The organism is Shinella sp. GW835-FHT14H05 (genome assembly GCF_058793575.1).
On sequence record NZ_JBXAFY010000016.1, the window covers coordinates 56,450 to 112,282 of the forward strand.

Below are 55,833 nucleotides of genomic sequence, written 5' to 3' on the forward strand. Positions count from 1 at the left end.
AGAGAAACCACAGGGACGAAAAGATGGCGAAGCTGACAGTTATCATCCCCTTCTACCAGAAGGAGCCGGGCATCCTCACGCGCGCGCTAGCCTCCGTGTTTGCCCAAGGATTCAAGGACTTCGACGTGATCGTCGTCGATGACGAATCGCCCTATCCGGCCGATGGCGACATCGTGAGTTTTTGCGATGAGGAGCAGGCGCGCGTGCGAATCATCCGCCAGGAAAATGCCGGGCCGGGCGGCGCGCGCAACACCGGGCTCGACCATGTGTCTCCAGAAACGGACTTCGTCGCCTTCCTCGATTCGGACGATACGTTCACTCTGGACCACCTCGCCAACGCCCATGACGCGATGACGCGTTTCGGCGCCGATTGCTACTTCGCCTCGATCACCGGGGGTGACGCCTTCTACTACCATTTCGGCGTCGCTGACCTCGAAAAGACCGAGGCCGTCACCCGGCTAAACGACGATCCGCTGCTCATCGAGATCCCCGATCTCACCCAGGTCATGCTCAAGAACTGGAGCTTTCTGCACCTCTCCTGCATGGTCATCAGCCGGCCGCTGTTCGAAAAGGTGCGCTTCGATGCGGCCCTGCGGCTTGCGGCGGAAGACGTGCTGTTCTTCTGCGATTGCGTGCTGGCGTCGCGCCGCACGGTGCTGAGCGGCACGGCGGGTGCCCTGCGCGGTGAGGGGCTCAACATTTTCCACGGCGTCGATAACGATTCGCCGCAGTTCCTCACCCAGCAGTTCAACACCTGGGTGGCGCTCGACCGGCTGGAATCGCGTTTTGCCGAACGGCCGGCCGAGGTGCAGTCGTTGCGCGCCTACAAGCAGACGGCACGGCGGCAGGCGCTGTGGAGCCAGGCGCGGCTTCTCAAACGCCGCAAGCTGCCGCAATTCGACATGCTGGCGCGCTGGGCGATGCGCGATCCGCGCATCCTCACCAGCGCCGTCGGCCTTGCCGTCGGCAAATTCTCCCGCTGACCATCAGCCTTTTCCAAGGAGTCGGACATGAAGCCCTATTACTGGGAATCGCAGCACGGCAATTTCGGTGACGACCTCAATCTCTGGCTCTGGGATTTCCTGCTGCCGGGCTTTCGGGATGTGCATCCGGACGTGCTTCTCGTCGGCGTCGGCACGGTGCTGAACAAGGCGCTGCTGCCGGAGGCGGGGCGCAAGCTCGTGCTTGGCAGCGGCTTCGGTTATGGCGCGCTGCCGGATATGGGCGACCGCAGCCTGTGGGACATCCGCTGCGTGCGCGGGCCGCTGACGGCCGAAAAGGTCGGCGTGCCGGAAGCGCTCGGCATCGTCGATCCGGCGGTGCTCGTTCCCGACATGCCGGAATTCAAAAACCTGCCGAAGCGCCACAAGCGCACCTTCGTGCCGCATTGGGAATCGGCGGTGGCAGGCCTCTGGCCGGTCACCTGCGCCACGGTCGGCATGCATTACATCGATCCGCGCGGCGAGGCGAAGGACGTGATCCGCGAGATCGCGCAGTCCGAGTTGATCGTCGCCGAATCCATGCATGGCGCCATCCTCGCCGATGCCTTTCGCGTGCCGTGGGTCGCCGTCGCGACGTCGGACAGCATCAACAGCTTCAAGTGGCGCGACTGGGCCGCGACCGTCGGCGTCGAGCATCGCCCGCGGCGCATCCCGATCTCCAGCCGCGCCGAGGCGATCGTCAAGGGCGCGCGCTTCTGGGGTGTCGATTATGACCGGTCGAGTGCCGCGGCACCGCGCAGGCCCGACGAGGGCGATATCGCCGTGAAGGTGGAGGAGCAATCCGGCCTGCGCCTTGCCGCCAAGCAGGTGCTCGCCGCACCCTCGACGCTGGCGCTGTGGCAGGCCAGCCGCGCCACGCCGCAGCTCAGCAGCGATGCACGCCTCGCCGAGCGCAAGGCACGGCTCTACGCCGTGCTGGAAGATGTACGGCGCGACTACCTCTAGTCAGTCGGCCGAGGGCGCGGGCAGCAGGTAGCGCAGCCCGTCGCCCGTCGCGACGCGTTTTTCCGGCCGCACACGCCGGCGGGCCGCGTCCAGCTTGTCGCGCAGGATGCCGCCGGCAATGGCCGGCATGGCGGCGGGGTTGGCGAAGGCATAGCCGAGGGCGGCACCGGCGCCGGCCTCCCGCCTGCTGTCAAGGAAATGGCGCAGCGCATGGCGATCGGCGATCTGCCGGCAGTGCCGGCGCATCACGGCGGCAGCCTCGGAGGGCACGTCGCCCGTCGCAAGGATCGCGCGTTCCGCGTCGCGCAGCGCCTCCAGGTCCTTCGTGCGGTGCTGGCCGCTCAGCGAATTGGCACGCACCACCGCGCCATAACCGCAACTCTCGATCACCGTGTAACGCGCACCGGCGACGAGGGCGCGCACATAGAGCTCGTAATCCTCGCCAAGCCGCATCTCCTCGCGGTAGCGCAGCCCGTGCGTATCGAGGAAGGCCCGGCGCATGACCGGCTTCAGGAAGCCGAGTTCGCCGCGCGGCGCGCCGCGGCGCGAAATATTGCCGAGCACGAAGGTTTTCAGATCGAGCTTTTTCGGCCGGGGCGCAAAATGCGCCGGCTTTCGCGAAAGATCGGCCTTCTCCATGAAGGCGATGTTGTCGGCGATGAAATCCCAGCCCTCGCAGGCGAGCATCTGGCGGAAACGGCCGGGAAAGAAGAAATCGTCCGCATCGAGAATGCTGATCAGCGGCGCGCGGGAAATGGCGATCGCGTGGTTGCGGGCGGCGGATGGCCCGCGGTTGACCTTGAAGCGGATGAGCTCCAGCCGGCCGCTGCCGTCATCGGCCGCCTGTGCCGCGGCCAGCGTGCCATCGTTCGAGCCGTCGTCCACCACCACGACTTCCGCCACTTCTGGCTCCGCCAGCGCCGAGCGCACGGCCCGGCCGATCGTCTCTTCCGCATTCTTCGCGGCAATGATGACGCAGACCCTGTTGTCCTCGGTCACGATCATACCCCTTTCACGCGTTGAACATCGCAGTGCGGGCGAACCCACGCTGCAATGCAGCATGAAAGGCGAAAAGGGCACAAAGACGGCTTTGCGGAAAAGCGGCGCGCGATCAGAATTTCGAGTGGCCGGGCTCGTTCATCGTCACGGGGACTTTCGGCTTCGCCTTGTCGAGCTCCTGCTTGCCGTCAAGCTCGCTCTTGCGGGCCTTGGCTTCCTGGCGGACGAGGTAGAGCATGGTGAGGAAATAGCCGACCTGGATGAGCACCGCACAGACCAGCGTCTGGATGGCGGTCGTGGCGAAGGAACCGGTGGCGAAATAGGTCACGACCGCGAAAGCGACGAGCGCAAGAAGCATGCTGAGGAAGAAGCGTGGCGCGTAGGCCAGGCTATCCCGCGATTTGGTTTCGGGCGCGCGTTTCATCGGTGGGTCCGCCTTCTCCTCTGAGGCTCCGTCGGACTATAGGGTGCCATTTTGGTCCGTGCAATCATTGGTATTAACCAGTCGAATGCGGGACCGGTTCCGATCCTCGTTCATTTGTCTTGTGCTTCCGTTAAGGCGCCGGAAGAGCCCGCAAGCAGAATCGCCGCCATCTTCCTGCCCAGATTCAGCCATGCTTTCTGCCTCAAAAACCTGCGGTTACGCCGATGACGCGAGTTTGTCGATGAGGGTCGCACCCGATGGGTTGCGCGTTGGGGGGCTCCCGATCAACTTTTGTTACAATATCAGCAACGCTTCACGAAAAAATGTGCGCTGCAAAATAATATTGCAGTGCAAAAATTTACGCCCGTCAGAGGTATATGGCCCCGCATAGACGGACCGATTACATAGAAACGTCAAAAATCCCTGTAACCACGCCGGCCGCCCGTCGTCAGAAGAAGTGATACAAAGTGTTATCCGGCGTATTTCGGCTGAAACATTTGCGTTTTGCTATCTCTATAGAAGCGCCAACCACCCGCCTTTTCTCCAAAAGAACTTAAGATTAGGACATTCAAATCTTCTGATATACGCATTGCCTGTTTTTTGGTCGATTCTTCACGCTTCAAAAAACAAACTGTGACCATACACTCCGCATTGGATGTCAGAACGCGTCCGAAGGACCCGACCTAATCGCAAGCCAATGGAGCGACCTCTATGAAGTCCGCGAGTCGATCGGCCATCTCGCCGTTTTTTAGTTCTGTAACGACCGGTGCTCCACCGGTAGGGGGAATATCGAAAAGGAGCTTTGACATTCTGGTGGCACTGGCCGCCCTTGTCGTGCTCAGCCCGATCTTCGTGCTGATCATGGCGCTCGTGAAATATTCGGATGGCGGCGGCAGCATTTTCTATGGCCACCGCCGCATCGGCTATAACGGCACGACCTTCCGGTGCCTGAAATTCCGCACCATGGCGGAAAACGGCGATGCCCTTCTGCACCAGTATCTGGAGCAGAACCCGGCGGCCTATGAGGAATGGCGCACGACGCGCAAGCTGCAACACGATCCCCGCGTCACCGTGGTGGGCACCGTGCTGCGCAAGCTGAGCCTCGACGAACTGCCCCAGCTCTTCAACATCCTCAGGGGTGAGATGAGCATCGTGGGACCGCGCCCGGTTGTGGAGGACGAGCTCGAGCTCTACGAGGCTTCCGCCGTCTATTACCTCCAGACGCGCCCCGGCCTCACGGGCCTCTGGCAGGTCAGCGGGCGCAACGACGTCTCCTATGAGAGCCGCGTCGCCTTCGACACCCATTATGTGCGCAACTGGTCGCTGGTCAGCGATCTGGTCATCGTTGCCCGCACCATCCCGGCCGTCTGCCTGTCACGCGGCAGCTACTGATTCTAGGCACGCCCGCGATCCACGAGGTGGCGGGCGGCCAGAGAGAGGGATTCCCATGAAGAGAAATTCGAACGCGGCCCGGGTGGCCGCGATTGCCTTGCCCATGCGGTTGTTCGCCCCGTTCTGCCTCGCTCTGACGCTGGCGGCAGGGCCGGCCTTCGCCGCAGAATACCGGCTGGGCGTGATGGACAAGCTGCGCATCCGCGTCGCGGAATGGCAGACGGCGGAGGGCGCCATCCGCGACTGGAGCGCCGTCAGCGGGGATTACAGCGTCGGCGCCGACGGCTCCGTCTCGCTGCCCTTCATCGGCCAGCTTCCGGCCGATGGCCGCACCTCGGGCGAACTTGCCGAGGAGATCGGCAAGAAGATGCAGATCCTGTTTGGCCTGCGCGATCGTCCCTCCGCTTCTGTGGAGATTGCCGAATATCGGCCGGTCTATCTGGCCGGCGAGGTACAGACGCCGGGCGCCTATCCCTTTGCGCCCGGCCTCACGGTGCTCAAGGCCGTCAGCTTCGGCGGCGGGCTTCGCCGCGCGGAGGCCGGGCAGCGCTTCGCCCGCGATTTCCTGCGCTCGGAAGGCGACGCCGCCGTCTATCTCGCCGAGCGCAACCGCCTGCTGATCCGCCGCGCCCGCATCGTCGCCGAGATGAGCGGCGCCAAGGACATCGAGATGCCGAAGGAACTCGGCAAGGCGGATGAGGCCCGTGCCATCATGGCGAGCGAGACCGCGCTGATGACCTCGCGCGAAAAGCGGCTGCGGCTGCAATTGACGGCACTTGCCGACCTGAAGGCGCTGCTCGACAGCGAGATCACCTCGCTCGGCAAGAAAGCGGAAACCCAGACACGCCAGCTCGAACTGGTGCAGGGCGATCTCGACAAGGTCGATTCGCTCGCCGAAAAGGGCCTCGCCATCAGCTCGCGGCGCCTCGCGCTCGAACAGCGCACCGCCGACCTGCAAGCAGCCCTGCTCGACATCGACACATCATCGCTGAAGGCCAAGCAGGACATCAACAAGGCGACGCAGGACGAGACCAACCTGCAGAACGACTGGGACGCCCAGCTTGCGCAGGAGCTGCAGAACACCGAGCAGGAGCTCGACACGCTGACGCTGAAGCTCGGCACGAGCCGCGACCTGATGTCGGAGGCGCTGATGCAGTCCGCCGATGCGGCCGCGCTGAAGGGCGGTCTTTCGGCCGACAATATCGGCTATTCGATCTTGCGCACGGTCGAGGGCAAGGCCGAGCTCATCCGCGCCACCGAGACGACGCCGGTCCTGCCGGGCGATATCGTCAAGGTGGAGCTGAACCTCGGCACGCAGTGAGGCGCGCGTGAAGATCGCCAGGGCACGCCTGATCGGACCCATCGGCAACGAGGCCTATGCCGCGACCGCCGTCGCCTTGTCGTTCTTCGTCTTCGCCTATTCGTTCCGCTTCGGGCAGGTCTCGATCCTCGCCTATTATGCGCTGTGGCTGCCGCTCGTCGCCATCGATTACCGGCGCGTGCTCGGCAATTACACCCGCTACGGCTGGATCTTCGCCTTCGCGATCTTCGCCTGCCTGTCGGTCTTCTGGTCGCAGGCACCCGGCGTCAGCGCGCGCGCCGGGCTGCAATATCTCTCGCATGTCGTCTGCGCGCTCATCGCCATGCGCGTCGTCGATACCCGTACGCTGGTGCGCGGCGGGCTCATCGGCACCGGGCTGGTGCTGCTCTTTTCGCTGGCTTTCGGCGTCTACCATCTCGATCCGCTCGACGGGACCTACAGTTTCGTCGGCGCCTTCGCGTCGAAGAACCAGCTCGGCTTCTACGCCTCGCTCGCCGTGCTCTTCGCCTTCGCGGCGCTCTTCCTCGGCGCGGAGCGCGGCATCTGGAAGCTCGGCGCCGGCGGCTCGGTGCTGATCGCGCTCTATTGCCTGAAGGCTTCGCAATCTGCGACCTCGGTGCTCACCACCGTCGCCATTGCCGGCCTGTGCCTTGCCTTGCGCGCGCTGGAAATGCTGGCGCCGAAACAGCGCAAGACGCTGTTCATGGTGCTCGCCGTCACCGCCGTGCTGGTGCTGGTCGCCGGTGCCTATGGCGGCGGATACGAGATGGTGCTCGGCGCCTTCGGCAAGGATGCGACGCTCACCGGCCGCACCTATCTCTGGCAGCAGGGCATCGAGGCAGCACACCAGGCGCCCGCCGTGGGCCTCGGCTACCAGGCCTTCTGGGTGCAGGGTTTCGCGGAAGCCGAACGACTGTGGGATGCCTTCTTCATCGGCACCCGCAGCGGCTTCCACTTCCACAACACCTTCATCGCCGCCACCGTCGAGACGGGGCTGATCGGCTGCCTGCTGCTGACCATGGTGCTCCTCGTCACCATGGCCGGCCACCTGCGCCGGCTGCTCTCGACCGCGCACGACCTGGAGGCGCTGGTGCTCTTCACGGTCGCGGCCCTTTTGGCGGTGCGCACCTTCGTGGAGATCGATATCCTCAACCCCTATCACGTCGGCTCGTTCCTGCTCTATTTCGCCGCCGGCAAGCTGGCCGATACGCGCCGGAACCTCGCCCGCCATCCCGTGGCGTTGCGCCGCCATGAAGCCGTGCCCGCATGACGCTCTACGGCATCCAGTATCTGAGGGCGTTTGCGGCGCTCGCGGTCGTCGTCTTCCACGCCGCCGAGCGCAGCGGCTATGCCTTCGCCATCGGTGCCGCCGGCGTCGACGTGTTCTTCGTCATCAGCGGCTTCATCATGTGGGTCATCGTCGCGCGCCGCCCGGTCTCACCCGGCCGGTTCCTGGCGGATCGCATCCGCCGCATCGTGCCCGTCTACTGGCTGGCAACCGCCGTCATGGTGGCGGGGGCGCTCGCCGGCCTTTTTCCCAACCTGCTGCTGACGGCAGAGCATGTCGCCGCCTCGCTGTTCTTCGTGCCGTGGCGCTCGCCGAGCAGCGGCGAGATCTGGCCGGTGCTCGTGCAGGGCTGGACGCTCAACTACGAAATGTTCTTCTACGCCGTCTTCGCCGCCTGCCTCTTTTTACCCGCGCGCCTGCGGCTGCCGGTGATGGCGACGGTCTTCACAGCGCTCGTTGGGATCGGCTTTGCCGTCGAGAGCAACAACCCGCTCTTCCTCACCTATACCCGCCCGATCATCCTGGAATTCGTCGCCGGCATGCTGATCGGCCGTCTCTCGCTCGCCGGCTGGCTGCCGAACCGGACCGTGTCAATCGCCCTGATCGGCACGGCACTGGCGGGCTTCGCCGCGATCGGCATTTTACGCCTGCCCTTCGACGAATGGACCTGCGGCCCGCTCGCCATAGCCCTCGTCTACGGCACCGTCGCGCTGGAAAAGCACGGACGGATCGCCCGTTTCAGGCTCCCGGCGCTGCTCGGCGACGCCTCCTACTCGATCTATCTCTGGCATACCTTCGCGATCTCCGTCGCGGCCAAGGCGGGGGCCATGCTCGGCCTGCCGGCGCCGCTCATTTTCATGACCTCGATCGCCGTCGGCACGCTGGTCGGCCTGTGCGGCTATGTGCTTATCGAGCGCCCGGCCGGCAAAGCCGGCAGGGCACCGAAAATCACCACTTATAGCCAAGCCGGGCGCTGATCTCGCGGCCGGGCGCATCGATGGTGAAGGCGTTGTCGACATAGCTGTAATGGCGCTTGTCGAAGAGATTGGACACGTTGAGGGGAATATTGCCCGAGCAGCGTCAGCGACGTGTCCTCGTCCGGCTTCCAGGTGAGGCTCGGCGCGAGGAACCGGTGCTCGTCGGGCTGGAAGTCGACCTGCGTGTCCGCGTTGCGGTTCACGCCCACCAGCTGGTAGAGCAGCGTGCCGTCGGCATCGAGCGGACCGGAAATGTCGATCTGCTCCTGGATTCTGTCATGGCTGCCGACCTCCAGAACGACCTCGCCGCGCGCCTCCTCGGTCGGCCGCTTGCTGACGACGTTCACCAGCCCGCCCGGCGAATTGGCGCCGTAGAGCACGGAAGCCGGGCCTTTCAGGATTTCCAGCCGCTCGAAATTATAGGGCTCGGGCTGGGGGAAGACCGCCCAGCCGCCATCGCCTAAATCTCCAGCCCCCTGCTGCAAATCGGCAATAAAGCCCGCGCGAGTAGGAAAACTTTATCCCGAAATGCGCGCATAGACGCGGTCGAGCGCCTCGACCAGCGCCTGCGAGCCGCCACCCTCGTCGAAATGGCGGAAGACCTGCTCGTTGAGGCCGCCCTTGGTGGCGAATTCGTGGCTGAGGTCGATGAAGGCCGTGCCCGCACCCGCCGCGACGGCGGTCTGCCCCAGTTCGGCGAAGAGTGGCGCCAGATAGGCGCGGCCCTTCTCCTCCGGCAGGCCCTTTGCCGCAAGCCAGTCGGTCGTGCGCTGCATCAGGCCGAAATAGGTGGCCATCAGCGCGCTTGCGGCGGCCAGCAGGTCGTATTCCTCCTTGGTGTCGCATTCGACGGCATTGCTGAGCACGTTGAAGAGTGCTGCGGTCGTCGGGTCCGGCGGATAGACGGCGGTGACGCCCTTGCGCCGCGCGACGAAGGGCAGCGGGACCGCCTGGACGAGACGTACATCCGCGCCGATCCAGTCGAGCAGCGCCGGCCGCCCCGTCGCCGCGACGACGCTGATCACGCTTTGCCCATCGCGAAAGCGCAGCGGGCGGATGACCTCCTCGGCGATCTGCGGCCGGATCGCCAGCACGACCGTGTCGCAGCCGTCGACGATCGCCTGGTTGTCGCCGGCGACGAGCACGGCGGGGAAATCCGCGGCAAGCGCCGCCGATATGTCGGCGCTGCGCATGGAGACCATGACATGCGGCACGGCGGCGGGTTTTGCCAGCAGGCCGCGCACCATGGCGTCGGTGATGGCGCCGGTGCCGATGAAGCCGATTTTCTGGGGGAGGGACATCTTCTATTCCGCTGCAGCGAGGGGCCCGAAGGACACGTCGGTCGTGTAGTTTTCGCGCAGGAACGCGATGAAATTATCCTGGAACTGCCGCGTATGGGCATGCGCCAGCTCGTCGGCAAGCTCGACATTCTTCGCCCGGATCGCCTCCAGCATGGCGTCGTGCTCGTCGGTGAGCAGGTAACCGTCGCCGGTGCGCTCCAGATATTCGAAATGCAGGTGCAGCATGCGCTGGCCCTGGTTCAGGAGCCGCTCATAGAAGGCGGCGAGATAGGCGTTCTTGCCGGCATAGGCGACGGCCATGTGGAACTGCTTGTTGGCCTCCGACATCTTCAGGTGCTGGCCAGTCTTCACCGCCGCCTCGAATTCCTTCTGCCGCTTGGCGATGATCTTCAGGTCCGCATCGGTCCTGAGTGCCGCGGCAAGCCGCGTGTTCATGCGCTGGGCGACGTCGAGGGCTTCCACATATTTCGGAAAGCTCGCCACCTCGATCGGCGCGACGATTGTGCTGCGGTTCGACAGCGTCACCACCAGGTCCTCGCCGGCCAGCCGGATCAGCGCCTCGCGCACGGGGGAGCGCGACATGTCGAACCGCTCGGCCAGCGTCGTCTCGTCGAGCAATTGGCCCGGCGGCAGCGCCAGCGCGAGGATTTCCGTGCGCAGCGTGTCGTAGACGTTTTTCCAGCCGGTGCCGCGCACCCGTTTCATTTCAATTTCGTCAGACACTTACGTCCCTTTCCGTATTCCGTGGCCATTGGGCCAGAAAACCGACGGCACAGCAATCGTAAAATTTCCGCTTGACTTTGTCGACACGCAGACGACATAAATTTGTCAGTCGACACGGAGCCGACAGAAAAAGACCAAAAAACGGCCGAAGCCGACGGGTGGAACCGCGCTTCCAAGCGCTCAAAAAAGAGGAACGCACATGCTTTCGAACTGGATGACGTCCGCACTGCGGGCGACGGCGGCGCTCGCCCTTGTGGCAGGCCTTTCGGCCACAACCGCCTCGGCCCAGACGGCCGAGGGATACTGGCAGACCGTACAGAAGAACGGCACGCTGCGCTGCGGCGCGGCCGTCGCACCGCCCTATGTGATGCGCGATCCGGCCAGCGGCGAATATTCCGGCTTCTTCGCCGATCTCTGCCGCGAATTCGCCGAGGTGCTGAAGGTGAAGCCCGAATTCGTCGACACGACCTGGGACAATATCGTCGCGGGCCTCCAGGCCGGCAAATGGGACGTGTCGCTGGCGCTGAACCGCACTGCGGCGCGCGCCATGGCCGTGCAGTTCTCCATACCCGCGATGGAGTACCAGATCTCGCTTGCCTACAACAAGGAGAACCCGAAGATCCCGGCCAGCGCCGTCTCGGTCGCCGATATCGACAAGGCCGACGTGACGCTCGCCGTCATGTCCGGCACCGCGCAGGACAAGGCGATCTCCGCCGCCGTCAAGAACGCCACGATCCTGCGCCTGCCCGGCAATGACGAGACGCGGCTCGCGGTCGTCTCGCGCCGCGCCGACATCCTGGTCGATGCCTCCGACACCAACCAGCTCTTCACCCAGTCGAACCCCGATTGGGCCGTCGCGCTGAACCCGACGCCGGCGCTCGCCAAGCAGGGCGTCGCCTTCGGCCTGCCGCACCAGCTCTCGGCTTCCGATGTCGAGGTGGTCAACATCTTCCTCGAAGAACGGGTCGCCACCGGCCATGTCGACGCGCTGATCAAGAAGGCCGTCGACGACGTGCTGAAGGCCGCGCAGTAAGAGTAACGCCCCCCTCATCCGCCTGCCGGCACCTTCTCCCCGCTGGGGAGAAGGAGAGGGATGCCGACCTCTCGTCTTCCCCTTCTCCCCTCGGGGAGAAGGTGCCGGCAGGCGGATGAGGGGGCTTCGACGAACAGCGTGGGGTGCCGGTCCGCCGGCTCCCCGCCAAGAATGCCGGCCCAGGAGAATCTCATGACGTCCGCATCCGCTCCGCTCGTTTCCATCCAGTCGCTGCACAAGAGTTTCGGCCCGCATATCCAGGTGCTGAAGGGTCTCGATATCGAGATGAAGCCGGGCGAGCGGGTCGTCGTCATCGGCCCCTCCGGCGGCGGCAAGTCGACGCTCTTGCGCGTCATGATGGGCCTCGAAACCATCGACAGCGGCGCCATCACCTTCGGCGGCAAGCCCTATATTTCGTCCGCCAGTGCCGAGGCGAAGACGCTGATCGACACCGAGGTGCGCCGCTCGATCGGCATGGTCTTCCAGCACTACACGCTGTTCCCGCATCTGAGCGTCATCCAGAACCTCGTGCTCGCCCCCTGCAAGGTGCGCGGCGAGAAGAAGGCAAGCGCCACGCAGCGTGCACTCGCCCTGCTGGAGCGCTTCGGCCTTGCCGCCAAGGCCAACGCGTTCCCCGCCCAGCTTTCCGGCGGCCAGAAGCAGCGCGTCGCCATCGCCCGCGCGCTGATGCTCGATCCGAAGCTGATGCTGTTCGACGAGGTCACCTCGGCGCTCGATCCGGAACTGGTCGCGGAAGTCGAGCAGGTCATCCTCCAGCTCGCCCGGCAGGACATGCCGATGATGATCGTCACCCATGACATGTGGTTTGCCAAGAACATCGCCTCGCGCGTCATTTTTTGCGCCGGCGGCGTGGTGGTGGAAGATGGGCCGCCCGAGCAGGTTCTGTCGGCGCCGCGCGAGGAGCGCACGCGTGAATTCATCGACCGCGTCTTCCACATCAAGCAATAGGGGCGGGCCGTGAACTATACGTTCGATTTCAACGCCGTCTCGCTCGGACCGCTGATCGAGGGCCTGGTCGTCACGCTGGAGCTGACGATCGCGGCCAATCTGATCGGCGTGATCCTCGGCTTCCCGCTGGCGCTGCTTTTGATGAGCCGCATCCCCGTCATCCGCTGGCCGGCGACGCTGTTCGTCGAGTTCTTCCGCTGCACGCCGGCCATCGTGCAGATCGTCTGGTTCTTCTACTGCGTGCCCATGCTGTTCAACGTCTTCCTCGGCTCGATGACGATGGGCATCCTGGCGCTCGGCCTGAACCTCATGGCGTTCAACGCGGAGGCCTACCGCGCCTCCATCCAGGCCGTGCCGCGCGAGCAGCTCGATGCCGGCATCGCGCTCGGCCTCAATCCCTTCCAGCGCGTGGTCCATATCGTGCTGCCCAATGCGCTGCGCGCCTCCATTCCGGTGCTGCTCACCAACGGCATCGTCATCTTCCAGCAGAGCGCGCTCGTCGCCATCGTCGCCGTGCAGGACCTCATGTATCAGGCGAAGACGCTGGCGACGGAGACGTATAGGCCGATCGAGACCTTCACCATCGCGGCGCTCATCTATTTCGCCGTGTCGTTTCCCGTCACCCAGGTCGTCGGCTGGCTCGAACGCCGCCGCCAGATCCTGACGAGCTAGGAGAGACCCATGGCGCTCGATTTCTCCGTCCTGCTGCGCTTCCAGGAAGCGCTGGCGCTCGGCCTCTGGACGACGGTCAAGCTGACGCTGATCTGCATGGTGCTCGGCTGTACGCTCGGCTTTTTCGTCGGGCTTGCGCGCACCGCGCCCAGCGTCATCCTGCGCGGCATTGCCAGCGTCTATGTGGAATTCTTCCGCGGCACGCCGGTGCTGATCCAGCTGTTCTGGATCTTCTTCTGCCTGCCGCTGATCCTCGGCGTCGAGCTTTCCAACCTCGCCTCCGGCGTCATCGCGCTGACGCTCTATATGGGCGCCATCACCAGCGAGACCTTCCGCGCCTCGCTGAAATCCATCGGCCGCGAACAGCTCGACGCCTGCGTCGCGCTCGGCCTGCCCAAGCGGGCGCAGATCCTCAACGTCATCCTGCCGCAGGCGGTGCTGCGCGCCGTTCCGACGCTGCTGTCCAACTGCGTCAGCCTGTTCAAGGAAAGCGCGCTCGTCTCGGCCGTCGGCATGGCCGACCTGATGTTCGTCGGCCAGAACATTTCCAACAACACGGCCCGCCCCGTCGAGGTGCTGACCATCGTCGCGCTCATCTATTTCGCCATCGCCTTCCCGCTGACGCGCGCCGTCACGCTCATCGAAGGCCGTATCCTCAAGAAACTCGCCATCTAGGAGAAAGACCATGAAACTGTCAGGCGTCATGCCCGCCCTCGTCACCCCCTTCGACGCCAACAACCGGGTCGACTTCAAGGCCTTCGAAAAACACCTCACCAACCTTCGCGCCGCCGGCGTCACCGGCTGGGTGCCTCTGGGCTCGACCGGCGAATATTTCTCCATGTCGACCGAAGAGCGCGAGGACGTGCTGAAATTCGTCAAGGATTTCGCCAAGGAAGGCGAGGCGCTGATCGCCGGCACCAATGCGCCCGCGACCCGCGAGGTGATCGAAAACACGTTGCGCGCCAAGGAAATCGGTTACGACACCGTGCTGCTCGCCACCCCCTTCTACACCCGCCCGACGCAGGACGAGCTTCTCGCCCATTACCGCGCGGTGCTCGACGCCGCCGACGTCAATCTGGTGATGTACAATTACCCGCCGAAGGACGGCATCGAGATCGGCTTCGAGCTGATGGATGCGCTGGCGGACGATCCGCGCGTCATCGCCATCAAGGAAAGCTCCGGCGTGCTGCAGCGCGCCGTCGATATCCACGCCCGCTACAAGGGCCGCATCGACCTCATCTCCGGCTCGGACGACATCGCGCTCGACTTCATGTTCTGGGGCGCCGATTGCTGGATCTGCGGCCCGGCAAACTGCATGGCGGAGGCCTGCGTCGATCTCGACCGCACCTTCCGCTCCGGTGATCTCGCCGCGGCGCGCGACAAGATGACGGTGCTCTACCGCGCCATGAACATCCTGGAGAGCGGCAAGTTCGTGCAAAAGATCAAATATGGCTGCGAGCTCCAGGGCACCCCCGTCGGCACCTGCCGCGCGCCGCTCGGCGAACTGACGGAGCAGGAAAAGGCCGATTTCCGCGCCGCCATCGCGCCGATCCTCAACTAGAGCATTTCCAGCCGAAGCGGCACCGCTTCGGCGTCGGATAATGCGGCAAAAACAAAACCTAGAGCATTTCCGGTGAACCGGGGTTCACCGGAAATGCTCTAACGAGACCGAGCGCAGGAGAGAACCCCGTGTCATCCATCGCCGTCGTCGGCGCCGGCATTATCGGCACGACCATCGCCTATGCCCTCCAGCGTCGCGGGTTTGCCGTGACGCTGGTCGACCGCGACGCGCCGGGCCGGGGCGCCTCCTACGGCAATATGGCAAGCATCGCGGTCACCGAATTCATGCCCGCCTCGCGCCCCGGCGTCTGGGCGCAGATGCCGAAATGGCTGCTCGATCCGGACGGCCCGGTGCGCATCCGCCCCGCCTATATGCCGAAACTCGTGCCGTGGTTTCTGCGCTTCCTCGCCGCTAGCCGCCCCTCGAAACTGCGCGAACTGGAGGCCGCCGGCGCAGCATTCTGCACCCGTGCCCTTGAAGACCTCAACGCCCTGCTGACGGAAACCGGCCTCAGCCACATGCTGAGCGCCGAGGGCTGCCTCAGCCTCTATGCCGACGAGGCCGAGTTCCGCGCCGACCGCGATCACATCGAAATCCTCGAACGTTTCGGCTTCCGTCACGAGATTCTCGGGCGCAATGCCATCCGCGACCTTGAGCCGGCCCTGACGACGAACATCGCCAAGGCCGTGCTCTTCCCTGACAACCGTTCGGTGGCCGACCCCTATAAGCTGGTGACGGCGCTTGCGGAGAAATTCCAGGCGCTCGGCGGTCTCATCGAGACCGGCGACGTCGCCGCCTTCGAGGAGAGCGAAGGCCGTGTCTCGGCGCTCCGGCTTGCCGATGGCCGCCGGCTGACGACGGACCGCGTGGTGCTGGCGGCCGGCGCCTTCACCGGTCGGCTGTCAAAACTGCTCGGCGAACCGATCCCGCTCGAAACCGAGCGCGGCTACCATACGCAGATCATGGCGCCCGGCATTTCCATGCGCCACTCCATCATCTGGCCCGCCCGCGCCTTCATGGTGACGCCGACGGCCGGCGGCATCCGCGTCGGCGGCACGGTGGAGATGGCCGGCCTCGATGCGCCCCCGGACTACCGCCGCGCCAAAGTGCTGGTGAAACGGGCGAAGGAGGCCTTGCCGGATCTGAAGGCCGAGCAGACGAGCGAATGGATGGGCCACCGCCCGGCGCTTCCCGATACCGTGCCCGTCATCGGCCCCTCGGCGACGCGCAAGAATGTCGTCTACGCCACCGGCCACGGCCATCTCGGCCTCACCTATGCCGCCACGACCGCGCGGCTGATTGCCGATCTCATGACGGGCGCCACGCCGCCCGTCGATCTCAAGCCCTATCGCATCGACCGTTTCTGAAAGGACTTTTCATGCGCAGCGAACTCTATATTGACGGCTCGTGGAAACCCTCCTCCAACGGCGAAACCTTCGAGGTCATCAACCCGGCGACGGAAGAGGTGATCCACCACATCGCCGCCGCCACGGCCGAGGATGTCGATGCCGCCGTCAAGGCCGCCCGCCGCGCCTTCGACACGGGCGGCTGGCCGCAGAAGACGGGCACCGAGCGCGCCAGATATCTGCGTGCCATCGCAAACGGCATCCGCGCCCGGCAGGCCGAAATCGCCCGCCTCGAAGTCCTCGACAACGGCAAACCCTTCCCGGAAGCCGATTGGGACATCGCCGACGCCGCCGGCTGCTTCGACTTCTACGCCGGTCTTGCCGAACAGCTCGACAGCAATCCGGAAGAAACCATTGCGCTTTCCGACGACCGCTTCACCTCCAAGGCGGTCAAGGAGCCGATCGGCGTCGCCGGCGCCATCATTCCGTGGAACTACCCGCTGCTGATGGCTTCGTGGAAGGTCGCCCCCGCGCTCGCCGCCGGCTGCACCGTGGTGCTGAAACCCGCCGAAGTCACCTCGCTCACCGCCCTGGAACTCGCCGCGATTGCCGACGCGGCGGGCCTGCCGCCGGGCGTGCTGAACGTGGTCACCGGCGCGGGATCCGTCACCGGACAGGCGATCATCGATCACAAAGGTGTCGACAAGCTCGCCTTCACCGGCTCCGGCCCGGTCGGCTCGAAGATCATGGCGGCCGCCGCGCGTGACATCAAGCGCGTCAGCCTGGAACTCGGCGGCAAGTCGCCCTTCGTGGTCTTCGACGATGCCGAGATCGACAAGGCCGTCGAATGGATCCTGTTCGGCATCTTCTGGAACCAGGGCCAGGTCTGCTCGGCGACCTCGCGCGTGCTGGTGCAGGCGGGCATCTATGAGAAACTGCTCGCCCGGCTGATCGAAGAGACGAACAAGATCACCATCGGCAACGGCCTCGACGAGGGCGTGCTGCTCGGCCCGCTCGTCTCCAAAAAACAGCACGAACAGGTCGTCGCCGCCATCGCGGCCGCGCGCGCTGCGGGCGCGACGGTCGCCTGCGGCGGCACGCGGCCGGAGGGGTTCGACAAGGGCTATTACCTCCGCCCGACGATCCTCACCGACGTGCCGCTCGACAGCGCCGCCTGGGTGGAGGAGATCTTCGGCCCCGTCGTCTGCCTGCGCCCGTTCGAGACGGAAGAGGAGGCGATCGCGCTCGCCAATGACAGCCGCTTCGGCCTCGCCGCCGCCGTCATGTCGAAGGACGATGCGCGGGCCGAGCGCGTCGCAAAGGCCTTTCGCGCCGGCATCGTCTGGATCAACTGCTCGCAGCCGACTTTCACCGAGGCGCCCTGGGGCGGCTACAAGGAATCCGGCATCGGCCGCGAGCTCGGCCGCTGGGGCCTCGACAACTACCTGGAGGTCAAGCAGATCACCCGCTACGTGAGCGAAGACCCCTGGGGCTGGTACATCAAATAGGAGCCGGCGCCATGCGTTTCGAAAAATCCCTCGACCTGCTGCTCGTGCATTGCCAGGGAGAACTCGGCCATGTGCTCGTCGGCGGCGCGCCGGACATTCCCGGCGCGACCATGCTCGACAGGATGAACCACATCAACACGGTGGACGACACCCTGCGCCGCTTCGTCACCTTCGAGCCGCGCGCCAACGTCGCCATGTCGGTGAACCTCATCACCGCGCCGACGCGGCCGGATGCGGATGCCGGTTTCATCGTGTTGCAGGCGGACCGTGCGCATCCGATGTCCGGCAGCAACTGCATCTGCGTCGTCACCGCACTTCTGGAAAGCGGCCGCGTCGCGATGCAGGAGCCGGAGACCCTGGTGCGGCTCGATACGCCCGCCGGGCTGATCGTGGCGCGGGCGCGGTGCGAAAACGGGCGCTGCCTTTCCGTCAGCCTCGACAACGTGCCGAGTTTTGCCGAGCTGCTCGACCACGAGATCGACACCCCGGCCTGGGGTCGCCTCAAGGTCGATATCGCCTTCGGCGGCGTCTATTATGCGCTGGTCGATGTTGGCCAGATCGGCCTGACCATCGCCCCGAAAAACGCCCGGCAACTTGCCGAAGCCGGCATCGCGCTCAAGCAGCTTCTCGTCGACCAGGTGAAGGTGCGGCACCCGACGCTGCCCGGCGTCAACGAGATCGCCTATGTCATGTTCCGCGACAGGGAACCGGACGGCGCGGTGCGCACCTGCACCACGCTCCAGCCGGGCCGGGTCGATCGCTCGCCCTGCGGCACCGGCAGCTCCGCCAACCTGGCGGTGCTTTTCGCCCGTGGAGAGGTGTCGGTCGGCGATACGCGCGTCTCGCGCTCCATCATCGGCGGCGAGTTCCGCGCCGAGGCGATCGGCGAGACGGAGATCGGCGGGCGCCGCGCCGTGCTGCCGCGCATCACCGGGCGCGGTTATGTCTATGGCCGCTCGCAGCTGCGCCTCGACGGGGACGATCCCTTCGCCACCGGCTTTGCGCTGTCCGATACATGGGGGCCGCAGGTCGGCCTGTTGAAATAGGAGCTTTCATGGACCTCAACGGACAGACCATCCTCGTCACCGGCGCCTCCGGCGGCATCGGGGCCGCCATCGTCAAGCGCCTCGCCGCGGAGGGCGCGCGGCCGGTCATCCATTACGGGCGGGACAAGGCCGGAGCCGAAACCCTTCTGGCGGATATCGGCGGCAACGGCTTTATCGTTCAGGCCGATCTTTCCGCCGCGAATGGTCCCTCTGACCTGTGGGCGAAGGCCGTCGCGGCGGCGGGCCGCATCCACGGCCTCGTCAACAATGCAGGCATCCGCACGGAAATCTCCATCGAGGCCTCGCCCGAGGACTGGAAGGCGGCGTGGCAGCGGGAGTTCCAGGTCAATCTCTTCGCCGCCGCCGATCTGTGCAAGGAAGCGATCCGGCACTTCAAGGCGGCGGGCGGCGGGCGCATCGTCAACATGGCGAGCCGGGCCGGGCAGCGCGGTTATGCGGCGGATGCCATGCCCTATGGCGCCAGCAAGGCGGCACTCGTCAACCTCACGAAATCCATCGCCCGCAGTTTTGGCGCGGATGGCGTGACGGCCGTGGCGATCGCGCCGGGCTGGGTGCGCACCGACATGGCGGAGGACTTCATCGCCACCCATGGCAAGCAGGCGGCGGTGGCCGATATCCCGATCGGCGAGATGGCCTCGCCGCAAGAGGTGGCCGAACTCGTCGCCTTCGTGCTGCGCCCCTCGCAGGCCTCGCTCAACGGCGCGACGCTCGATGTCAACGGCGGCAGCTATATCCGATAATCTTGGAGGATTTCTCATGAAACGTTTCGACAACAAGGTCGCCATCGTCACGGGTGCCGGCGGCGGCATCGGCTCGGCCATCGCGCGGCGGCTGGCGGAGGAGGGCGCGCTGGTGGTGGTGACAGATGTCAACCGCGAGGCGGCAGCCGCGGTGGTCGCCGAGATCGAAGCGGCCGGCGGCAAGGCGGTGGCGATCGCCGCCGACATCGCGCAGAAGGACGCCTGCTTCGGCCTCGTCGAGCAGGCGCTGGGGCTCGAAGGCCGGATCGACGTGCTGGTCAACAATGCCGGCATCAACCGGCGCGGCAATCTCCTGTCCCTTTCGGATGAGGACTGGGCGGTGAGCTTCGCCGTCAACCTCGATTCGATGTTCCACCTCTGCCGCGCCGTGCTGCCGCATATGATTGCGGCCGGCGGCGGCGCCATCGTCAACACCGCCTCGCAATGGGTGCTCTACCCGGCGCCCAACCACATCGCCTACAACACGACCAAGGCCGCCGTCGCCGCTTTCACGCAGAACCTCGCCCGCGACTACGCGCCGGACAAGGTGCGCGTCAACGCCGTCTGCCCCGGCGAAATCCACACGCCGATGCTGGAGGCGGGCGTCACACGTTCGGGCCGCACCATCGCCGATCTCGACCGGCTCGTGCCGTTCGGCCGCATCGGCAAGCCGGAAGAGGTCGCCGCCCTCGTCGCCTTCCTCGCCTCGGACGAGGCCGCCTTCATCTGCGGCTCGCTGGTGGAGATCACCGGCGCGCAGGCGGTGGCCTAGGCCTAGAGGCCAACCTCAAGCACGTCGACCAACCGGGCGAGCATGGCGTCGCAGCGCGCAAGCTGCCCGGCGCTGACGAATTCGTCGGGCTTGTGGCCCTGGTCCATGAAACCGGGGCCGCAGACGGCGGTGGAGATACCGAGCGTCTCGTGGAACAGCCCGCCCTCCGTGCCGAAGGCGACCTTCAGCGTCGGGTCGTCGTGATCGAGGATGCGGCTGAGCAGGCGCACGACCGCGGCGTCGGAGGCGGTGGCGAGGCCCGGATACCCGGAAACCTGCTCGATCTCGATGCAGGCCATCGGGAAACGGTTGCGATAGGGTGCCGCGATGCTTTCGGCGTCGGCCGTTATGCCCTTCAGGATCTCCAGCGGATCGTCTTCGGCGATGTTGCGGATCTCGAAGTCGATCTCGCAGCGGTTCGGCACGATGTTGAGCGCCGTGCCGCCGCGCATCATGCCGGCATGGATGGTGGAATAGGGGATGTCGTAGTCCGCATCGCGCGCGCCCTTGAACGCCAACTCCTCCTGCCGCGCTTGCAGCGCGGTGATGAAGGCAGCACCCAGATGCAGGGCGTTGAGCGCATTGGGCGCCAGCGCCGAATGCCCCTCCTGCCCATGGCAGCAGGCCTTTAACGCCAGCTTGCCCTTGTGACCGGTGGCGATGCGCATGCCGGTCGGCTCGCCGACGATGCAGAGCGCCGGGCGCTCCGGCCGCTCCGCCAGCGCCTCGATCAGGCCGCGCACGCCGATGCAGCCAATTTCCTCGTCATAGGACAGCGCCAGATGCAACGGCGTCTTCAACGGACGCTCAGCGGCGATGAGGGTAGCCCGCAGTGCCGCCGCGACAAACCCCTTCATATCCGCCGTGCCCCGGCCAAAGAACCGGCCATCGCGCTCGACCAGCGTGAACGGATCGCCGCTCCAGTCCTGCCCCTCGACCGGCACGACATCCGTATGCCCCGAAAGCACCACGCCCCCCGGCCCCTCCGGTCCGATGGTCGCCCAGAGATTGGCACGAGTGCCGTCCGGATGGGCGAAACGTTCAATGCGTGCGTCGGTGGGGGCGAGCAGGGCTTCGACGTAATCCAGTAACGCGAGGTTGGAGGTGCGCGAGATGGTTGGCTCGGCGATGAGGCGGGCGAGGATTTCCGGGGTGGAGGGGATCATGCGTGCGTCCGTTTTGCGTGGAGTGGTATAGTAGTAGGGCGATCTTCTACGCCGTTTCCACGAAGCATCGAGGTAGCACCCCCCCTCTGCCCTGCCGGGCATCTCCCCCTCAAGGGGGGAGATCGGCAAGATGGAAGGACACTCCTCAACTGCGACGTTGACGATTGGCGAAACGGTGCCCCATCCAATCGCCCCCCTTGAGGGGGAGATGCCCGGCAGGGCAGAGGGGGGTGCTGCGACGCATCCGAAGCCTCGGACGCTGATTTTGCCGAACCGTCGCCACCCCCCTCTGTCGGCTTCGCCGACATCTCCCCCACAAGGGGGAGATCAGTGGGAGGGTGCCGCACTGTCACGGCAGATCAAAGATCCCCCGGAACCCCATAACTCGGCGCCCCGCTCGGGTTCAGTGCACGCGTCACATAGGCGTCCATCTCGTTGCGCCAGCGTTCCCACAGTGCCGCGCATTCCTCGATCGGGTCGCCGTCGGTCCAATCCACGCGTAGGTCCGCGACGTTCCACGACACCTTGTCGACCATGACGAGGCCCATGGAATGCACTGGACCTTCCTCGCCACCCGCGGCAATGGCGGCGCGCATGGCGGCGATCAGGCGGTCGCCGAGATGTTGGCCTTTCGCGGCCTCGAAGGCCTCGACCATTTTTTGCGGGATGTCTGTGGTCTTGAGCATGTTACCGGCAGTAACCACGCCGTCGCCGCGCGCGGTGGCGTGGGTGCCCAGCGTCTTTGCGCCGGAATAGGCGGCGGTGCCGCCCCGCGCGTCGACCAGCGCCAATTGGCGGTATTCGATGTGCGGGGCCTCAGCGATCAGCCGCTCCAACGCGGCTTCGGCAGAGAGGCCGCCAGCCATCAGGTCAAGCCCCTTGGGGCCGAGGCGCGGGTCGGTGACGTTCTGCGTCGAGACGGCGCCGACGCCGGCGCGCACATGGGCGCAGCGCGCCGCGACGCTTGGCGAGGAGGAGGAGACGGCGATGCCGAACATGCCGGTATCGGCGCAGCGGCCGGAGACGGAAAAGGTCATGGCGCCCTCCTCAGCCTTCGTCGGGAATGACGGCGGTCGCTTCGATTTCGACCAGCCATTCCGGCCGGGCAAGCGCCGAGACGACGAGACCGGTCGAGACCGGGAAGACGCCCTGGAGATATTTGCCCATCTCGGTGTAGACCGCCTCGCGGTAGCGGATATCGATGAGATAGACGACGACGCGGCAGATATGGCTGAGGTCGGAGCCCGCCTCTTCCAGCAGCATTTTTATGTTTTCCATCGCCTTGCGCGCCTGCGCCCCGGCATCGCCGATATGCAGGCTTTCGCGCGTATCGAGATCCTGCGCGATCTGCCCGCGCACGAAAACCGTCGCCCCCTTTGCCACCACCGCCTGGCAGAGGTCGTTGTTCAGCTTCTGCTCCGGATAGGTTTCCTTGGTGTTGAACGGGCGGATGCGGGTGTGCACGGGCATGGATGTCTCCTTTGAAGGGTATGAATGGTAAGGCCGCGCCGCAGTGACCCGCGGCGCGGCGGCGGGCTTACTGCAGAAGCTGCGTCCAGACGCGCGTCACCAGGTCCTGCGCGGCGGCCGAGCAGGTGCGCGAGAAGGTGATCGGCACTTCGGGATAGAGCTCCGGCGCCTTGTCCTTGGTGTAGACGACCTTGTCCTGGATGACCTTCATCGGCGAGGAATGGGCATAAAAATTCATCTGCTCGGTGGCGTTTTCCGTCGTCGACATGAACTCGATGAACTTGATCGCGTTGTCGCGGTTGGGCGCACCCTTGGGGATGACCAGGCTGTCCATCCAGCCCACAAGACCTTCCTTCGTCATGGCGAGGCTGACCGGCGAGCCGGCAACGCGGGCGCGCAGCGAATCGCCGTCCCACCAGAAATGGGCCGACACTTCGCCGGAGGACAGGCGGCTGGCGATGTTGTCGGAAGAATAGACGGCGACGGAGGGCTTTTGTGCCATCAAGAGGTCCAGCACCTTCTTCATCTCCGCCTGGTCTTCCGAGCAGAAAGGCACGCCGAGATAGAGTTGGGCGGCGCCGATGATCTCGTCCGGGTAGGAGAGCATGGCGATCTTGCCCTTCAGCTCGCCATCCGGCTCGAAGAAGTATTTGAAGCTGTCGGTCGGGCCTTTGTACTGCGCGGTGTTCACCACGAAGCCGGCGGTGCCATAGGCGAGCGGGATCGAGTATTCCTGTTTCTCGTCCCACCATTGATTGCGCCACTTTTCCTCGACATTTTCGAAGGCCTTCAGCTTGTTGGCCTCGAAGTTCTCGATGATCGCTTCATCGATCATCACGCGCAGGAAATGCTGCGAGGGCGTGGCGATGTCGTAGCCGGAAGAGCCAGCCTGCAACTTGGTCAGCAGGTCCTCGTTGGAGGTGAAGCTGTCGACATTGACCTTCACGTCGTTCTCCTTGGAGAACTTTTCGATGAGCGCCGGGGAGATGGATTCGGCCCAGGCGTAGATGTTGAGCTGGCCTTCGGCGTGGGCGGCGGTGGCGAAGCACAGGGCGAGTGCGGTGGCGGCTAGGTATTTTTTCATGGTCGTTCCTCTCTTTGATTATGGCTCTGGGATTATGGCTCTGGGATTATGGCTCTGGGATTATGGTTCTGGGATTATGGTTCAGGCAGTCTCTCGGGCGCCCCGCGCCGCGACCAGCAGGGCGACGGTGGCGAGGATGAGCGACGCCAGGATGAGCAGCGTCGCGATGGCGTTCAGCTCCGGCGAGGTGCCGGCGCGGATCAGCGAGAAGATGTACACGGGAAGCGTCGTCGAGCCGCCGGTCGACAGCAGGTTCGAGGTGATGAAGTCGTCCATCGAGATCAGGAAGGCGAGCATCGCCCCGGAAAACACACCGGGGAAGATCAGCGGCAGCGTGACGCGGCGGAAGGTCGTCCAGCGGTCGGCGTAGAGGTCGGCGCTTGCCTCTTCGAGATCCAGCGACATGCCTTGCAGGCGGGCGCGGATCGGCAGGAAGGCGAAGGGCGTGCAGAAGGCGGAGTGCGCGATGGTGAGGCGCAGCATGCCGTTCTGCACGTCGATCAGCGAGAAGAGGATGAGGGTGGCGACCGCCAGCACGATTTCCGGCAGGAGCAGCGGCAGGTTGACCACGGTTTCGGAGAGTTTGCGGAAGCGCACATTCTTGCCGCGGATGATGGCGAGCGCTGCGGACAGCGCGATCAGCGTGGAGACGGTGGTGGCGATGGCGGCGACGATCAGCGAGGTTTCGAGCGCGTTCATCAGCGCCGCATTGTTCAGCGCGGAGGCGTACCATTGCGTCGAAAACCCCGTCCAGACGCCGGCAACCCGGTTGGCGTTGAAGGAATAGACGACGATGACGGCGAGGGGCGCGTAGAGATAGACGAAGAACAGCGCGGTGAGCGGGCCGAGGCCGGGATAGCGCTTGACATCGTGGTGGAGGCTCATTGGGCGGCCTCCCTGCGGGCGGCGCGCAGCGCCGTGAAGACCAGGAAGAGCATGACGAGCGCCATCAGGGCCATGGCGATCGCCGCGCCAAACGGCCAGTTGCGGCCGCCGCCGAATTGCAGCTGGATCAGCGTGCCCATCATCATCTCCTTGCCGCCGCCCATCAGCGAGGGCTCCAGCACGGCGCCGAGCGAGGGCACGAAGACGAGGATGGCGCCGGCGACGATGCCGGGTGCGGTCAGCGGCAGGATGACCCGGCGCAGCGTCACCCAGCGGTTGCCGTAGAGGTCGTGCGAGGCTTCGATCAGCGTGCCGTCCAGTTTCTCGATGGAGGCGAAGACCGGCAGCACCATCAGCGGCATGTAGGTGTAAACCATCGCCGTCAGCGTCGCGCCGTCGTTGAACATGAAGCTCATACCGGCGGGGAAACCGAGGAATTCCAGAGCTTTCGGCAGCGTGCCGTCCTTGCCGAGGATGATCATCCAGGCGTAGACGCGCAGGATCATCGAGACCCAGAAGGGCAGCGTCACGAGATAGACGAGGATGGCCTTGCGGCCCGGCGGCTGGCGGGAGATGAAATAGGCGACCGGCACGGCGAAGGCGAGGCAGATCAGCGTGGTGGCCCCTGCGAGCAGGAAAGTGCGGAAGATGATCAGCAGATATTGCGGGGTGAATTCCAGTTCGCCCGTCCAGCCCTCGTTCCAGAGGATCTGGCGGTAGCCGGCAAGGTTGAAATCCCAGGCGAAGCCGCCATGGGCGCCGCGCGTGGCGACGGAGACGGCGGCGATGATGGCGATGGGCAGGATCAGCGCGAAACCCATCAGCAGCCAGGACGGCAGCAGGCCCCAGAAGGAAAGGTCATGCCAGAAGCGGGCGCGGGGGGCGCTGTCCGTTCCGGCGGGGGCGTGGAGGATGGTGTCGGTCATGCCGCCAGCACCCGGGCGGAGCCGGCGACGAAACCCACCGGAACGGTGGCGCCGAGCGGGATCGTGTCGCCTTCGCGGGATGCATTGCGGCGGGAGGCGCGCAGCTCCGTGCCGGCGACGTCGAGCGTGTAATGGGTGTAGCCGCCCATATAGTTCTTGTTGGTGATGCGGCCTTCGAAGGTGATGCCTTGGGCCTGATCGCCGAGATTGATCTTTTCCGGCCGGACGGAAAGGGTCGCACGCCCCTTGGCGGGATGGCCGGGTGCTGGCACGGTGATTGCCATGCCGAAGGGCGTGCGGATGGTCGCCTGACCGGCGACGGTTTCCAGCACCTCCACATCGAGAAAGTTGGTCTCGCCGACAAAATCGGCGACGAAGCGGTTGACCGGCTCCTCGTAGATCTCCGTCGGCGTGCCGATCTGCTGCACCTCGCCACCGCCGAGCACGGCGATGCGGTCCGACATGTCGAGCGCCTCTTCCTGGTCATGGGTGACGAAGACGAAGGTGATGCCGGTGTCGCGTTGCAGGGTGCGCAGCTCGTCGCGCATCGCCTGGCGCAGCTTCAGGTCGAGGGCGGAAAGCGGCTCGTCGAGCAGCAGCACTTCCGGCTCGGGCGCCAGCGCGCGGGCGAGCGCGATGCGCTGGCGCTGGCCGCCGGAAAGCTGGGCGGGTTTGCGCCTGGCCATCGCCGACATGTGCACGCGCTCCAGCATCTCGCCGACGCGGTTTTTGATGCGCGCCTTGTCCCAGCCGAGGTTTTCCAGGCCATAGGCGACGTTCTGCTCCAGCGTCATATGCGGGAAGAGGGCGTAGCTCTGGAACACCGTGTTGACGCGGCGCTTGTGCGGCGGGATGTCGACGACCTCCCGGCCGTTGAGCAGGATCGAGCCGCTGTTCGGGCTTTCGAAGCCGGCCAGCATGCGCAGCAGCGTGGTCTTGCCGCAGCCGGAGGGGCCGAGCATCGTGAAGAACTCATTGCCGCCAATGTCGAAGCTGACGGAATTCAGCGCCTGATAGGTCCCGAAACTTTTCGAGACCGATTTCACTTCGATGGCCTTGCTCATGACCCGTTCCTCATGCCGGTTCGAGTTGGGTGACTTCGCGGCGGAAGGGCAGGGCATCGCCGATGTCGGGCGTGTCGAGTTCCCGCGCATAGCGATGGCCGGCATAGGTCGCCCAGGCGATGGGCGCGGGCGCCGCGGCATCGCCGATGATCTTTACGCTCTTGATGCCGGCATCCGCCCAGTCGCCTTGGCGGGCGAGAAGATCGTTGTAGAGCGCATCTTCCGAAAGCCGCGAGGCGACCATGAGGACGGCGTCGCAGGCGATGGCCTTGCGGCGGCCGGTATAGGTGCAGTTCGTCTCGACCTCGCCGGCGCGGATGGCGGTGACGCCGCGGTTGAGGCGGATGTCGACGCCGAGATCGTCGAGGCGCACATGGATCGCACCCTGTTCCAGCGTGTTGCGCGTCCAGTCGGAAACGTAGGCGGAGGGCGTGACGAGGATGACCTTGGCGCCGGCCTTGGCCATCACCTCGGCCATGACGCCGCCCATGTAATAGTGGTCGTCATCATAGACCACGACGGTTTTTCCCGCGAGGTTTTCCGGGTGGACCTTGCCCATGATGTCGTCCGGCGTCCAGATCGTCATCGCGGGATCGATCGGCATGGGCACGACATGCTGGCGGGCGACGCCGTCGCGGCGCCAGTGCGAGCCGGTGGCGATGGCGACATGTTCGAAGCCGAAGGCGAGCACGTCCTCGGCGGTGAGCCGGCTGTCGAAATAGGTTTCGACATTGGTGCGCTGGCTGATCTGGTACTGGCGGTAATCGACGACGCGGCCCCAGGCGGAGAGACCAGGCAGCAGGCGTTCGCGGGCGACACGGCCGCCGAGCGTTGTGGTAGCTTCGGCGAGCGTCACGTCGTAGCCACGCAGTGCCAGCGCGCGGGTGGCCTCCAGTCCGGCGGGGCCGGCGCCGACGACGAGCACGGTCTGGCTATCGCCCTTCTCGTTCATGCGCTCCGGATGCCAGCCCTTGCGCCATTCCTCCATGAAGGTCGGGTTCTGCGTGCAGCGGCTGATCGACATGGTCATGTCGCCGGTTATGCACATGTTGCAGCCGATGCATTCGCGGATGTCCTCGATGCGGCCTTCCTCGATTTTCTTCGGCAGGAAGGGATCGGCGATGGAGGGGCGCGCGCAGCCGATGAAATCCAGAATGCCCTGGCGGATCATGCGCGCCATCACATCCGGCGAGGTGAAGCGGCCGACGCCGACGACGGGGCGGGTCGAGAGTTCGCGGATGCCCTTGACCAGGATTTCCTGCGCGCCCTCCTCCTTGAAGCGCGAGGGGCCGGAACAGTCTTCCCAGGCGCCATGCGCGAGGTCCCAGAGGTCGGGCAGGTCGGCGTTCATCTCGACGAATTCGCGCACCTCGGCATTGGAGAAGCCGAGCTCGCCGATCGTCTCGTCCAGGCTGACGCGCATGGTGATCGCCATCGTGTCGCCGACCGCGTCGCGGATATCGGCCACCACCTCGCGGGCGAAGCGCGAGCGGTTTTCGAGGCTGCCGCCGTATTCGTCGGTGCGCTGGTTAGTGGCGCGCGACAGGAAGTGCTGGAAAATGCCGAAGCCGTGCGCGCCGTAGAGACAGATCAGGTCGAAGCCGGCGATTTTCGAGCGCTTCGCCGCGTTGACGAACCAGCGGCGCAGGTCGCGGATATCGGCGCGGTCGAGCGCGCGGGCCTGCACCGGGTCGTTGGTGAAGGTGCGGATCGGCAGCGCGGAGGGGGCGAGCGGCACTTCCTTGGTGTAGAAATTCGGGCCGTTGATGCCGGAATAGGCGAGCTGGATGCCGGCGAGCGCCCCGTGCACCTTCATGGCATCGGACATGCGGCGAAGGCCGGGAATGTCCTTGTCCTCCCACAGGCGCAGCTCGATGAAGGGCGTGATTTCCGAGGTGTGGTGCATCTCGGTCTGCTCGGTGAAGATGACGCCCCAGCCGCCCTCCGACTTGATGCCGCGCATGGCGGCAGCCGCGGAGGGATCGCGGTAACCGCCGCCGTTGCAATGCGGCACCTGGTAGAACCGGTTCTTCGCGACGTGCGGGCCGATCGCGAGGGGTTCGAACAGGATATCGTATTTGGCGTCGCGCATGGCAGTCCTCGGGGTTTTACAGGGCCTATTGGATTGGGCGAAGGGGTCTTGGTAAATGACGCGTTCCGGAAACAGGGATTAGGTTCAGACTAATCAAGGGCTTCCGTGTGGTTGCGCCAGATTTCAATCCTGGCGCGAAGGACCGGCCGCACAAAGACGGCCGGAAAATTCTCTCGTCTTTTCAAGTCGTTGCGGCGAGGCGGATGCCGATTCCCGATCGCGTCTTACCACGCTTTCGGGAACCATTGCCTTATATGCTCAAGCCATAGGCAGGGCCGTGCCGTCGGGCGGGCAGGTGCCTAGTATTTGACCCACACAGTTTTGAGCGCGCAATACTTGTCAAAGCTGTGCAGCGAGAGGTCGCGGCCGAAACCGGACTGTTTCATGCCGCCGAACGGCGTCATGGCGGAGAGGGCGTCGACGGTGTTGACCGAGACCGTGCCGGCATTCAGCCGGTCGGACACGGAGAGCGCCCGCGACAGGTCCCGCGTCCAGACCGAAGCGGCGAGGCCGTATTCGCTGTCATTGGCGATACGAAGCGCCTCCTCGTCCTGGTCGAAGGGCGTGATGGCGAGCACGGGGCCGAAGATTTCCTCCCGCGCAATGCGGGCGTCGGCAGGCACGTCGTTGAAGATCGTCGGCTGGATGTAGCAGTCCGAGCCGTCGCGCGTCTCGCGCTCGCCACCATGGGCGAGGCGGGCTTCCGTGCGGCCGATGTCGATATAGCCCGCCACGCGGTCGGCATGGGTCTTTTCCACCAGCGGCCCCATGCGGGTTGCCGGGTCCAGCGGGTCGCCGAGCGGCCAGGCGGCGGTGGCCGCGATCAGCTTTTGCGTGAACTCCTCCTGCACGGAGCGGTGCACCAGCAGGCGGGAATTGGCGGAGCAGACTTCGCCCGAATTGAACAGGATGCCGAAGGCCGCCATCTCGGCCGCCTTGTCCAGATCGGCGTCAGCGAAGATCAGGTTGGGGGACTTGCCGCCGGTCTCCAGCCACACCTGCTTCATGTTGCTCTCCCCGGCGTACGTCATGAAGAGCTTGCCGACCTTGGTGGAGCCGGTGAAGACCAGCGCATCGACATCCGGATGCAGGCCGAGCGCGCGGCCGGCATCCTCGCCGAAGCCGGGCACGACGTTGAGCACGCCGTCCGGCAGGCCTGCCTCAGAGGCGAGTTCCGCCAGCATCAGGGCGGAAAGCGGCGATTGCTCGGCGGGCTTCAGCACCACGGAATTGCCGGTGGCGAGCGCCGGCGCGAGCTTCCAGGTCGCCATGTCGAGCGGGAAATTCCATGGCACGACGGCGCCGATGACGCCGAGCGGCACGCGCCGGATCAGCGCGAGGTCGCCGCGTCCGGTCGGCGCGATCTCGTCGTAGAGCTTGTCGATGGCTTCCGCATGCCACTGGAAGAAATGCGCGGAGCCGGGCGCATCGATCGTCGTGCTGTCGCTGATCGGCTTGCCCATGTCGAGCGTGTCGAGCAGCGCCAGTTCCGGCACGTTCTCGCGGATGAGGGCGGCAAGGCGCAGCAGCACCTCCTTGCGCTCGGCCGGCGATTTTCCCGACCAGCGGCCATCGTTGAAGGCGCGCCGCGCCGAGGTGACCGCGGCGTCGATATCCTCCGCCGTGCCGCGCGCGACCGCGGTCAGCACCTGCGCATTGGCCGGGTTCACCGTCTCGAACCGCCCGCCCTTCGCCGCCTCGCGAAAGCCGCCATCGATATAGAGGCCGTTGCGAAATTTGAGGCTCGCGGCGCGGCTGCGCCAATCGGTCGTGGTCATGAAATGCCTTTCTGTTCCGGGGTGTCGCCGGCGGAAACCGGCAGGTCCATGCCCATGCCGAGGATCTTTTCGCCGCAGAAATCGATGAAGCGCCGCACCGTCAGCGGCGGGCTTGCGCCGCGCATGGCGATGATGCCCATGCGCATGGGCCGCAGGTTGCCGTTGAGCGAGACGAAGGAGAGTTTTCCGCCATCCAGCGCATAGGTGGAGACCGGCCTTATATTGGCGATGGAATAGCCGAAGCGGTTGGCGACCATCGCCCGCATCACCGACATGTCGCGCGTGCGCTCGACGATATGCGGCGTCAACCCCGCCTCTCGGAAGAGCGAGAGGAAATAGGCCGAGCTGTAGGGCAGGTCGAGCAGGATCATCGGGTGGGGTGCCAGGTCCTCCACCGTCACGTCGCTGCGGCCCGCCAGCGGATGCTCCTCGTGCAGCACGGCATAGGGCGGCAGCACGGCGAGTTCGTGAAACTCCATGTCGGCGGGAATGTCGAGATCGTAGGAGAGCGCGATGTCGAAGCGCGCCATTCGCAGGCCTTCGAGGATGCGCGCATGGTCGCGCTCGTACTGGAAGAAATCGACATCCGGATAGGTATCGGAAAAGGCGCGGCGAAGCGAGGGGATGACGGCCTGCGCGAAGGTAACGAGGCAGGCGACATGCAGCGGCCCGCGGATCTGTCCAGTCAGTTCGTTGGAGAGCGCATTGAGTTTCGCCGCCTCGCCGAGAATCTGGCGGGCCTGCTCGACGAAGATGCGCCCGGCTTGGGTCAGCGACAGGCCATGCGCATGGCGGCGGACGAAGAGCGTGATGCCGAATTCGCGTTCCAGCTGGGAGATCGCGGCGGAAACGGAGGGCGCGGACACGTTCACCCGCTCGGCGGCTTCCGTGACCGAGCCGTACTCCCCGACCGCGACGAGATATTCCAGTTGCCGAAGCGTGAAGCGCAAGACCATGTCCGTATCCTTGTTGAGCCGCCAATTAAGGAACAGATTCATGCGCGGGGAAAGGGCAGCATCGCTGCCGGAGGACGGAAAGGCAGGGACCTCGCGTGGATCTGGGTTGCGGATCATGGTCAACTCGCTTCCTGCTTGCGGCATGCCACGCCCCGGCGGCCCGGGACGCAGCTCGATAGGAGGACCGTCAGGCGCTCTTGCTGGAGCGGCTCGATTGCCCTTCGGCGATGTAGCCTGCGAGATAATCCGCATCGTGCCAGCAGCCCCAGATGAAAGACGAGGCGCGGCGCGACAGCCAGGGCAGGCCGACGAAATAGAGGCCCGGCACCTTCGAGACGCCGCGCTCATGCACCGGCCGGCCCTTCTCGTCGAAGGCGTCGAGTTTTGCCCAGCCGAAATCCTGCGCATAACCGATCGCCCAGATGATCGCGGTGATGCCGGCCGCCTTCAGGTCGAGCGCCAGGATCGGGTCGGTCACGCAGGCCGGGTCCGGCTCCATCCGGCGGGCGTCCGGCTCTTCCGGCAGGTCGAGGCCCTGCTGTTTGGCATAGGCGTCGGCCTGGTCGAGCAGCGAAAGATAGTTGGCATCACCCAGCGCGATGTTTTTCGCGAGGTCCGGGGCAAAACGCAGCTTGCCGCCCTCGAATGTCTCCGCCCGGCCGAGCAGCGTCATGCCGCGCGCGCCGAGGCGGCGGAAATCGACGGTATTGCCGCCATAGGCGCCGGAAACGGCGATCGTCACATGTTCGGTGTTGGGGGCGGGCACCTTCAGGTCCCAGATGCCGAGCGCGCCCAGCCACCAGACGAAATCCTTGCCGCGATAGCGCCGCGGCGGCCGGTCGTGCGGGCCGATAGAGAGGTAGACGCTCTTACCGGAGCGCAACAGCTCGTCGGCGATCTGCGTGCCGGAGGAACCGGCGCCGACCACCAGCACCGCGCCCTCCGGAAGCTGCGCGGGGTTGCGATAGGCATGCGAATGGATCTGCATGATGCCCGTTTCCGCCGGCACGACGGTGGGGATGATCGGCCGCTGGAAGGCGCCGGTGGCGGCGACCACGTTCCTCGCCTCGATTGCGCCCTGCGACGTCTCCACGCGAAAAACGTCGCCGTCCTTCACCACCGATTTCACCTCGACGCCACAGCGGATCGGCGCCTTGATCTGTTCGGCATAGGCGACGAAATAGTCGGCGACCTTTTCCTTCGGCGCGAACTCGTCCGGCTGGTAGTCGTCGAAATTCATGCCGGGAAAACGGTCGTGCCATACGGGGCCGTTCGCCACCAGCGAATCCCAGCGCGCGGTGCGCCAGCTTTCGGCGATGCGGTTCTTCTCCAGCACGAGATGCGGGACGCCGCGTTTGCCGAGATGTTCGCTCATCGCCACCCCGGCCTGGCCGGCGCCGATGACGAGCGTATCCACTTTTTCCACTGACATGCCGGCGTCCTTTTCGCTTTACCAGGGTGTTCAGCCCGCGCGGCTGATGCATGACCACAGGTGTAAAGCACGCCGGAAATGCTCGACATGAGCGTTTGCTTCAGCGCTGATTAGGTCGCGGCTAAAGCGATCTCCGAAAAAGCAGCGACCGGCCTCTCGCGGGACCGGTCGCTTCGTTGGATTCCAGCGCTTACTTCGCCGGGTTCGGGCCGATCCGCTTTCCGTGGTGCACGCGCTCCTCGCCCTTGTGGACCATGGTCACGGCATAATCGATGCCCATGCCATAGGCGCCGGAATGTTCCTTCACCAGGCTAGTGACGGCGTCATAGGTTTCCTTGTGCGCCCAGTCGCGCTGCCATTCCAGCAGCACCTGCTGCCAGGTCACTGGGACGACGCCGGCCTGCACCATGCGGTCCATGGCATATTTGTGGGCGTCGACGGAGGTGCCGCCCGAGGCATCCGCCACCATGTAGATCTCGTAGTCGGTGTCATGCATGGCCGACAGCGCGAAGGTGGTGTTGCAGACTTCCGTCCAGAGGCCGGAAACGACGATCTTCTTGCGGCCGTTCGCAGCGTTCTTCGCCAGCGCGTCGCGCACGTTCTGGTCGTCCCAGGAGTTCATCGAGGTGCGCTCGAGAATGTCGTTTTCCGGGAAGACGGCAAGCAGTTCGGGATAGGTGTGGCCGGAAAACGAGCCGGTCTCGACCGTGGTGATGGTGGTCGGGATGTCGAAGATCCTGCCCGCCTTGGCAAGGCCGACGACATTGTTCTTCAGCGTCTGGCGGTCGATCGACTGCACGCCGAAGGCCATCTGCGGCTGCTGGTCGATGAAGATGAGCTGGCTGTTCTTCGGGGTCAGGACTTCGAGTTTGCCGGACATGGTGTTCTCCTCTCTCGGGTTGGTGCGCCGTGGCGCCGCTGTCTATGGAGATGAAGCTACCGGAGTTGATTGGCCCGCGGAATTGCAATAATAATTCCGATTGAATTGCGATTTTTGGAATAATCGAGATGAACGACACCAAGGCCCTGCGCATCTTCCTCCTCGCCGCCGAAAAGCGCAACTTCGCCCAGGTGGCGCGCGAGCTCGACATGGCGCCCGCCGCCATCACCCGGGCGATCGCGGCACTCGAAGAAGACCTCGGCATCCAGCTTTTCGTGCGCACGACGCGGCAGGTGTCGCTGACGACGGACGGCGCGATCTTCGCCGCCCAGGTGCAGCCGGCCATGCAGGCGCTGGAGACGGCGCGCAAGGACGTGATCAACGCCAACAAGGCGGACCAGGGGCGGCTTCGGATCAGCGCGCCGACCTGGTTCGGCAAGACCGCGCTGCCGGGCGTGCTCTCGGGTTTCCGCACGCTCTACCCGAAGATCAATTTCGAGATTTCGCTCGCCGACGGCTTCGTCAACATCCTCGACCAGGATTTCGACCTCGCCATCCGCATCTCGGCCGCCCCCTCCGACAAGTTCACCATCTGGCGCAAGGTCTGCCTGATCCGCCGCGTGCTGGTCGCCGCCCCCGGCAGCCGCTTTGCGGGCATGGCGCATCCGGGCGAACTGACGCCCGACGCGTGCCTCGCCTATAACGGCGAGAGCCGGCGCGAGGCCTGGCTTCTGACGGACGGCAGCGCCAGCGTGGAAATCTCCGCCGGCCGCGCCTTCAGCGCCAACAATGGCGACCTGCTCGCCGACATGGCGGCGGAAGGGGCGGGCGTGGCGCTGCTGCCGCATTTCCACATCGCCGAGCACCTGGCAACCGGCCGGCTGGTGCATGTCTTCCCGCAATGGTCGCCGCCCGACCTGTGGCTGACCCTCTACTACCCGCCCTACCAGGCGCTGCCACCCCGCATCGCCACCTTCTCGAAATATTTCGAAGAGCGCGTCCCGGCCCTCATGGATGCGTTGCAATAGGAAGGCGGGGCGCGGTGCCGGCTATCTTGCCAGCCAGTTTTCCACATCGAGGCCCCGGATGCGGCTGAATTCGCGGGTGTTATCGGTCACCAATGTCAGATTGAGCGCCTGGGCGTGAGCGGCGATCAGCAAATCGTTGAGACCGATGATTTGCCCGGCCATCTCCAATTCCGCGCGGATGACGCCATATCCGGCATCGACCGGCACATCCAGCGGCAGAACCGGAATCGTCCCGAGCACGCCCTCGACCTTTTCGAGCAGCCTGGCCGAGCCCTTCTTCGCGCAACCGTAGCGCAGTTCGGCCGCGACGACGATGCTGGTGCAGATGTCCCGCGGCCCGACCTCTTCAATACGCCGCGCCGCCGGCCCGAACGGGTTGCGGATGATGTCGCTGATGATGTTGGTGTCGAGCATATAGCCGCTCAAAAGATATCCTCGGGCTTTGCGGGCATATCCTCGATATCCGGGAACTGGTCCTCCGGCCCGAGCGGCGCTTCCTTCTTCCATTGGGCCAGCAGTTCCACGATGTTGGCCGGCCCGGTGACAGGCTCGATGATGAGTTTCATGCCCTCGCGACGAATCAACACGCGATCCCCCGGCAACTCGAATTCCACGGGAATCCGCACCGCCTGGCTGCGGTTGTTGCGAAACAGCTTGGCCTCTTTGGGCTTCGATGAGGGTGATCGGATGGGCATGCGTTGGCTCCCATGTATATGCAATATGTATATGCCGACCGCGGGCGCGTCAAGCCGGCGGGCTTTGCGCCATACGCTCCAGACTGGTCGCGAGTACGCCGAGGAAGAGCGCGAAGAAGCCGCGCGGCGTCTGCGGGTCGGCCTGCCTGTCGCCATAGGTCTCGGCGAGAAAGCGGTAGGCGTGCAGGTTTTCGGGCGGAATGTAGGTGGGCGCCTGCGCTGGCGACTGGCGCAGGGAGTACCAGTCGACCACGAGATCCAGCAGCGGCCGGGCCTGCATCCAGGCGGCATCGACACCGGATTCCGCCGCCTTAGCCTCCAGCGCCGTGCCTGCCATCAGCAGGCCGAGATCCCACAGCGTCATTTGCCGCGCGCGCTCCGCCATTTCCGGCGGCCATTCCTTCGGCAGGAAACGCTCCAGCACCAGCGGGCGCATGTGGCGATGGAGGAAGGTGCCGTAGTCTGGCGCCGCCATTGCCGGGTCCGGCGCGAGGCCGGCGCGGGCGTGTTCGGCGCGGTAGAGCGCGAGGAGATCGGCATCGAGCGGCTCTTCGGCGAGCGACACGCTCTCCACCACCGGTGCGGCGCCTTCCACATGCACAACGACGAAGCCGGCCGGGAAGGCGACGAGCGAGGGCACGGCGATATTGGTGAGGCCAGCGAGGCGGGTACGGGCCTCGACATGCAGGTGGCCGCTGAAATGCAGCCGCAGGCCGGCCCCGGCGAGCGTCTCCGCCACCACGGGGCGCGGCGTGCGTTTCGCCACATTGGTCTCGCCGAACAGCCGGCGCTCGGTTTGCGCATCGTCCTCGAACGGATCGACCGCCGGATAATGCGAGAGGGCGAGCAGCTGCTTGCCCCCGCTTTCGGCCCTCGCCGCGACGTCGGCGATCCAGTCGATGAGATAGGGTTTGACCCGCAAAAGCGCGTTCCAGCCGGCATCCGAACTGTCGATGAAGGCCTTTTTCCGGGAGATATCGCGACCGCCATTGCGCGGCTCGAAGACATTGGCGTCGATCATCAGCAGCCAGAGGCCCGCCTCCGGCTCGACCAGATAGGAGGCGTCCATCAGCCGGCGCACGGTCTTTCCGTCGGCGGAAAAGAGGTCGTGTTCGCGCGCGGCCGCGTCGTCGCTCTCACCGAAGGGCGTTTCCCAGTGCAGGTATTCCGGGCGGCGGAAATAGCCGAAATCGCGCATCGGCATGAGGCCTGCCGGAATGCCCTCGCAATACATTTTTGGCGTGACGATCGGCTGGCCGGGATCGTCGGCGGCCTTTTCGGCGTCGCTCGTCACCAGCGTCGTGCCGCCCGTGGCGTCGACATAGCGGGTGTCGCGGTGCTTGCCGAGCGGGCCGAAGACGTCGTGATTGCCGGGCGTGGCATAGAAGGCGAGGCCGTGGCGGTCGCGGTAGCTTTCGAGCAGGCGCACCAGGCTCGCCACCGTCTCGCGCTGGCCGTCGTCGCTATAATCGCCGAGCAGCACGACATGGCGGATGCCGCGCGCGACGATGCGGTCGAGCGCGGCCGGCAGGGCGGCGAAACTCTCGTTGAACACGCGGGTCGAGCCGGCGGTATCGGCCCAGCTGCGCAGCGTCAGCCTGCGGCCGCCCACCGTGATGCCCGCGAAATCGTAGTCGCCCTCGATGTCGTGGAAATGGGCATCCGCGATGACGGCGACGGCCGGCATGGCGTCACGGCCTTCTGCGGTAGAGGAAATAGCGGTCGTTATCGACGCTCGCGGGCAGCGGCAGCGGTTCGAGGGCCGCATGATCGAGCGGCAGGCCGCTGACGGCGATGCCGCCCGTGCCGAGCGCCTGCGCGACGATGCCGGGCAGCCAGGTCAGCGTGATCGCGTCCTTGTCCTCGTAGCCGGTGCCGATATCGGCATGAACGAGGGCCGCGCCCGTGCCGGCATAGGCCTTTGCCGTCTCGGCGATCTCGCCGAGCACCAGGTCTTCGGCCGGCGGCGCAGAGGATGTATGCGCGCCAAAAGCCCGGTCGAAGGCGACGATGCGCCGGCCGGGGAATTTTTCGCGCAGGTGATCGAAGGTGCGGCCGTTCCCGAGCCCGATTTCCAGAATGGCGCCGGTGGCGGGCAGCGGCAGGCTCTCGCGCACATGATCGATGACGTCGCGCTGGGCGGACATGCGGCGGATAAAACTTTCCAGACGGCTCATGGATATCAGGCCTTGATGATCGTATCGGCGGCAATGCCGCGCCGGGCGAAGACGTTGCGGGTGTCGACGATGAGCGCGCTCCAGTCGGCAAGCGCGGCATAGTCGACGCCGTCATGGTCGGTGGCGATCAGCACGGCATCGAAGGCGCGGATTTCCGCCTCGCTCCAGGCGACCGAGGGCCGGCCCTTGAAGGCGCCATATTCGCGGGTCGGTGGGATTTCCGGCACATGCGGGTCGTAATAGCTCGCCGAGCCGCCGCGCTCCTCGATCAACTCGATCAGCTTCAGCGAGGGGCTTTCGCGAATATCCGGCACGTTCTTCTTGTAGGCGAGGCCGATCACCAGCACTTTCGAACGGCTGAGCGCCTTGCCCTGCCGCCGGTCGAGCGCTTCGGCGAGTTTCTCCACCACATGGCGCGGCATGGCGGAGTTGATCTCGCCGGCAAGCTCGATGAAGCGGGTCGGCAGTTCATAGGCGCGCGATGCCCAGGTGAGGTAGAAGGGATCGATCGGGATGCAATGGCCGCCGAGACCGGGGCCCGGATAGAAGGGCATGTAGCCGAAAGGTTTCGAGCTTGCCGCGTCGATCACCTCCCAGATGTCGACGCCCATGGCCTCGTAGATCACCTTGAGCTCGTTCACCAGCGCGATGTTGACGGCGCGGAAGACGTTTTCGGTGAGTTTTACGGCCTCCGCCGTGGCGGTGGAGGAGACCGGCACGACGGTCTTCACCACCGCGCCGTAGAAGGCGACGACCAGCGCCTGCGCTTCCGCACCGTCGCCGGCGACGACCTTGGGGATGGTCGAGGTCTGGAACTGGCGGTTGCCGGGGTCCTCGCGCTCCGGCGAGAAGCCGAGGAAGAAATCAGCGCCGGATTTCAGCCCGCCGGCCTCCAGCGTGCGACGCACGAGGCCGTCGGTGGTGCCGGGATAGGTGGTCGATTCCAGCACGATAAGCTGGCCGGGGCGAAGCGTGCGCGCGATGTCGCGGCAGGTTTTTTCGACGAAACTCATGTCGGGATCGCGGTGGCGGGTGAGCGGCGTCGGCACGCAGATGGCGATGACGTCGCAATCGCCGAGCCGGCCGAAATCGCTCGTCGCGTCAAAACGGCCGGCGCGGTGCTCCTCGGCAAGGATCTCGCTGGAAACGGCCTCGATATAGCTTTTGCCCGCATCGATCGCGACGATCTTGCCGGGGTCGATGTCGAAGCCGAGGACGGTGAAGCCGGCGCGCGCGACGGTGATGGCGAGCGGCAGGCCGACATAACCGAGGCCGATGATGCCGATGCGCGCCTCGCGGGATTGGATGCGCGCAAGCAGCGTCTCGTGGGAAGGCAAGGCTGTTGGCATCGGCACTCCGCGCACATATACAAGACCGGCGTGTTCAGATGGGAGAGTTTGGCCGGCCTGTCAAGTCTCGCCCATCCGCCGCCGAAACCAGCGCAACGAGTCCATGAAGATCGCATTCTACGCCCCGCTGAAGTCGCCGGAACATGCCGTTCCCTCGGGAGACCGGCTGATGGCGCGCCAGATTGTCGAATGCCTGAAACGCGCCGGCCATGAGGTAACGCTCGCCTCCGGGCTGCGCGCCTTCCTCGGGGATTGTGCGGATGAAGCCGGTTATGCGCGGCTCAAGGCGGAGGCGGCGGCGGAGATCGCCCGGCTTTCGGCGCTGTGGCAGGGCGAGGGCGCGCCGGACCTGTGGTTCTGCTACCACCCCTATTACAAGGCGCCGGACCTGATCGGCCCCGCGCTCTGCCAAGCTTTCGGCCTGCCCTATGTGACGGCCGAGGCCTCCTATTCGCCGCGCCGCAATCTCGGCATCTGGCGCGAGATGCAGGCCGGCGTGCTGGAGACGGTGCGCGGCGCGGCCGTCAATATCGGCCTCACCGCCCGCGACCGCGCGGGCCTTACGGATGCCGCCCCGGATGCGGCGATCGCCGCGTTGAAACCCTTCATCGACGAGGGGCTTTTTACCGCGCAAGCGGCACAGCCGGAGCCTTGCCGCCTCGTCACGGTCGCCATGATGCGCGCCGGCGACAAGCTGGCGAGTTTTCGCGCGCTCGCGGAAGGCCTGAGCCGCATGACGGACGTGCCCTGGCGCCTCTCCGTGGTGGGCGATGGGCCGTTGCGCGCGGAGGTGCAAGCGCTCTTTGCCGGGTTTGGGGAAGGGCGGATCGACTGGCTGGGGCAGCGGGAGCGGGCGGAGGTGGCGGATATCCTGTCGAAGGGTGCGCTCTATGTCTGGCCGGGCTGCGGCGAGGCCTATGGGCTTGCCTATCTGGAGGCGCAGGCCGCCGGGTTGCCGGTCGTCGCCTTCGCGACGGCGGGGGTGCCGGAGGTCGTCGAACACGGCGAAACTGGCCACCTGACCGAACCGGGCGATGCCGCCGCCTATGCGGCGGCGATTGCGGCCCTGCTTGGCGATGAAGCGGAGCGCAGCCGCATGGCGAAAAATGCGCGCGCCCGTGTTATCGCGGAGCATTCCCTGCCGGCCGCCGCAACGGCGCTCGATGCCATCCTGCGCCAATCCGTCGGAGAGAAGAGATGACGCTGCCCGCAATCGCACAACCCCTGCTCGACGAAATCGCCCGCCGGGCCGATAGCGGCAAGCCGCTGCGCCTGTGGCTGCGCGACGACGATGCCATCGAGCCGACCGCCGCGCTCGACCACCTGATGGCGCTGACGGCCGCGCATGACGTGCCGGTCCTGCTCGCCGCCATTCCGGCTTGCACCGGGCAGGCGCTGGCCGATCGCCTTGCGGGCGAAAGCCGCGTCTCAGTGGCGGTGCATGGCTGGGCGCACAAAAGTTATGCGGGAGCGGGCGAGAAGAACCAGGAACTCGGCGACCATCGGCCGGCGCAAGAGGTTCTTCGCGAACTGGGCGAGGGGTTTGGAAAGCTGTCAGCACTGCATGCCGGCCGCTTCGTGCCGATGCTCGTGCCGCCATGGAACCGCATCGCCCCATCCGTCACAGCCGGCCTGCCGGGCATCGCCTTTCGGGCACTGTCGGTCTTCGGCCCGGAAAAGCCGGCGCCGCTTAAAATGCTGAACACCCATGTCGACATTATCGACTGGCGCGGCACGCGTGGCGGGCGGGAAGCGGCAGCGGTGATCGCCGATCTGGTACGGGTCTCGCAGGCACAGGAGGGGCCGATCGGGCTGCTCACCCATCATCTGGTGCATGATCAAGCGGCGTGGGATGTGATGGCGCTGGTGTTCGAAGCGACCGCTGCTGGAGCCGATTGCGGCTGGTTCGGCGTTGACGATCTGCTCACGGAAATATGAGCTCGCGTTAACCTTATCCCCTTGTTTCCGCCGCATTTCGCCGGCATTTCTTCGCCCACGCAAACAGGCGGATTCGCGAACGAATGCAGTCGATCGGCAAGACTACTGGAAACGCAAACGCCCGCCGAAAGGCGGGCGACACCGGACAGGTTGTCGTCGGAAGAGGAAGCGCTGAAGACGCCTTCAGTGGCTGTGGGCAAGCCGCTGGCCGACCACACGCATGGTTTCGGCCATGCTGCGCGGGCAGGTCGAGAGGACCTTCAGGAAGCAGTCCTTGCTGATGCGCAGGGCCTCGACGGCCGTTGAGGCCTTCACCGTGGCATTGCGCGCCGTGCCGCAGAGGATGGCGATTTCGCCAACGACCGAACAGCAGCCGGCGGAGGCAATTTTCTCGTCTCCGGAAGGGCCTGCCTTGTAGACGTCGACGACGCCCGACAGCACGACATAGGCAGCATCGCCTTCGTCGCCCTGATGGAAGAGTTCTTGGCCTTCACGGTAGCAGACGCGGTTGGAGGCAAATGCGAGCAACTTGAGCTTTGCCGCATCAATCCCCGAGAAGAGCGGAACCCGTCGTAGCATCTGTACTTCGTCGTTCAGGATCATAATAGTCAACCGCCTCGATTTCGGCTACTCGATCAATTCTCACCAGTCATGCTATCAGTTGCTTGTATACCGTACCGCTTTCGACAATCGTGTCGTAGGCTCCGTCTTCCACCAATGTTCCGCCATCAAAAGCAAGCACTCTTTTAAAGTGTTTTGCAAGCGGGGTATTTGACAAAACCCAGACGACAGCCGGATTATCACCGCTCTTGGCCAGGAACGCAAGTGCTGCCTCCACGATGTGCTCCTGGAGGTGGTGGTCCAACCCCGAGAGCGGCCGGTTGAAGATGTAATAATCCGACCGGCGGATGAGGGCCCGTGCCAGGCTGAGCTTCAGCCGCTGCAAGTTGTTCAACCGCCGTCCGCCTGCCCCGACATTCGACTCGAGCCCGAGCGCCATCAGCGCGCGGTAAAGCTCGGGCCTTTTCCTGAGCAGGTCTCCGCCGATCTCTCTCAACTTCGGAACAGCATCGCTATAACGATGGTTAAGCTTGCCGAAGACGATATTGTCGACCAGCGTTCCTGACGTCAGATAAGCATTCGGGTCGTAACGTTCAATATAGCCCTGAAGTTCCGGCGGCAGGTTTGCATGGAACTGGTGGCGCACTTCTACGATCTTGCGCATCAGCGCCTCGTCGAGCACGCCGAAACGGTGCCGCGGCTCGACATAGAAGAACGAGAGGCGGATGAGCGCGATGCGGTCCTCGTCGCTCGGCGTGGCATTGTGTCGCAGGCGCTGAAGCAGGTGTTGATAGGTCGGGATCTCGTCGCCCCGCATATAGGTGAGCTGCTCGAAGAACGGATGGTCGGGCGGCAGGTCCTTGAAGAGTTCCACCGTGCTTTCGGCAATACCCTGGCCCATCTTGAACAGCGCGTCGCCGAGCCCGCTTTCGCGCATGATGTTGCGGAAATACGGCGTCTTGACGATCGCCCGCGTGGAGGCCTTCGGGTCCGGCATCATGCCGAAGAACAGGTTTTCGGCGACCGGCGCCTCGGTGTTGTAGGCGTCCTCCTCGAAGGGGATGACGAGATTGTTCATGTCGCGGCGGTTGAGCTCTTCGCGCAGGTCACGACGCAGGGCGACGATCTCGGCGGCGACGGCGGGTGCCACCTCGGCATCGGCCGGCAGCGTCGAGTGCAGCGCGAGCTGCAGCACGTCGTCGGAAAGCTCCACGATATCGAGCACCGCCATCATCGAGCCGAAGAGCCCGGCCGAGCCGTTGGCATGCAGCGTCGTGAGGTCGATCCAGTTGCCCTTGAGGTCGAAATCCGGATTGCCGGAGCGCTGCGCCTCCAGCACGTCCCATTTGCGCTGGTCGGAGGCCGCGCCCTTGTAGGCGGCGGGCTCAACGGGCGCATGCTTGACGCCGTAGAGCAGGTTGTCCTCCAGGCTGCCATGGAAGAAATAGGCATCCGGCGAGGCATAGGAGATGCGCCGGCCCGTCACGGATTCCGGCAGCGCATAGAGGTCGTCGTCGCCGGCCGTCACCTTGCCGCCGGCCGGCCAGATGATGCGGCCGAGCGCTTCGGCCAGCCTGTCGCCGCCGCTCGCCGCCGTGCCGATGATGGCGACGGTCTCGCCGGGCGATATCTTGACGGAGACGTGCTCCAGCACGCGCCCGCCGATATCGTCTTCCAGCACCAGGTTGGTGGCGCTGAGCGGGTGGTTCAGCATGGTGCCGTTCGCCGCGTTGAGGGCCTGGATTTCCGGTTCGATCAGGTTGTCGGCATCGAACTGCTCGACGACCTGCTCGTATTTCACCTGCACGTCCTGGCGCACCAGCTCCCAGTCGATCAGCTCTTTCAGCGGGCCGGGCAGTTCCTTGTAGGCGTTGATGACCGCCACCAACTGGCCGACGTCGAGCTTGCCGACGATCGTGAGGTAGCCGCCGATGCAATAGAACAGGAAGGGCGTGAGCTGGGCGAGGAAGTTGTTGAGGAATTTGACCAGGAACTTCCACTGGTAGATGTCGTAGCGGATGCGGAAGATGTGGCCGAGGCGGGCGGCGATGTCGGCGCGCTCGTAGTTGGAGGTGTCGTAGGCGTGGATCGTGCCGATGCCGTCGACGATCTCGGCGACGCGGCCGGCAAGCTGGCGGGCGGTGATCTGGCGCTCGCGGCCAAGCTCGATCAGGCGGCGGCGCATGCGCGGGATGATGCCGACCTGGATCATGGCCATGGCAAAGGCGATGAAGCCCAGCCAGAAATGCTGGATGAAGATGAAGATCAGCGCTGTCAGCGCCTGGCCGCCGAGAAGGGCCGGCTGCACGAAGGCATCCGCGGTGAAGCCGCCGAGCGGTTCCACCTCGTCCTTGACCATGGAGGAGACTTCGCCGGCCTTGACGTGCTTGAAATATTTCGGCGGGAACCGGAGGATGCGGTCGACCAGCTCATAGCGGATGCGGCGCAGGAGCCGCTCGCCGAGGCGACCCTTGTAGGTATTGATGTAATATTTGAACAGGCCGTTGATGATGACGAGCACGAGGAACGTCAGGCTGAGCGCGAGCAGCGACGGCATGCGCTCCAGAGGCAGGCCGCCATAAAGCTCGACATGTCCCCAGAACGGAATATCGAAGCTGATCGGCATGAACAGCTCGGTATCGCCCGGCTGGTCGAAGCCGCTCCCCTGGATCGGGCCGTTGACGATCTGCTTGGGCAGGTCGAAGGCGAGATAATAAGGGATCATGGACAGGGCGACGATCAGCAGGATGAAGAGCTGCTGCGGCCGGGTGTGGTCCCAAATATATCGGGCGAGACTTTTTTCCATGGGAGACTTCTATGCGCGTGAACGGCGGCTGTCCGTATGAAGATTATAAGACAGCGGCAATACCGCAAGAGCTAGGAAGCCGTGTGGCCTTTTAGAAGGTCCCTCAGGATATTCGCGGTACGATTGGCGCCATCCAGTTGCAAATCGGGCACATTTTTCTCAGTTTCGGCGCAAAGCGCGCGCGAAATTGCGCCTGCCATCGTTTCCGCAGAAAGCTCATGCTCCGCCACGACGACCGCCCGGCCGAGTCGCTCCAGGCGCTCGGCGCGCGCCGTCTGCTCCGTCTCGCCACCCGACGCGAAGGGCACCAGCACCGCGCCGCAGCCGGCCTCCAGCACATCGCAGACCGTGTTGTAGCCGGCCTGCGAGACCGAGAGGCGCGCGGCGGCAAGCAGGCTGCGGAAATCGGTGCGGAAGCGCACGAGGTCGACATTCTCGCCCGCCTGCGCGGAAAACCGGTCGAAGTCGGCCTGCGGCAGGTTCGGGCCGGTAATGACCAGCCAGCGGCCGCTGTCGGCAAGGCGCTGCGATGCCTGGAGGGCGGCCTCGACCAGCCCCGCGCCGACCGCGCCGCCGCCGGCGGAGACGACGATATCGTAGCGCTCGACCGCGGGCGTTGCCGGACCTGCGCCGACGAGGCCGGTATAGACGACGCGGTCGGCAATCGCGTCGGCCAGCGGAAAGGTGTCCTCCAGCCGCACGAAACCCGGATCGCCATGCACCAGCACCCGGTCGAAATGGCGGCGCACGAGATCGATGGTCTCCTCGTCGCGGCCGGGCTTGGCGCGCTCCTGCAGGATGTCGCGCAGCGAGGTCATCAGCAGCGGGCGCGGCATGGTGGCCTCGATCGCGTCGATCAGCGGCAATAGTTCGAAGCGCACCTGGCGGCGGCCGAAGGGGAAAGCCTCGATGATGACGATGTCGGGCCGGCAGGCATGGTAGGCGGCGAGCAGCCGGTCGCGCCGGTCGGCCTTGAAGGCCTCGTCGACGACCTTGCCGTCCTCGTCGACGAGGGCTGCAAAACCGCCGTCACCGACGGCGATCGCCGGCAGCGCGACATGGTCGATGCCGGGGCCGGGAAAGCCATCGACCGGCATGCCGCCGGTGACCAGCGTTACGGCGAAACCGTTGGCGCCGAGCGCGCGCACGATGCGGCTGGCGCGCGCCAGATGGCCGATGCCGAGCAGGTGCTGCACGTAGAAGAGGACGCGCGGGCTGCTCATGCCGTCTCCCGCGCTGCGGTTTCGAACAGCGATTTCAGCTGGGCGATGCTGGTGTGATGATCGAAGCTCGCGCGCACCTTGGCTTCGGCGGCCCGGCCGAGCCGGTCGCGCAGGGCGGGGTCGCGGATCGCGCGTTCGAGGGCTGCGGCGAGCGCCTCCGGATCTTCCGAGGGCACCAGCAGGCCGTTGACGTCGTTTTCGAACAGTTCGGGAATGCCGGAAATATCGGTCGCGACGCAGGTCAGCCGCTGGCTTGCCGCCTCGACCAGCACGTTCGGCAGGCCGTCGCGGTCGCCATCGGCGGTGATGCGGCAGGCGAGCGCGAAAATATCGGCCTCGCGGTAGCCGGCAAGCACATCCTTCTGGTCCACCGCGCCGAGCCAGCTCAGCTTTTCCGTTATGCCCAGCTCCTCGGCCAGCCTCTGCAACATCGCCCGCTCGCCGCCATCGCCGGCATGTACGAAGCGCCAATGGAGGTCGGCGGGGAGGCGGGCCAGTGCGCGCAACAGCACGTCATAGCCCTTCTTCGGCACCGCGCGCCCGACGCTGATGATGGTGACGGGGTCCTGCGGGTCGGAGCCGTCGCAGGGTGGGCGGGGATTGTCGGCGGCGGGTGTGCAGCCGCAAGCGTCGTGTGTCGGTTGGGCGATACCCCCCTCTGTCCTGCCGGACATCTCCCCCTCAAGGGGGGAGATTGGATGGAGCAGCGTTTCGCCCATCTCGGAGGCCGCCGTTTGAGCACCGTCCTCACCGCCAGCCGATCTCCCCCCTTGAGGGGGAGATGTCCGGCAGGACAGAGGGGGGTGCTCCGAACTCCCCGCGTCGATGGACGGAAAGCGATCCAGATCGAGGCCGTGGTAGCTCAGATGCACCCGGTCGCGGTTCTCTGCGGCAAGCGTTTGCAGATGCGCGTGCCCCGTCTTCGTGCAGGTCACGGCCCAGTGCGCGGTCGAGAGCTTTTCGGCGAGTTCCCAGTCCTCGGAGGTCCAGATGTCCTTGGCGTGCGCCGAGACGGTCCAGGGGATGCCGAGCATCTTGCTGGCATAATTGGCGACGGAGGCGGGGGTGTGGATGAAATGCGCGTGCAGCCAGCCGGCGCCCTCCGGCCATTCGCCGACGAGCACCGCCGCCTGGCCGAAGCGGCGGAAGCGGTTGCGGCTGAAATCGCGCGGCAGGTCCTTCAGGAACTGCCGCAGGGCCGCGCCGAAACCGGGCAAGCGAAAACTTTTCAGGAGGCCGCGCAGCACGCGGATCGGCTCCTGGTGCAGATATTCCGGCAGGTAGAAGACCGGCGCCTTGATCTCGTCGTGCACGGGATGGCGCTTGCGATCGGTCGGGTGGCGCAGCGACACGAGCACGAGGTCGAGCCCGGCCCGCTCCAGCCCGAGCAGTTCCTGCGCGATGAAGGTTTCCGACAGGCGCGGATAACCCTTCAGCAGCACGACGATCTTGTGCGGGGGCGCCAACGCGGTCTCGCCTCTCACTCGCCGGACGGGATCAGTTCGCGCGACGACAGCTCATCGCCGACGATGCGGGCAATGTGGCGCAGGCCCTCCAGCCGGAGGCCCGGATGGCCGCTCGACGGCGGCGGGCGCTTCGGCAGCGCCTTCAGCGCGGCGGCAAGGCGGACCGGATCGCTCGATTCCTCCGGCAGCAGCATGTCGATGAGGCCCAGCTCGGCGGCGCGGGTGGCGCGGATGAGCTGCTCCTCGCGCGGCTGCACGCGCGGCACGATCAGCGCCGGCTTGTCGAAGGAGAGGATCTCGCAATAGGTGTTGTAGCCGCCCATCGCCACCACGCCCTGCGCGCCGGCGACCAGATCCTCCATGCGCGAATCGAACTCGATCACCTCGATATAGGGGATCTTCGCGGCCTCCTGGGTGAGCTTGGTGCGCTCGCCTTGCGGCATATAGGGGCCGAGCACGATAAGCGCCCGGTGGGTCAGTTCGGGATCGTGCTGGTAGGCGCGGATGACGTCCTGCACGAGGTCCGCCCCGTCGCCGCCGCCGCCGGTGGTGACGAGAATATAGTCGCCGGTCGGCTGGTACTGGGCGCGGTCCATCTGCAGCGCGTTGCGATGCAGGAAGCCCACGAATTTCAGCTTTTCGCGCACACCGTCCGGCACGTCGAGGCCGATCAGCGGATCGTAGAAATCCGGCGGGCCATAGACCCAGATGTCATCGTAGAACTTCTCGATCTTGTGCATGACATCCTTGCGCTTCCACTCGGCTTCGAGCAGGTGCGGCGCGTCCATCACTTCGCGAAGCCCGAGGATCAGCCGTGTGCCGCGACCCTTCAGGTAGGCAAGCGTCTCTTCCACCTCGCCGGAAAGCCCCATCGGCTCCTTGTCGATGATGAAGATGTCGGGCCGGAAGGTCTCCGCCGTGTGGCGGATGATCGAGCGGCGCATGGTCAGCGTGTCTTCGAGGTCGATATGGCGCTCCAGCGAGGTATATTCGCCGTTGCGCAGCTTGATGACGCTCGGGATCTTCACGAAATCGACGCGGGCGCGGTAATCGAAGGCGCCGGCGATGGTGGCGCCCGAGATGATCAGCACGTTGAGGCCGCGATATTCCTCGACCAGCGCATGCGCAATCGTCCGACACCGGCGCAGGTGGCCGAGACCGAACGTGTCATGGCTGTACATGAGGATGCGGGCGTGTTCGAAACTCCGGCTCACGGGAAAAGCCTCCAGGCTCGCGCCGGGATCGCCGTCGAAAAGCTCTTGTGCATTGGTCGTCCCAACGATCTCACTTGTAGGGGTCAGCCGCATCGCGCAGTCCATCGCCGAGGAAATTGAAAGCAAGAATGACCAAAACGACAGGTACTACCGGAAAAAGCAGCCACGGATAAAGGGCGATGATGTTGATGCTGCGAGCCTCTGTCAGAAGAATGCCCCAGCTTGTGATGGGCGGCCGAAGGCCCAGCCCGAGAAAACTCAATGCCGTCTCGCCGAGGATCATGCCCGGAATGGTCAGCGTTGCGCTGGCAATCAGATGGGACATGAAGCCGGGCACGAGATGGCGGCGGATGATGCGGGCGCTGCCGGCGCCCATGACCTGGGCCGCCAATACATAATCTTCCTCGCGCAAGGCAAGAAGTTTCGAGCGCACGGCGCGCGCAAGTCCGGTCCAGTCCAGCATGCCGAGGATGATGGTAATGCCGACATAGACGAGAATAGGGCTCCAGGTGACCGGAATGATGGCGGCGAGCGCCATCCACAGCGGAATGCTGGGGATCGATTGCAACACCTCGATGACACGCTGCACGATGAGGTCGAAAATGCCGCCGTGATAGCCGGCAAGACCGCCGATGACGATGCCGAGCACGAAGCTCATCATGACGCCGAGCGCGCCGATGGTGAGCGAGATGCGCGCGCCATAGAGGATGCGCGACAGCATGTCCCGCCCGAGCCGGTCCGTGCCGAGGAAGAAGAACTCGCCGTCCTTGGCCGGGCAGACGAGGTGCACGTCCGACTGGAACAGGCCCCAGAACCTGTAGCTGTCGCCGCGGCAGAAGAAGCGCAGCTTCTGCACGTCGGTCCTGTCGTCGGTATAGACGCGCTGCAGCGTGTCCATGTCGAGCCTCATCGTCTGGCCGTAGACGAACGGCCCGACGAACGAGCCCTCATGCATGAAGCGCAGCGTCTGCGGCGGCGAATAGATGAAGTCGATGTTGCGGGTGTGCAGATTGTAGGGCGACAGGAACTCGCTGATCGCGATCATCAGGTAGACGGCGATGAGGAAGATGCCCGAGGCGAGCGCCATCCTGTGGCGGCGGAACTGCCACCACATGAGCTGGAACTGCGAGGCCTGGGCAATCGTCTTCAGCTCCTCGACCTTGCGCTCGGCGGCGTACGGATCGAAGGGCGCGTCGGAGACGTAGTGGCCGAGCGGCGCGCCGGGTTCGGGAAGCGGCGTCTTCACTTGCGGCTGCCTCCGCCAAGCCGGATGCGCGGGTCGAGGATCGCGAGCGCGATATCGGACACCAGCACGCCGACGACCGTCAGAAATGCGAGGAACATCAGGAAGGAGCCGGCAAGATACATATCCTGGGTCTGGAGTGCCTTGATCAGCATGGGGCCGGTCGTTTCCAGCGACAGCACGATCGCCGTGACCTCCGCGCCGGAAATGATCGAGGGCAGGATCGAGCCGATGTCGGAGATGAAGAAGTTGAGCGACATGCGCAGCGGATATTTCAAGAGAACCCGCATCGGATGCAGGCCCTTGGAGCGGGCGGTGACGACATATTGCTTGTTGAGTTCGTCGAGCAGGTTGGCGCGCAGGCGCCGCACCATGCCGGCCGTGCCCGCCGTGCCGATGATGATGACCGGGATCCAGATATGCGACAGGATGGAGCGGAATTTCTCCCAGCTCATCGCCGCGCCCATATATTCGCGGTCCATCAGGCCGCCGATCGACACGCCGAACCAGATATTGGCGAAATACATCACGACAAGCGCCAGCATGAAGTTCGGCACGGCGATGCCGATGAGGCCGGCGAAGGTCAGGCCGTAATCGCCCCAGCTATACTGGTGGGTGGCGGAATAGATGCCGATCGGGAAGGCGATCAGCCAGGTGAAGATGATGGTGACGAAGGAGACCAGCACCGTCAGCCACAGCCTGTCGCCCACCACGTCGGAGACCGGCAGGCGATATTCGAAGGAATAGCCGAAGTCGCCGACCAGCATGCCGCCGACCCAGTGCACGTAGCGCAGCACCGGCGGCTTGTCGAAACCGTAGCGCTCGCGCAGCTCCTCGATCTCCGCCATGTCGGTCGCCTCGCCCATGGCGCGCAGCTCCGAAATGTAGCTCTCGAAATAATCGCCCGGCGGCAGTTCGATGATGACGAAAACCAGCATCGAGATCAGAAGCAGGGTCGGCACCATGACGGCGATGCGCCCGAGGATATAGCGGATCATCGGGTGGACTCCATGGCGGTGCGTGTGGGGAGCACCCCCCTCCGCAGAAGGGGCAAGACGATGCCGCATCCCCTTCTCCCTCGCGGGGAGAAGGTAGCCCGAAGGGTCGGATGAGGGGGTGGCTCCGAGCAATCAATGCAATTTCTTGCGCCTGCGATCTCCCCCTCATCCGCCTGCCGGCACCTTCTCCCGGTGGGGGAGAAGGGGAGTGTGGCGATGACTGCGTTCAACAGGCGGCTGCCCGACATAAGGGGCGGCATAACCGAGAGACCGAAGGAAAGCTCTCGCCACAACATCACGCACTCTCCTCGTACCAGAACGTATCCGGCATGTAGACGCCGAGGAAGGCGGTGGGTTGGAAGCCGCAGAGGGCCTTGGGGGGGATGTTGCGCAGGCGGCGCGAGCGCACGATCGGCTGGGAAATGCCGTTGACCGTGCCGATGGTGAAGACCTGCTCGGCATGGTGTTTCAACATGTCGTGCCAGATCGTCTCGCGCTCGGCCTCGGTCGTCGTCATCTCCCAGGCGGTGAGCTTGTCGACGAGATATTGCACCTCGGGCATGTCGGGCGGCTCGCCCTTGGTCTTGACGGTCGCGTAATACATGCCCCAGACCGGCCACTGGAGCTGGTCGTCGGCGGTCGGCGCGAGTTCGAGCGGCGACATTTCCGGCGTCGGCACGCCATTGTCGAGCCCGTACCAGACGGACATCACGATCTCGCCGCCGATGGCGCGGCTGCGGAAGATATCGCGCTGCGAGGTGCGCACGAAAAGCCCGAGGCCGACCAGGCGGAAATGGTCGGTGATCAGCTCCAGCACGTCCGTCTCCAGCGTGCTTTCGCCGGCACTTTCCACGACGATATGGGCGGAGCGGCCGTCCGGCAGCAGGCGCAGGCCCTCGTCGTCGCGCTTGTCGAGGCCGGCCTCGTCGAGCAGGCGGTTGGCCTGGTCGGGATCGAAGGCCGCCCAGGCCTTGGCATATTCCGGCTTGAACAGCGGGCTTTCCGGCAGCACCGTGTTGGCGCTCTCCTGGCCGAGGCCGTAGAACACCGCCTTGTTGATTTCCGTGCGGTTCAGCGCCAGCGACATGGCGCGGCGCACGCGCACGTCGCGCAGCACCTTGCGCCAGCCCTCGTCGCCGCAGTTGAGGTTGGGGACCAGCGCGACGCGCGAGCCGAGCGTGCGCTTCCACAGGAGCACGTTGATCGGATAGATCGTCTCGGCATTCTTCAAGAGCGTATAGTCGGCGAAGTCGAGATTGGCGACCTGGAGATCGCTCTCGCCCGTCGCGGTCTTGGCGGAAATCAAATCCGGCGAGGAGACGTTCATCACCACCTTGTCGACATAGGGCAGCTGCGTGCCGTTCTCGTCCACCCGGTGGAAGAAGGGGTTGCGCTCGAAGATGAACTGTTCGGCCGGCGGCGCGGTGCGCGGGCGCCAGGCTTCGAGCGTCGGCAGGTCGGGATTTTCCGGCCGGGTCTGGCGCGACATCTTGATGTGCAGCCCACGCCAGTCGTCGACGCGCTGCTTTATGATGTGCTTTTCCAGCACGTCGGCCGCCTGGAACTTCTTGTGGAACTGCCGCATGTAGGCCGCCGGCAGCGCCAGCACCAGCGGGATGGGCGAGGCGAGCTTGGGCAGGAAATCCGGGATCGGCTTTTCCCAGGTGTAGCGCACGGTCACGTCGTCGATCACCGAGAAGATCGGCGGCTTGCCCTCGACGAGAAGGTCCGTCGGCGGGCCGCCCTTCAGGAGTTCGCGGTTGAGAATGACGTCTTCCCAGCAATAGCGGAAATCCTCCGCCGTGAAGGGATCGCCGCTCGACCATTTGTGGCCCTCGCGCAGGCGGAAGGTGAAGATGCGCTCTTCCTCCACCGTATAGCTTTCGAGGATATCGGCCTGGAGCTTCAGGTCGCGGTCATAGCCGACGAGGCGCGAATAGCTGTTGATCGGCATCAGCCGCACGTCGCGCTGGCCGCCGATCAGCATTCGCACGCTGCCGCCCTGCACGCCGGGCTCCCCGCCAAGCGCCGCCGTGTTGACGACGCGCGGCACCTTCGGCAGGCGCTCGGCGACGGGCGGCAGTTCACCGGCCTCGACCTTCTCCTTCAGATACTTGGATTCTCCACCACCCGCCCGGGCGAGGCCGGGGAGGAAGGCGGCAGCCAAGAGGCCGAGTGTGGCGCGGCGCGTGATCACGATGACAGTTCCCGTACATCGGCATTGCGACGCGCCAGCACGAAATGGCCGCCGCCGAGATCGGCCGGCGCCATGCCGTCGCCGCCGTCATCGTCATCGCGGAAGGCGCGCGCCCAGCTTTCACGCGACACGGCGCTGGTCTTGCCGGCCGTCTCGAAGTTCAACGGGCGTTCGAGATCGGGGAAGGGCACGGCGTCGAGCAGGGCGCGCGTATAGGGATGCACCGGTGCCGTCATGATGATCTCGCGCGGCGCGATCTCGACGATGCGCCCGGCCCACATCACGGCGACGCGGTCGGCCATGTAGTCGACGACGGCGAGGTTGTGCGAGATGAACAGGTAGGTGAGGCCGAGATCCTTCTGGAGATCCTTCAGGAGGTTGAGGATTTGCGCCTGCACGGACACGTCGAGGGCGGAGACCGGCTCGTCGCAGATGATCATGCTCGGCCCGAGGGCCAGCGCGCGGGCGATGCCGATGCGCTGGCGCTGGCCGCCGGAAAAGCTGTGCGGGTAGCGTTTCAGCGAGGCCTCGTCGAGGCCGATGGCACGGATCAGCGCCTTGATCGCCATCTTGCGCTTGGCGACGTCGCCGTAATCGTGAATGTCGAGCGGCTCGCGCAGGATTTCGCCGATCGTCATGCGCGGAGAGAGCGAGGAGAGCGGGTCCTGGAAGACCATCTGCATGCGCGTGCGCAGCGCCTGCAATTCCGCGCCCTTGGCCTTTAAGACGTCGATCGGCCCGCGGCCGTCGTCGAACAGCACGGAGCCGGTATCGGGCTCGATGGCGCGCATCAAAATCTTGCTGACCGTGGTCTTGCCGCAGCCGCTTTCGCCGACCAGGCCAAGGCATTCGCCGCGCCGGATGTCGAAGCTGACGCCATCGACGGCGGGGCGCGCCTTTTCCTTCGCCTTGCCCGGCATCTGCCAGTTGTCCTTGCGGATCGCGAAGGTTTTGGAAAGGTCGCGCACCGACAGGATGATGTCCGGCCCCGTGCGCGCCTGGTATTTCTTCGAGAGCAGGCTTTCCTGGTTGACCTCGATCTCGCGCAGCGGCTTCAGCCGGTCGCCGCGCTGCATGCCGAAATGCGGGATCGCCGCCATCAGGCCCTTGAGATAGGGATGCGCGGGGCGATGGAAGATCGTCTCGACCGGCCCGGCCTCCATGATCTCGCCCTGGTAGATCACCACCACCTCGTCGGCGATGTTGGCGACAACGCCGAGATCGTGCGTGACGAGCAGCACGGCCATGTCCATCTGCAATTGCAGGTCCTTGAGCAGCTTCAGGATCTGCGCCTGGATGGTCACGTCGAGCGCCGTCGTCGGCTCGTCGGCGATCAACAGCGCCGGGCCGCAGACCAGCGCCATCGCGATCATCGCGCGCTGGCGCATGCCACCCGACAATTCGAAGGAATACATGTCGTAGACCTTGCGCGGATTGTGGAAGCCGACGCGCGACAGCATGTCCTCGCAGCGCTCGCGCATTTCGGCGCCCGTCAGGCCGGTATGGATGCGCAGCGTCTCGCTGATCTGGTCGCCGATCGTGTGCAGCGGCGAAAAGGAAGTCATCGGCTCCTGGAAGATCATGCCCATGCGCCCGCCGCGGATCGAGCGGATCTTCTGGCCGTCATGCGGCAGCGACAGAATGTCGATGGGGGCCTTGTCGGAGAGCGGGTCGTCGAACAGGATCTTGCCGGAAACCCGGGCGCTCGGCGCCTGCAGGCCCATCGTCGCCAGGCTGATGACCGATTTGCCGGAGCCGGATTCCCCCACCAGGGCCGTCACCTTGCCGGGCAACACCCTGAGGCTCGCGCCCCTGACGGCCGTGATCCTTGCGCCCATCAGCGCGAAGGAGACGTGCAGGCCTTCAATCCGCAGCAGGTCTCGCGGCCGGCCGATCCCATTCGAATCCATATGTACTTTCTCGCCTGTCGGATATTTATCCATACGGCTTTTTCTTGTTCCCCGCCTTGACACTAGCGCGCGTATTTTTTTCTGTCCACGCCTTACTTTACGGCAGGTTTGGGGTTGTCGTTGCTCGGGCGCGGACCGAATATGACAGTCCATATTGCCGTGCACCGGCGCCTCCTTAGGACAGATTGATGTCAGCCAAGCAACGATTGAACGCGGAACTCGAAAAAGCCGCCGCACAGCGCGATGCCGGCGCTTTTGACGCGGCGCGCGCGGTGCTGGAGGCCGTGGCGCGCGATCCGGAGCGTTCCGCGCTCGGGCCTCAGACCGCGCTCGGCCTGCCGCGCCGCCTGCATTCGGCCTTCCTGAAGCTCGCCAAGGCCGAGCGCGACCCGCTGAAACGCATCGGCTACCAGTATCATCTCGTGCCCGATCCGGCGGTACTCGCGCCCTTCACCGCCTTCACCTCCACCGAGCGGCGCGCGATCGCCGAGGCCAACCGCACGTCGATCCCGCCGATCATCCACCAGGTATGGATCGGCGACGGCCCCATTCCGCCCTCGACCGAGGCCTGGGCGCGCCATGCCAAGACCCATGGCTACGGCCATTTCCTCTGGCGCGAAAAGGATCTCGAAACCGCCGGCGTCTTCGAAAACGCCGCCTTCCGGGCGATGCTGGAACAGGGCGATTATCCGGGCGCGGTGGATGTCGCGCGCTACCTGCTGCTGGAGCAGGAGGGCGGCATCTATCTCGATTGCGACTGGTATCCGGCGCGCACCGATATCGGCTTCCACGATATCCTGCCGATGACCGGCCTCATCGCCATGGCCGAGGCCGTGCCGCGCCAGACCGGCCGCGGCAGCCTGCTGCTCGCCAATTCCTTCCTCGCCGCACCCGCGCATCACCCGATCATCCTGCGCCTCAACGACGCCCTGCCCAAGGCCATCGAGAGCATGCCGGACGCCCCCGCCTGGTGGTCGACCGGCCCCCTCCTCTTCACCGTCATCGCCCGCGGCGGCTCGCTGACGCTGGCGGATGCAGCCATCGTCGCCGCCGAACTGCCGCGGGGGGCGCCGTTTTCGGACGTGGAGGCGGCGTGCAGGGCGGCGGAGGCGGGGGATGGCGGGCTGCTGTTGGCTTGGAAGTCCTGGTAGGGGCAGCATCCCCCTGTGGCCTGCCGGGCATCTCCCCCTCAAGGGGGAGTGTTCATGTTGGACTCGCGAGGCGTTTTCTTGCGAGGAAGATGTCGAGTGTGATCT

General features: G+C 65.3%; 50 protein-coding genes and 2 pseudogenes. 20 read left to right on the top strand and 32 right to left on the bottom strand.

What is annotated here, in order from left to right; genetic code table 11:
- The first annotated feature begins 23 nt into the window (after window positions 1-23).
- Both AC1Q6Z_RS29680 and AC1Q6Z_RS29685 read left to right on the top strand, forming a co-directional pair.
- Window positions 24-983 carry a glycosyltransferase family 2 protein gene (locus AC1Q6Z_RS29680; RefSeq protein ID WP_492650110.1) on the top strand — a complete coding sequence of 320 codons (960 nt, stop codon included), beginning with the start codon at window positions 24-26 and terminating at the stop codon, window positions 981-983.
- 27 nt (window positions 984-1,010) lie between these two features.
- Entirely contained in the window at window positions 1,011-1,946 is a 936-nt protein-coding gene (locus tag AC1Q6Z_RS29685) for a polysaccharide pyruvyl transferase family protein (protein ID WP_492650111.1), read from the top strand.
- Here the strand turns inward: AC1Q6Z_RS29685 and AC1Q6Z_RS29690 are convergent, their stop codons facing one another.
- Complete coding sequence (locus AC1Q6Z_RS29690) at window positions 1,947-2,951, bottom strand: glycosyltransferase family 2 protein (protein WP_492650112.1); 1,005 nt, start codon at window positions 2,949-2,951, stop codon at window positions 1,947-1,949. It abuts the gene before it with no gap.
- A 106-nt stretch (window positions 2,952-3,057) separates the two neighbouring features.
- A complete protein-coding gene (locus tag AC1Q6Z_RS29695) occupies window positions 3,058-3,369 on the bottom strand; it encodes an exopolysaccharide production repressor protein (protein ID WP_435268135.1) in 312 nt (103 codons plus the stop codon).
- 711 nt (window positions 3,370-4,080) lie between these two features.
- Between AC1Q6Z_RS29695 and AC1Q6Z_RS29700 the strand changes: the two genes are divergently transcribed.
- From AC1Q6Z_RS29700 to AC1Q6Z_RS29715, 4 genes are all read left to right on the top strand, one after another.
- Complete coding sequence (locus AC1Q6Z_RS29700) at window positions 4,081-4,761, top strand: sugar transferase (protein ID WP_435268136.1); 681 nt, start codon at window positions 4,081-4,083, stop codon at window positions 4,759-4,761.
- Between the two features lie 103 nt (window positions 4,762-4,864).
- Entirely contained in the window at window positions 4,865-6,082 is a 1,218-nt protein-coding gene (locus AC1Q6Z_RS29705) for a polysaccharide biosynthesis/export family protein (RefSeq protein WP_439629556.1), read from the top strand.
- A gap of 7 nt (window positions 6,083-6,089) precedes the next feature.
- Window positions 6,090-7,352, top strand: a complete 1,263-nt coding sequence (locus AC1Q6Z_RS29710) for an O-antigen ligase family protein (protein WP_492650113.1) — start codon at window positions 6,090-6,092, stop codon at window positions 7,350-7,352.
- Window positions 7,349-8,347 carry an acyltransferase family protein gene (locus tag AC1Q6Z_RS29715; RefSeq protein WP_492650114.1) on the top strand — a complete coding sequence of 333 codons (999 nt, stop codon included), beginning with the start codon at window positions 7,349-7,351 and terminating at the stop codon, window positions 8,345-8,347. Before AC1Q6Z_RS29710 ends, AC1Q6Z_RS29715 begins: the two co-directional genes overlap by 4 nt.
- On the opposite strand, the gene AC1Q6Z_RS29720 is transcribed toward AC1Q6Z_RS29715, so the two are convergent.
- The 3 genes from AC1Q6Z_RS29720 to AC1Q6Z_RS29730 are packed head-to-tail and all read right to left on the bottom strand — an operon-like array spanning window position 8,326 to window position 10,371.
- Window positions 8,326-8,832, bottom strand: a complete 507-nt coding sequence (locus AC1Q6Z_RS29720) for a TonB-dependent siderophore receptor (protein WP_439617209.1) — start codon at window positions 8,830-8,832, stop codon at window positions 8,326-8,328. The two genes, AC1Q6Z_RS29715 and AC1Q6Z_RS29720, sit on opposite strands and share 22 nt — an antisense overlap.
- A 33-nt stretch (window positions 8,833-8,865) precedes the next feature.
- Window positions 8,866-9,648, bottom strand: coding sequence for a pyrroline-5-carboxylate reductase (locus AC1Q6Z_RS29725; RefSeq protein WP_492650115.1), 783 nt, complete (start codon window positions 9,646-9,648; stop codon window positions 8,866-8,868).
- A gap of 3 nt (window positions 9,649-9,651) precedes the next feature.
- Window positions 9,652-10,371, bottom strand: a complete 720-nt coding sequence (locus AC1Q6Z_RS29730; RefSeq protein WP_327508993.1) for a GntR family transcriptional regulator — start codon at window positions 10,369-10,371, stop codon at window positions 9,652-9,654.
- A gap of 199 nt (window positions 10,372-10,570) precedes the next feature.
- Here AC1Q6Z_RS29730 and AC1Q6Z_RS29735 point away from each other — a divergent pair, with 199 nt between their 5' ends.
- From AC1Q6Z_RS29735 to AC1Q6Z_RS29780, 10 genes are all read left to right on the top strand, one after another.
- Window positions 10,571-11,404, top strand: a complete 834-nt coding sequence (locus tag AC1Q6Z_RS29735) for a substrate-binding periplasmic protein (protein WP_492650116.1) — start codon at window positions 10,571-10,573, stop codon at window positions 11,402-11,404.
- Between the two features lie 192 nt (window positions 11,405-11,596).
- Window positions 11,597-12,373 carry an amino acid ABC transporter ATP-binding protein gene (locus AC1Q6Z_RS29740; RefSeq protein ID WP_435268142.1) on the top strand — a complete coding sequence of 259 codons (777 nt, stop codon included), beginning with the start codon at window positions 11,597-11,599 and terminating at the stop codon, window positions 12,371-12,373.
- A 9-nt stretch (window positions 12,374-12,382) separates the two neighbouring features.
- A complete protein-coding gene (locus AC1Q6Z_RS29745; RefSeq protein WP_492650117.1) occupies window positions 12,383-13,045 on the top strand; it encodes an amino acid ABC transporter permease in 663 nt (220 codons plus the stop codon).
- Window positions 13,046-13,054: 9 nt separating this feature from the next.
- On the top strand, window positions 13,055-13,720 hold the full coding sequence (locus tag AC1Q6Z_RS29750) for an amino acid ABC transporter permease (RefSeq protein WP_492650118.1): 666 nt from the start codon (window positions 13,055-13,057) through the stop codon (window positions 13,718-13,720).
- A gap of 10 nt (window positions 13,721-13,730) precedes the next feature.
- Window positions 13,731-14,606 carry a dihydrodipicolinate synthase family protein gene (locus AC1Q6Z_RS29755; protein ID WP_492650119.1) on the top strand — a complete coding sequence of 292 codons (876 nt, stop codon included), beginning with the start codon at window positions 13,731-13,733 and terminating at the stop codon, window positions 14,604-14,606.
- Between the two features lie 128 nt (window positions 14,607-14,734).
- Complete coding sequence (locus AC1Q6Z_RS29760) at window positions 14,735-15,973, top strand: NAD(P)/FAD-dependent oxidoreductase (protein WP_492650120.1); 1,239 nt, start codon at window positions 14,735-14,737, stop codon at window positions 15,971-15,973.
- An 11-nt stretch (window positions 15,974-15,984) separates the two neighbouring features.
- On the top strand, window positions 15,985-17,460 hold the full coding sequence (locus AC1Q6Z_RS29765) for an aldehyde dehydrogenase family protein (RefSeq protein WP_492650121.1): 1,476 nt from the start codon (window positions 15,985-15,987) through the stop codon (window positions 17,458-17,460).
- A gap of 11 nt (window positions 17,461-17,471) precedes the next feature.
- Window positions 17,472-18,506 carry a proline racemase family protein gene (locus AC1Q6Z_RS29770; RefSeq protein ID WP_492650122.1) on the top strand — a complete coding sequence of 345 codons (1,035 nt, stop codon included), beginning with the start codon at window positions 17,472-17,474 and terminating at the stop codon, window positions 18,504-18,506.
- Window positions 18,507-18,514: 8 nt separating this feature from the next.
- Entirely contained in the window at window positions 18,515-19,267 is a 753-nt protein-coding gene (locus tag AC1Q6Z_RS29775) for an SDR family NAD(P)-dependent oxidoreductase (protein ID WP_492650123.1), read from the top strand.
- A gap of 16 nt (window positions 19,268-19,283) precedes the next feature.
- Entirely contained in the window at window positions 19,284-20,039 is a 756-nt protein-coding gene (locus tag AC1Q6Z_RS29780) for an SDR family NAD(P)-dependent oxidoreductase (RefSeq protein ID WP_492650124.1), read from the top strand.
- Between the two features lie 2 nt (window positions 20,040-20,041).
- On the opposite strand, the gene argE is transcribed toward AC1Q6Z_RS29780, so the two are convergent.
- The 12 genes from argE to AC1Q6Z_RS29840 form a co-directional block, all read right to left on the bottom strand.
- Complete coding sequence (argE, locus tag AC1Q6Z_RS29785; protein ID WP_492650125.1) at window positions 20,042-21,205, bottom strand: acetylornithine deacetylase; 1,164 nt, start codon at window positions 21,203-21,205, stop codon at window positions 20,042-20,044.
- A gap of 359 nt (window positions 21,206-21,564) precedes the next feature.
- Window positions 21,565-22,242, bottom strand: a complete 678-nt coding sequence (locus AC1Q6Z_RS29790; RefSeq protein ID WP_492650126.1) for a DUF1028 domain-containing protein — start codon at window positions 22,240-22,242, stop codon at window positions 21,565-21,567.
- 10 nt (window positions 22,243-22,252) lie between these two features.
- Entirely contained in the window at window positions 22,253-22,675 is a 423-nt protein-coding gene (locus AC1Q6Z_RS29795) for a RidA family protein (RefSeq protein ID WP_319316115.1), read from the bottom strand.
- A gap of 67 nt (window positions 22,676-22,742) precedes the next feature.
- Window positions 22,743-23,759 carry an extracellular solute-binding protein gene (locus AC1Q6Z_RS29800; RefSeq protein WP_492650127.1) on the bottom strand — a complete coding sequence of 339 codons (1,017 nt, stop codon included), beginning with the start codon at window positions 23,757-23,759 and terminating at the stop codon, window positions 22,743-22,745.
- A gap of 81 nt (window positions 23,760-23,840) precedes the next feature.
- A complete protein-coding gene (locus AC1Q6Z_RS29805) occupies window positions 23,841-24,644 on the bottom strand; it encodes an ABC transporter permease (protein ID WP_256119249.1) in 804 nt (267 codons plus the stop codon).
- A complete protein-coding gene (locus tag AC1Q6Z_RS29810) occupies window positions 24,641-25,570 on the bottom strand; it encodes an ABC transporter permease (protein WP_492650128.1) in 930 nt (309 codons plus the stop codon). Before AC1Q6Z_RS29810 ends, AC1Q6Z_RS29805 begins: the two co-directional genes overlap by 4 nt.
- Window positions 25,567-26,634, bottom strand: a complete 1,068-nt coding sequence (locus tag AC1Q6Z_RS29815) for an ABC transporter ATP-binding protein (RefSeq protein ID WP_492650129.1) — start codon at window positions 26,632-26,634, stop codon at window positions 25,567-25,569. The genes AC1Q6Z_RS29810 and AC1Q6Z_RS29815 overlap by 4 nt, the downstream gene beginning before the upstream one ends.
- Window positions 26,635-26,644: 10 nt before the next feature.
- On the bottom strand, window positions 26,645-28,726 hold the full coding sequence (locus AC1Q6Z_RS29820) for an oxidoreductase (RefSeq protein ID WP_492650130.1): 2,082 nt from the start codon (window positions 28,724-28,726) through the stop codon (window positions 26,645-26,647).
- Between the two features lie 299 nt (window positions 28,727-29,025).
- The gene (locus AC1Q6Z_RS29825; protein ID WP_492650131.1) at window positions 29,026-30,504 is read right to left on the bottom strand and encodes an aldehyde dehydrogenase; all 1,479 of its coding nucleotides are present in this window, start codon (window positions 30,502-30,504) and stop codon (window positions 29,026-29,028) included.
- On the bottom strand, window positions 30,501-31,460 hold the full coding sequence (locus AC1Q6Z_RS29830; protein WP_492650132.1) for a LysR family transcriptional regulator: 960 nt from the start codon (window positions 31,458-31,460) through the stop codon (window positions 30,501-30,503). The genes AC1Q6Z_RS29825 and AC1Q6Z_RS29830 overlap by 4 nt, the downstream gene beginning before the upstream one ends.
- Window positions 31,461-31,647: 187 nt before the next feature.
- Window positions 31,648-32,892: a flavin-containing monooxygenase gene (locus tag AC1Q6Z_RS29835; RefSeq protein ID WP_492650133.1), complete on the bottom strand. Its 1,245-nt coding sequence runs from the start codon at window positions 32,890-32,892 to the stop codon at window positions 31,648-31,650.
- Between the two features lie 190 nt (window positions 32,893-33,082).
- A complete protein-coding gene (locus tag AC1Q6Z_RS29840; RefSeq protein WP_439629290.1) occupies window positions 33,083-33,772 on the bottom strand; it encodes a hydrolase in 690 nt (229 codons plus the stop codon).
- A gap of 128 nt (window positions 33,773-33,900) precedes the next feature.
- Here AC1Q6Z_RS29840 and AC1Q6Z_RS29845 point away from each other — a divergent pair, with 128 nt between their 5' ends.
- Window positions 33,901-34,800 carry a LysR family transcriptional regulator gene (locus tag AC1Q6Z_RS29845; RefSeq protein ID WP_256119241.1) on the top strand — a complete coding sequence of 300 codons (900 nt, stop codon included), beginning with the start codon at window positions 33,901-33,903 and terminating at the stop codon, window positions 34,798-34,800.
- 21 nt (window positions 34,801-34,821) lie between these two features.
- On the opposite strand, the gene AC1Q6Z_RS29850 is transcribed toward AC1Q6Z_RS29845, so the two are convergent.
- The 5 genes from AC1Q6Z_RS29850 to AC1Q6Z_RS29870 are packed head-to-tail and all read right to left on the bottom strand — an operon-like array spanning window position 34,822 to window position 39,021.
- The gene (locus AC1Q6Z_RS29850) at window positions 34,822-35,226 is read right to left on the bottom strand and encodes a type II toxin-antitoxin system VapC family toxin (protein WP_492650134.1); all 405 of its coding nucleotides are present in this window, start codon (window positions 35,224-35,226) and stop codon (window positions 34,822-34,824) included.
- A complete protein-coding gene (locus AC1Q6Z_RS29855; RefSeq protein WP_327509050.1) occupies window positions 35,223-35,495 on the bottom strand; it encodes an antitoxin in 273 nt (90 codons plus the stop codon). The genes AC1Q6Z_RS29850 and AC1Q6Z_RS29855 overlap by 4 nt, the downstream gene beginning before the upstream one ends.
- Window positions 35,496-35,544: 49 nt before the next feature.
- Window positions 35,545-37,182 (bottom strand): metallophosphoesterase family protein, encoded by a 1,638-nt coding sequence (locus AC1Q6Z_RS29860; protein ID WP_492650135.1) that lies wholly within the window; start codon window positions 37,180-37,182, stop codon window positions 35,545-35,547.
- A 4-nt stretch (window positions 37,183-37,186) separates the two neighbouring features.
- Window positions 37,187-37,672, bottom strand: coding sequence for a class I SAM-dependent methyltransferase (locus tag AC1Q6Z_RS29865; RefSeq protein WP_439629296.1), 486 nt, complete (start codon window positions 37,670-37,672; stop codon window positions 37,187-37,189).
- Between the two features lie 5 nt (window positions 37,673-37,677).
- Window positions 37,678-39,021 carry a nucleotide sugar dehydrogenase gene (locus AC1Q6Z_RS29870; protein WP_492650136.1) on the bottom strand — a complete coding sequence of 448 codons (1,344 nt, stop codon included), beginning with the start codon at window positions 39,019-39,021 and terminating at the stop codon, window positions 37,678-37,680.
- Between the two features lie 103 nt (window positions 39,022-39,124).
- Between AC1Q6Z_RS29870 and AC1Q6Z_RS29875 the strand changes: the two genes are divergently transcribed.
- Window positions 39,125-40,222: a glycosyltransferase family 4 protein gene (locus AC1Q6Z_RS29875; RefSeq protein ID WP_492650137.1), complete on the top strand. Its 1,098-nt coding sequence runs from the start codon at window positions 39,125-39,127 to the stop codon at window positions 40,220-40,222.
- Complete coding sequence (locus AC1Q6Z_RS29880; RefSeq protein ID WP_492650138.1) at window positions 40,219-40,959, top strand: polysaccharide deacetylase family protein; 741 nt, start codon at window positions 40,219-40,221, stop codon at window positions 40,957-40,959. The genes AC1Q6Z_RS29875 and AC1Q6Z_RS29880 overlap by 4 nt, the downstream gene beginning before the upstream one ends.
- 183 nt (window positions 40,960-41,142) lie before the next feature.
- Here AC1Q6Z_RS29880 and AC1Q6Z_RS29885 read toward each other — a convergent pair whose 3' ends face one another.
- From AC1Q6Z_RS29885 to AC1Q6Z_RS29930, 10 genes and pseudogenes are all read right to left on the bottom strand, one after another.
- Window positions 41,143-41,562, bottom strand: a complete 420-nt coding sequence (locus AC1Q6Z_RS29885; RefSeq protein WP_256119233.1) for a cyclic nucleotide-binding domain-containing protein — start codon at window positions 41,560-41,562, stop codon at window positions 41,143-41,145.
- A gap of 46 nt (window positions 41,563-41,608) precedes the next feature.
- The gene (locus tag AC1Q6Z_RS29890; RefSeq protein ID WP_492650139.1) at window positions 41,609-44,326 is read right to left on the bottom strand and encodes an ABC transporter transmembrane domain-containing protein; all 2,718 of its coding nucleotides are present in this window, start codon (window positions 44,324-44,326) and stop codon (window positions 41,609-41,611) included.
- 71 nt (window positions 44,327-44,397) lie between these two features.
- Window positions 44,398-45,549: a glycosyltransferase family protein gene (locus AC1Q6Z_RS29895; protein WP_492650140.1), complete on the bottom strand. Its 1,152-nt coding sequence runs from the start codon at window positions 45,547-45,549 to the stop codon at window positions 44,398-44,400.
- Window positions 45,546-46,145: pseudogene (locus tag AC1Q6Z_RS29900) on the bottom strand (glycosyltransferase); the annotation flags it as partial. The gene AC1Q6Z_RS29895 and the pseudogene AC1Q6Z_RS29900, both read right to left, overlap by 4 nt.
- A gap of 225 nt (window positions 46,146-46,370) precedes the next feature.
- A pseudogene (locus AC1Q6Z_RS29905) lies at window positions 46,371-47,015 on the bottom strand (glycosyltransferase family protein); the annotation flags it as partial.
- 14 nt (window positions 47,016-47,029) lie between these two features.
- Window positions 47,030-48,229 (bottom strand): glycosyltransferase family protein, encoded by a 1,200-nt coding sequence (locus tag AC1Q6Z_RS29910; protein ID WP_435268172.1) that lies wholly within the window; start codon window positions 48,227-48,229, stop codon window positions 47,030-47,032.
- A gap of 70 nt (window positions 48,230-48,299) precedes the next feature.
- On the bottom strand, window positions 48,300-49,475 hold the full coding sequence (locus AC1Q6Z_RS29915) for an ABC transporter permease (RefSeq protein WP_439629310.1): 1,176 nt from the start codon (window positions 49,473-49,475) through the stop codon (window positions 48,300-48,302).
- Window positions 49,472-50,470 carry an ABC transporter permease gene (locus AC1Q6Z_RS29920; RefSeq protein WP_256119227.1) on the bottom strand — a complete coding sequence of 333 codons (999 nt, stop codon included), beginning with the start codon at window positions 50,468-50,470 and terminating at the stop codon, window positions 49,472-49,474. Before AC1Q6Z_RS29920 ends, AC1Q6Z_RS29915 begins: the two co-directional genes overlap by 4 nt.
- A gap of 295 nt (window positions 50,471-50,765) precedes the next feature.
- The gene (locus tag AC1Q6Z_RS29925) at window positions 50,766-52,667 is read right to left on the bottom strand and encodes an ABC transporter substrate-binding protein (protein WP_492650141.1); all 1,902 of its coding nucleotides are present in this window, start codon (window positions 52,665-52,667) and stop codon (window positions 50,766-50,768) included.
- A complete protein-coding gene (locus AC1Q6Z_RS29930; protein WP_492650142.1) occupies window positions 52,664-54,577 on the bottom strand; it encodes a dipeptide ABC transporter ATP-binding protein in 1,914 nt (637 codons plus the stop codon). The genes AC1Q6Z_RS29925 and AC1Q6Z_RS29930 overlap by 4 nt, the downstream gene beginning before the upstream one ends.
- Window positions 54,578-54,765: 188 nt before the next feature.
- On the opposite strand from AC1Q6Z_RS29930, the gene AC1Q6Z_RS29935 reads away from it, so the two are divergent.
- Window positions 54,766-55,728, top strand: coding sequence for a glycosyltransferase family 32 protein (locus AC1Q6Z_RS29935; protein WP_492650143.1), 963 nt, complete (start codon window positions 54,766-54,768; stop codon window positions 55,726-55,728).
- The last annotated feature ends 105 nt before the right edge of the window (window positions 55,729-55,833 follow it).

What these genes read in the sequence shown, in the direction of transcription:
- AC1Q6Z_RS29680 (WP_492650110.1), top strand. Translation starts at nt 24, where the DNA reads ATGGCGAAGCTGACAGTTATCATCCCCTTCTACCAGAAGGAGCCGGGC.
- AC1Q6Z_RS29685 (WP_492650111.1), top strand. Translation starts at nt 1,011, where the DNA reads ATGAAGCCCTATTACTGGGAATCGCAGCACGGCAATTTCGGTGACGAC.
- AC1Q6Z_RS29690 (WP_492650112.1), bottom strand. Translation starts at nt 2,951, where the DNA reads ATGATCGTGACCGAGGACAACAGGGTCTGCGTCATCATTGCCGCGAAG.
- AC1Q6Z_RS29695 (WP_435268135.1), bottom strand. Translation starts at nt 3,369, where the DNA reads ATGAAACGCGCGCCCGAAACCAAATCGCGGGATAGCCTGGCCTACGCG.
- AC1Q6Z_RS29700 (WP_435268136.1), top strand. Translation starts at nt 4,081, where the DNA reads ATGAAGTCCGCGAGTCGATCGGCCATCTCGCCGTTTTTTAGTTCTGTA.
- AC1Q6Z_RS29705 (WP_439629556.1), top strand. Translation starts at nt 4,865, where the DNA reads ATGCGGTTGTTCGCCCCGTTCTGCCTCGCTCTGACGCTGGCGGCAGGG.
- AC1Q6Z_RS29715 (WP_492650114.1), top strand. Translation starts at nt 7,349, where the DNA reads ATGACGCTCTACGGCATCCAGTATCTGAGGGCGTTTGCGGCGCTCGCG.
- AC1Q6Z_RS29725 (WP_492650115.1), bottom strand. Translation starts at nt 9,648, where the DNA reads ATGTCCCTCCCCCAGAAAATCGGCTTCATCGGCACCGGCGCCATCACC.
- AC1Q6Z_RS29735 (WP_492650116.1), top strand. Translation starts at nt 10,571, where the DNA reads ATGCTTTCGAACTGGATGACGTCCGCACTGCGGGCGACGGCGGCGCTC.
- AC1Q6Z_RS29740 (WP_435268142.1), top strand. Translation starts at nt 11,597, where the DNA reads ATGACGTCCGCATCCGCTCCGCTCGTTTCCATCCAGTCGCTGCACAAG.
- AC1Q6Z_RS29750 (WP_492650118.1), top strand. Translation starts at nt 13,055, where the DNA reads ATGGCGCTCGATTTCTCCGTCCTGCTGCGCTTCCAGGAAGCGCTGGCG.
- AC1Q6Z_RS29755 (WP_492650119.1), top strand. Translation starts at nt 13,731, where the DNA reads ATGAAACTGTCAGGCGTCATGCCCGCCCTCGTCACCCCCTTCGACGCC.
- AC1Q6Z_RS29765 (WP_492650121.1), top strand. Translation starts at nt 15,985, where the DNA reads ATGCGCAGCGAACTCTATATTGACGGCTCGTGGAAACCCTCCTCCAAC.
- AC1Q6Z_RS29770 (WP_492650122.1), top strand. Translation starts at nt 17,472, where the DNA reads ATGCGTTTCGAAAAATCCCTCGACCTGCTGCTCGTGCATTGCCAGGGA.
- AC1Q6Z_RS29775 (WP_492650123.1), top strand. Translation starts at nt 18,515, where the DNA reads ATGGACCTCAACGGACAGACCATCCTCGTCACCGGCGCCTCCGGCGGC.
- AC1Q6Z_RS29780 (WP_492650124.1), top strand. Translation starts at nt 19,284, where the DNA reads ATGAAACGTTTCGACAACAAGGTCGCCATCGTCACGGGTGCCGGCGGC.
- argE (WP_492650125.1), bottom strand. Translation starts at nt 21,205, where the DNA reads ATGATCCCCTCCACCCCGGAAATCCTCGCCCGCCTCATCGCCGAGCCA.
- AC1Q6Z_RS29790 (WP_492650126.1), bottom strand. Translation starts at nt 22,242, where the DNA reads ATGACCTTTTCCGTCTCCGGCCGCTGCGCCGATACCGGCATGTTCGGC.
- AC1Q6Z_RS29795 (WP_319316115.1), bottom strand. Translation starts at nt 22,675, where the DNA reads ATGCCCGTGCACACCCGCATCCGCCCGTTCAACACCAAGGAAACCTAT.
- AC1Q6Z_RS29800 (WP_492650127.1), bottom strand. Translation starts at nt 23,759, where the DNA reads ATGAAAAAATACCTAGCCGCCACCGCACTCGCCCTGTGCTTCGCCACC.
- AC1Q6Z_RS29805 (WP_256119249.1), bottom strand. Translation starts at nt 24,644, where the DNA reads ATGAGCCTCCACCACGATGTCAAGCGCTATCCCGGCCTCGGCCCGCTC.
- AC1Q6Z_RS29810 (WP_492650128.1), bottom strand. Translation starts at nt 25,570, where the DNA reads ATGACCGACACCATCCTCCACGCCCCCGCCGGAACGGACAGCGCCCCC.
- AC1Q6Z_RS29815 (WP_492650129.1), bottom strand. Translation starts at nt 26,634, where the DNA reads ATGAGCAAGGCCATCGAAGTGAAATCGGTCTCGAAAAGTTTCGGGACC.
- AC1Q6Z_RS29820 (WP_492650130.1), bottom strand. Translation starts at nt 28,726, where the DNA reads ATGCGCGACGCCAAATACGATATCCTGTTCGAACCCCTCGCGATCGGC.
- AC1Q6Z_RS29825 (WP_492650131.1), bottom strand. Translation starts at nt 30,504, where the DNA reads ATGACCACGACCGATTGGCGCAGCCGCGCCGCGAGCCTCAAATTTCGC.
- AC1Q6Z_RS29830 (WP_492650132.1), bottom strand. Translation starts at nt 31,460, where the DNA reads ATGGTCTTGCGCTTCACGCTTCGGCAACTGGAATATCTCGTCGCGGTC.
- AC1Q6Z_RS29835 (WP_492650133.1), bottom strand. Translation starts at nt 32,892, where the DNA reads ATGTCAGTGGAAAAAGTGGATACGCTCGTCATCGGCGCCGGCCAGGCC.
- AC1Q6Z_RS29840 (WP_439629290.1), bottom strand. Translation starts at nt 33,772, where the DNA reads ATGTCCGGCAAACTCGAAGTCCTGACCCCGAAGAACAGCCAGCTCATC.
- AC1Q6Z_RS29845 (WP_256119241.1), top strand. Translation starts at nt 33,901, where the DNA reads ATGAACGACACCAAGGCCCTGCGCATCTTCCTCCTCGCCGCCGAAAAG.
- AC1Q6Z_RS29855 (WP_327509050.1), bottom strand. Translation starts at nt 35,495, where the DNA reads ATGCCCATCCGATCACCCTCATCGAAGCCCAAAGAGGCCAAGCTGTTT.
- AC1Q6Z_RS29860 (WP_492650135.1), bottom strand. Translation starts at nt 37,182, where the DNA reads ATGCCGGCCGTCGCCGTCATCGCGGATGCCCATTTCCACGACATCGAG.
- AC1Q6Z_RS29865 (WP_439629296.1), bottom strand. Translation starts at nt 37,672, where the DNA reads ATGAGCCGTCTGGAAAGTTTTATCCGCCGCATGTCCGCCCAGCGCGAC.
- AC1Q6Z_RS29870 (WP_492650136.1), bottom strand. Translation starts at nt 39,021, where the DNA reads ATGCCAACAGCCTTGCCTTCCCACGAGACGCTGCTTGCGCGCATCCAA.
- AC1Q6Z_RS29875 (WP_492650137.1), top strand. Translation starts at nt 39,125, where the DNA reads ATGAAGATCGCATTCTACGCCCCGCTGAAGTCGCCGGAACATGCCGTT.
- AC1Q6Z_RS29880 (WP_492650138.1), top strand. Translation starts at nt 40,219, where the DNA reads ATGACGCTGCCCGCAATCGCACAACCCCTGCTCGACGAAATCGCCCGC.
- AC1Q6Z_RS29885 (WP_256119233.1), bottom strand. Translation starts at nt 41,562, where the DNA reads ATGATCCTGAACGACGAAGTACAGATGCTACGACGGGTTCCGCTCTTC.
- AC1Q6Z_RS29890 (WP_492650139.1), bottom strand. Translation starts at nt 44,326, where the DNA reads ATGGAAAAAAGTCTCGCCCGATATATTTGGGACCACACCCGGCCGCAG.
- AC1Q6Z_RS29895 (WP_492650140.1), bottom strand. Translation starts at nt 45,549, where the DNA reads ATGAGCAGCCCGCGCGTCCTCTTCTACGTGCAGCACCTGCTCGGCATC.
- AC1Q6Z_RS29920 (WP_256119227.1), bottom strand. Translation starts at nt 50,470, where the DNA reads ATGATCCGCTATATCCTCGGGCGCATCGCCGTCATGGTGCCGACCCTG.
- AC1Q6Z_RS29930 (WP_492650142.1), bottom strand. Translation starts at nt 54,577, where the DNA reads ATGGATTCGAATGGGATCGGCCGGCCGCGAGACCTGCTGCGGATTGAA.
- AC1Q6Z_RS29935 (WP_492650143.1), top strand. Translation starts at nt 54,766, where the DNA reads ATGTCAGCCAAGCAACGATTGAACGCGGAACTCGAAAAAGCCGCCGCA.